At 39.4% G+C, this 57,671-nt stretch carries 48 protein-coding genes and 1 pseudogene (2 of these 49 cut by a window edge); 38 read left to right on the top strand and 11 right to left on the bottom strand.

The window, feature by feature from the left end; all coding sequences use genetic code 11:
- A protein-coding gene (locus tag AC23N5_RS12390; RefSeq protein ID WP_487755835.1) for an aminotransferase class V-fold PLP-dependent enzyme crosses the window boundary here: on the top strand, positions 1-421 show its 3' end. It extends 839 nt beyond the left edge of the window; only the last 421 of its 1,260 coding nucleotides appear in the window; its start codon lies off the left edge, out of view; the stop codon is at positions 419-421.
- Between the two features lie 61 nt (positions 422-482).
- Here AC23N5_RS12390 and AC23N5_RS12385 read toward each other — a convergent pair whose 3' ends face one another.
- The 3 genes from AC23N5_RS12385 to AC23N5_RS12375 form a co-directional block, all read right to left on the bottom strand.
- The gene (locus AC23N5_RS12385) at positions 483-956 is read right to left on the bottom strand and encodes a CHRD domain-containing protein (RefSeq protein ID WP_064750988.1); all 474 of its coding nucleotides are present in this window, start codon (positions 954-956) and stop codon (positions 483-485) included.
- An 84-nt stretch (positions 957-1,040) separates the two neighbouring features.
- Positions 1,041-1,799, bottom strand: coding sequence for a hypothetical protein (locus AC23N5_RS12380; RefSeq protein WP_487755834.1), 759 nt, complete (start codon positions 1,797-1,799; stop codon positions 1,041-1,043).
- Positions 1,800-1,809: 10 nt separating this feature from the next.
- Positions 1,810-2,583 carry an SDR family NAD(P)-dependent oxidoreductase gene (locus tag AC23N5_RS12375; RefSeq protein WP_028524718.1) on the bottom strand — a complete coding sequence of 258 codons (774 nt, stop codon included), beginning with the start codon at positions 2,581-2,583 and terminating at the stop codon, positions 1,810-1,812.
- 220 nt (positions 2,584-2,803) lie between these two features.
- Here AC23N5_RS12375 and AC23N5_RS12370 point away from each other — a divergent pair, with 220 nt between their 5' ends.
- On the top strand, positions 2,804-3,661 hold the full coding sequence (locus AC23N5_RS12370; RefSeq protein ID WP_487755833.1) for an alpha/beta hydrolase fold domain-containing protein: 858 nt from the start codon (positions 2,804-2,806) through the stop codon (positions 3,659-3,661).
- A gap of 8 nt (positions 3,662-3,669) precedes the next feature.
- On the opposite strand, the gene AC23N5_RS12365 is transcribed toward AC23N5_RS12370, so the two are convergent.
- The gene (locus AC23N5_RS12365) at positions 3,670-5,904 is read right to left on the bottom strand and encodes a T9SS type B sorting domain-containing protein (RefSeq protein WP_487755832.1); all 2,235 of its coding nucleotides are present in this window, start codon (positions 5,902-5,904) and stop codon (positions 3,670-3,672) included.
- 112 nt (positions 5,905-6,016) lie between these two features.
- On the opposite strand from AC23N5_RS12365, the gene rlmD reads away from it, so the two are divergent.
- Both rlmD and AC23N5_RS12355 read left to right on the top strand, forming a co-directional pair.
- On the top strand, positions 6,017-7,429 hold the full coding sequence (gene rlmD, locus AC23N5_RS12360) for a 23S rRNA (uracil(1939)-C(5))-methyltransferase RlmD (protein WP_487755831.1): 1,413 nt from the start codon (positions 6,017-6,019) through the stop codon (positions 7,427-7,429).
- Positions 7,430-7,716: 287 nt separating this feature from the next.
- Positions 7,717-9,087 (top strand): sugar transferase, encoded by a 1,371-nt coding sequence (locus AC23N5_RS12355; protein ID WP_487755830.1) that lies wholly within the window; start codon positions 7,717-7,719, stop codon positions 9,085-9,087.
- Positions 9,088-9,093: 6 nt separating this feature from the next.
- Here AC23N5_RS12355 and AC23N5_RS12350 read toward each other — a convergent pair whose 3' ends face one another.
- A complete protein-coding gene (locus AC23N5_RS12350; protein WP_487755829.1) occupies positions 9,094-9,828 on the bottom strand; it encodes a tyrosine-protein phosphatase in 735 nt (244 codons plus the stop codon).
- Between the two features lie 89 nt (positions 9,829-9,917).
- Between AC23N5_RS12350 and AC23N5_RS12345 the strand changes: the two genes are divergently transcribed.
- The 25 genes and pseudogenes from AC23N5_RS12345 (at position 9,918) to rfbA (ending at position 36,725) form a co-directional block, all read left to right on the top strand.
- A complete protein-coding gene (locus AC23N5_RS12345) occupies positions 9,918-10,736 on the top strand; it encodes a polysaccharide biosynthesis/export family protein (protein WP_487755828.1) in 819 nt (272 codons plus the stop codon).
- A gap of 17 nt (positions 10,737-10,753) precedes the next feature.
- The gene (locus tag AC23N5_RS12340; protein WP_487755827.1) at positions 10,754-13,069 is read left to right on the top strand and encodes a GumC family protein; all 2,316 of its coding nucleotides are present in this window, start codon (positions 10,754-10,756) and stop codon (positions 13,067-13,069) included.
- 200 nt (positions 13,070-13,269) lie between these two features.
- Positions 13,270-13,416, top strand: a pseudogene (locus AC23N5_RS12335) (GDP-mannose 4,6-dehydratase); the annotation flags it as partial.
- A gap of 336 nt (positions 13,417-13,752) precedes the next feature.
- The gene (locus AC23N5_RS12330) at positions 13,753-14,244 is read left to right on the top strand and encodes a UpxY family transcription antiterminator (RefSeq protein WP_487755826.1); all 492 of its coding nucleotides are present in this window, start codon (positions 13,753-13,755) and stop codon (positions 14,242-14,244) included.
- A gap of 218 nt (positions 14,245-14,462) precedes the next feature.
- Entirely contained in the window at positions 14,463-15,500 is a 1,038-nt protein-coding gene (pseB, locus tag AC23N5_RS12325; protein WP_487755825.1) for a UDP-N-acetylglucosamine 4,6-dehydratase (inverting), read from the top strand.
- 18 nt (positions 15,501-15,518) lie between these two features.
- The gene (pseC, locus tag AC23N5_RS12320) at positions 15,519-16,667 is read left to right on the top strand and encodes a UDP-4-amino-4,6-dideoxy-N-acetyl-beta-L-altrosamine transaminase (RefSeq protein WP_487755824.1); all 1,149 of its coding nucleotides are present in this window, start codon (positions 15,519-15,521) and stop codon (positions 16,665-16,667) included.
- A 39-nt stretch (positions 16,668-16,706) separates the two neighbouring features.
- Positions 16,707-16,835: a cytidylyltransferase domain-containing protein gene (locus AC23N5_RS12315; protein ID WP_487755894.1), complete on the top strand. Its 129-nt coding sequence runs from the start codon at positions 16,707-16,709 to the stop codon at positions 16,833-16,835.
- Between the two features lie 506 nt (positions 16,836-17,341).
- A complete protein-coding gene (locus AC23N5_RS12310; RefSeq protein ID WP_487755823.1) occupies positions 17,342-17,962 on the top strand; it encodes a pseudaminic acid biosynthesis-associated methylase in 621 nt (206 codons plus the stop codon).
- A 13-nt stretch (positions 17,963-17,975) separates the two neighbouring features.
- A complete protein-coding gene (locus tag AC23N5_RS12305) occupies positions 17,976-19,130 on the top strand; it encodes an N-acetyl sugar amidotransferase (RefSeq protein ID WP_487755822.1) in 1,155 nt (384 codons plus the stop codon).
- A gap of 3 nt (positions 19,131-19,133) precedes the next feature.
- Complete coding sequence (gene hisH, locus AC23N5_RS12300) at positions 19,134-19,742, top strand: imidazole glycerol phosphate synthase subunit HisH (protein ID WP_487755821.1); 609 nt, start codon at positions 19,134-19,136, stop codon at positions 19,740-19,742.
- Entirely contained in the window at positions 19,735-20,484 is a 750-nt protein-coding gene (gene hisF, locus AC23N5_RS12295; protein WP_487755820.1) for an imidazole glycerol phosphate synthase subunit HisF, read from the top strand. Before hisH ends, hisF begins: the two co-directional genes overlap by 8 nt.
- A gap of 59 nt (positions 20,485-20,543) precedes the next feature.
- Positions 20,544-21,500: a GNAT family N-acetyltransferase gene (locus tag AC23N5_RS12290; RefSeq protein WP_487755819.1), complete on the top strand. Its 957-nt coding sequence runs from the start codon at positions 20,544-20,546 to the stop codon at positions 21,498-21,500.
- Positions 21,497-22,531, top strand: a complete 1,035-nt coding sequence (gene pseI, locus AC23N5_RS12285) for a pseudaminic acid synthase (protein WP_487755818.1) — start codon at positions 21,497-21,499, stop codon at positions 22,529-22,531. Before AC23N5_RS12290 ends, pseI begins: the two co-directional genes overlap by 4 nt.
- 16 nt (positions 22,532-22,547) lie before the next feature.
- On the top strand, positions 22,548-24,068 hold the full coding sequence (locus tag AC23N5_RS12280; RefSeq protein WP_487755817.1) for an adenine nucleotide alpha hydrolase family protein: 1,521 nt from the start codon (positions 22,548-22,550) through the stop codon (positions 24,066-24,068).
- Between the two features lie 692 nt (positions 24,069-24,760).
- A complete protein-coding gene (locus AC23N5_RS12275; protein ID WP_487755893.1) occupies positions 24,761-25,072 on the top strand; it encodes a transposase in 312 nt (103 codons plus the stop codon).
- A 250-nt stretch (positions 25,073-25,322) separates the two neighbouring features.
- Positions 25,323-25,478: a transposase gene (locus AC23N5_RS12270; RefSeq protein ID WP_487755816.1), complete on the top strand. Its 156-nt coding sequence runs from the start codon at positions 25,323-25,325 to the stop codon at positions 25,476-25,478.
- 386 nt (positions 25,479-25,864) lie between these two features.
- The gene (locus AC23N5_RS12265; RefSeq protein WP_487755815.1) at positions 25,865-26,620 is read left to right on the top strand and encodes an acyltransferase; all 756 of its coding nucleotides are present in this window, start codon (positions 25,865-25,867) and stop codon (positions 26,618-26,620) included.
- A complete protein-coding gene (locus AC23N5_RS12260) occupies positions 26,610-27,926 on the top strand; it encodes an oligosaccharide flippase family protein (RefSeq protein ID WP_487755814.1) in 1,317 nt (438 codons plus the stop codon). Before AC23N5_RS12265 ends, AC23N5_RS12260 begins: the two co-directional genes overlap by 11 nt.
- A gap of 331 nt (positions 27,927-28,257) precedes the next feature.
- On the top strand, positions 28,258-29,619 hold the full coding sequence (locus tag AC23N5_RS12255; protein ID WP_487755813.1) for a hypothetical protein: 1,362 nt from the start codon (positions 28,258-28,260) through the stop codon (positions 29,617-29,619).
- Positions 29,620-29,626: 7 nt separating this feature from the next.
- A complete protein-coding gene (locus AC23N5_RS12250; protein WP_487755812.1) occupies positions 29,627-30,814 on the top strand; it encodes a hypothetical protein in 1,188 nt (395 codons plus the stop codon).
- Positions 30,811-31,923 (top strand): glycosyltransferase, encoded by a 1,113-nt coding sequence (locus AC23N5_RS12245; RefSeq protein WP_487755811.1) that lies wholly within the window; start codon positions 30,811-30,813, stop codon positions 31,921-31,923. The genes AC23N5_RS12250 and AC23N5_RS12245 overlap by 4 nt, the downstream gene beginning before the upstream one ends.
- A gap of 939 nt (positions 31,924-32,862) precedes the next feature.
- On the top strand, positions 32,863-33,801 hold the full coding sequence (locus tag AC23N5_RS12240) for an IS4 family transposase (protein ID WP_487755810.1): 939 nt from the start codon (positions 32,863-32,865) through the stop codon (positions 33,799-33,801).
- A gap of 353 nt (positions 33,802-34,154) precedes the next feature.
- Positions 34,155-35,288, top strand: coding sequence for a DUF1972 domain-containing protein (locus AC23N5_RS12235; protein ID WP_487755809.1), 1,134 nt, complete (start codon positions 34,155-34,157; stop codon positions 35,286-35,288).
- 113 nt (positions 35,289-35,401) lie between these two features.
- A complete protein-coding gene (gene rfbC, locus AC23N5_RS12230; RefSeq protein ID WP_487755892.1) occupies positions 35,402-35,845 on the top strand; it encodes a dTDP-4-dehydrorhamnose 3,5-epimerase in 444 nt (147 codons plus the stop codon).
- Positions 35,846-35,867: 22 nt separating this feature from the next.
- Positions 35,868-36,725: a glucose-1-phosphate thymidylyltransferase RfbA gene (gene rfbA, locus AC23N5_RS12225; RefSeq protein WP_487755808.1), complete on the top strand. Its 858-nt coding sequence runs from the start codon at positions 35,868-35,870 to the stop codon at positions 36,723-36,725.
- Here the strand turns inward: rfbA and AC23N5_RS12220 are convergent.
- Positions 36,722-38,197, bottom strand: coding sequence for a capsule assembly Wzi family protein (locus AC23N5_RS12220; RefSeq protein ID WP_487755807.1), 1,476 nt, complete (start codon positions 38,195-38,197; stop codon positions 36,722-36,724). The genes rfbA and AC23N5_RS12220 overlap by 4 nt on opposite strands.
- Before the next feature lie 330 nt (positions 38,198-38,527).
- Here AC23N5_RS12220 and AC23N5_RS12215 point away from each other — a divergent pair, with 330 nt between their 5' ends.
- The 9 genes from AC23N5_RS12215 to AC23N5_RS12175 all read left to right on the top strand — a co-directional run bounded on the left by AC23N5_RS12215 (position 38,528) and on the right by AC23N5_RS12175 (position 50,714).
- On the top strand, positions 38,528-39,190 hold the full coding sequence (locus tag AC23N5_RS12215) for a hypothetical protein (protein WP_487755806.1): 663 nt from the start codon (positions 38,528-38,530) through the stop codon (positions 39,188-39,190).
- Positions 39,191-39,211: 21 nt separating this feature from the next.
- Entirely contained in the window at positions 39,212-40,936 is a 1,725-nt protein-coding gene (locus AC23N5_RS12210; protein WP_487755805.1) for a hypothetical protein, read from the top strand.
- A 28-nt stretch (positions 40,937-40,964) separates the two neighbouring features.
- A complete protein-coding gene (locus AC23N5_RS12205) occupies positions 40,965-42,086 on the top strand; it encodes an acyloxyacyl hydrolase (protein ID WP_487755804.1) in 1,122 nt (373 codons plus the stop codon).
- Positions 42,087-42,116: 30 nt separating this feature from the next.
- Positions 42,117-42,833 carry a hypothetical protein gene (locus AC23N5_RS12200; RefSeq protein ID WP_487755803.1) on the top strand — a complete coding sequence of 239 codons (717 nt, stop codon included), beginning with the start codon at positions 42,117-42,119 and terminating at the stop codon, positions 42,831-42,833.
- A 5-nt stretch (positions 42,834-42,838) separates the two neighbouring features.
- Positions 42,839-45,604, top strand: a complete 2,766-nt coding sequence (locus AC23N5_RS12195; protein WP_487755802.1) for a hypothetical protein — start codon at positions 42,839-42,841, stop codon at positions 45,602-45,604.
- Positions 45,585-47,225, top strand: coding sequence for an ArnT family glycosyltransferase (locus tag AC23N5_RS12190; protein WP_487755801.1), 1,641 nt, complete (start codon positions 45,585-45,587; stop codon positions 47,223-47,225). The genes AC23N5_RS12195 and AC23N5_RS12190 overlap by 20 nt, the downstream gene beginning before the upstream one ends.
- On the top strand, positions 47,225-48,199 hold the full coding sequence (locus AC23N5_RS12185; protein WP_487755800.1) for a glycosyltransferase family 2 protein: 975 nt from the start codon (positions 47,225-47,227) through the stop codon (positions 48,197-48,199). The genes AC23N5_RS12190 and AC23N5_RS12185 overlap by 1 nt, the downstream gene beginning before the upstream one ends.
- A gap of 2 nt (positions 48,200-48,201) precedes the next feature.
- Positions 48,202-49,179 (top strand): SDR family NAD(P)-dependent oxidoreductase, encoded by a 978-nt coding sequence (locus AC23N5_RS12180; protein WP_487755799.1) that lies wholly within the window; start codon positions 48,202-48,204, stop codon positions 49,177-49,179.
- 116 nt (positions 49,180-49,295) lie between these two features.
- Positions 49,296-50,714 (top strand): undecaprenyl-phosphate glucose phosphotransferase, encoded by a 1,419-nt coding sequence (locus AC23N5_RS12175; protein WP_487755798.1) that lies wholly within the window; start codon positions 49,296-49,298, stop codon positions 50,712-50,714.
- A gap of 14 nt (positions 50,715-50,728) precedes the next feature.
- Here AC23N5_RS12175 and AC23N5_RS12170 read toward each other — a convergent pair whose 3' ends face one another.
- The 5 genes from AC23N5_RS12170 to AC23N5_RS12150 form a co-directional block, all read right to left on the bottom strand.
- A complete protein-coding gene (locus AC23N5_RS12170; RefSeq protein WP_487755797.1) occupies positions 50,729-51,994 on the bottom strand; it encodes a polysaccharide pyruvyl transferase family protein in 1,266 nt (421 codons plus the stop codon).
- 11 nt (positions 51,995-52,005) lie between these two features.
- A complete protein-coding gene (locus AC23N5_RS12165; RefSeq protein WP_487755796.1) occupies positions 52,006-53,361 on the bottom strand; it encodes a polysaccharide pyruvyl transferase family protein in 1,356 nt (451 codons plus the stop codon).
- Positions 53,345-54,619, bottom strand: coding sequence for a polysaccharide pyruvyl transferase family protein (locus tag AC23N5_RS12160; RefSeq protein ID WP_487755795.1), 1,275 nt, complete (start codon positions 54,617-54,619; stop codon positions 53,345-53,347). The genes AC23N5_RS12165 and AC23N5_RS12160 overlap by 17 nt, the downstream gene beginning before the upstream one ends.
- Before the next feature lie 136 nt (positions 54,620-54,755).
- Positions 54,756-56,453, bottom strand: coding sequence for a RagB/SusD family nutrient uptake outer membrane protein (locus AC23N5_RS12155; protein ID WP_487755794.1), 1,698 nt, complete (start codon positions 56,451-56,453; stop codon positions 54,756-54,758).
- Between the two features lie 12 nt (positions 56,454-56,465).
- Positions 56,466-57,671 carry the end of a SusC/RagA family TonB-linked outer membrane protein gene (locus tag AC23N5_RS12150; RefSeq protein ID WP_487755793.1) on the bottom strand. The gene runs 2,118 nt beyond the window's last position, so 1,206 of the gene's 3,324 nt are visible here — the last part of the coding sequence; the start codon falls outside the window, past its right edge; its stop codon occupies positions 56,466-56,468.

Genomic DNA, 57,671 nt, shown 5'->3' with positions numbered 1-57,671 from the left:
ATTAGGAGAAACAGGCTATCCCGACGACGACATTCGGAAACTCAACCACACGGGTACGCATCCCGTTCATACCGATTTGGCCTTGGCTGATGCCATTAATTACCACAAAAAAATTGGCATTGAACGAAAAGAAGCACGGCTGCGGTATTTGCAAACGTATTGGACGTCCAAAGTCAGAAACCATCCTGGCATTGTGGTCAATACTTCTGCGGATCCTGCTCGCCACGGTGCGATTGGAAACGTGGGTGTAGCTAAGCTTTCGCCTGCGGAGTTGGCCAAAACGTTGATGGAAAAATATAAAATTTGGACGGTCGCGATTGACTATGCCAACGTTCACGGGGTGCGCGTAACGCCTCATTTGTTTACCACCACCCAAGAATTAGACACGTTTGTGAAAGCGTTGAAAGAACTAGCAGGCTAAAAAAAAGCCCTTCCAAGTTAAGATTGAACTTGGAAGGGCTAATAAAAAAAGTAGAAAGCGATTATTTACGACTTGCTTTCCAAGCGTTGAAATCTACCATGTTCACTTGGCCACGAATTTCTCCGCCTTTGTTTACTGCTGTGTGAATGTTTGCATAAAGCAATCCTGAAAAGAGCAGATTTTCTTGTTGTTGGTTTAAATCCCAAGAACCAGAAATAGGAGAATTTAATGTACTGCCAAAGTTATAAACTACTGGCCCAGCTTCCCAGCTATTGCCGCTATGGAAGTGCCCCGCAGTAGCAGTAAGACCAGAGTAAGTGATTGTATAAGTGAGCTTTTTGGTCTCTTTGTTGTAAACACCCTCCATACGGCCTGTGGCACTGGTAGTGACGGGAGGTACTTCATTGGCACCTGTCAGCGTTGCTTCAAATTTGACCTCAGGATTAGTGTGTGGACCTTTTTCAGTACAGCTGACCATAACTCCCACAATCAATAGAGCGATGAAAAAGGGTAGAGCTTGCGTCAATTTCTTCATGGAATTTGCTGATTTGTTTTGTTTGATTATGCAATAATATTGTTTTCCGTGTCAATATCCAATAGTTTAGGGAGAAAAAATCCGTTATTGGATGGCCCAAACATCTAACTTTCTGGCGTAGAGCGCGTGTTCGTCCCACCAAATTTGTAACCATTCATCGGTTTCACTGAGGACAATGACTTTATTCCCTCGGGAAATCGCCTTTTTGACGGGCGCTGCCGAGGAGGGCGATTCGCGCAGGAAAGCTGTTTCCTTATTAATAATACCAATTTGGTAAAAGTCAGGCAAGTTGAGTAGTATAAGCAGGGTGCTTAGATACAAAATCACGACCCAAGTGTGGCGTCGTTGTATGAGTTCGTTGTGCCTTTTTTTCTGTACAAGCACCACGAAAGCATATATCCCAACAATCAACAAAAACAACGTAAAGTAAAGGGAGTATTTCCTAAAAAATAGAAAAATGAAACTAAAGTCATCAACTTCATAACCCGATAAATTGTAATTAGCCGCTGTTTCAGTAATTTTATTCAAAACGGCTTGCCTTGGTTGGCGGTTGTAAATCATACTCAAATAATACAACTCACGGGCATAATCGTTTTGCTTTTCGTTGATGTACGCCAACTTATAATAAATAGGTAGAGGTGCGAGCGTTGTGTTTTTGAAACCAGACAAGTAGCGTTCGTACAACACTTCCGTTTCTTCGATTTTACCATTCAAAAACAACGAATCAACTTTACGTAAATTGACGGGCTGGGCCTGCGCCGATAAGGTAAATAAATACCCTATCGCCGTCAATAGCTTGATGAACGTTTTAGCCGAAAATTCGATGTTTTTAGAAAAATTCAAGACCTGGTTATTAGTTATTAAGTTTTACAAAACCACCATCAATCAAATAATCGCAACCAGTAATAAAACCAGCTTCGTCTGAGCAAAGATAAAGCGCAAGGCTGGCAATTTCGGACGGTTTTGCCATGCGTCCAATCGGCTGAGATTTTGATAATTTCTCAAACATTTCAGCTTCTTTGCCAGGGTAATTTTTGGCAATAAAACCATCCACAAACGGCGTATGAACGCGGGCAGGAGAAAGACAATTGCAGCGAATATTGTCGTGCAAATAATCTTTGGCTACCGAAAGCGTCATCGCAATCACCGCCCCTTTGCTGGTCGAATACGCAAACCGATCAGGAATCCCGACGGTACCTGCAATGGAAGCAGTGTTTAAAATGACGCCACCACCTTTGCTTTGAAAATGAGGAATGACCGTAAAAAGACAATTATACATCCCTTTGACGTTGACGTTCATCACCCGTTCAAAATCACTTTCGCTGGTTGTATGGGCTTTCCCAACGTGCGCTACCCCCGCGTTGTTGACCAAAATATCAATGGGATGCTTTTGGATAATGGCTTGAATCGTTTCGACTACATCTGCTTGTTTTGAGACATCTACCGCGTGTGCTTCTGCCTGAAAACCCTGTTGCACCAATTCATCGGCAACGGTTTGGGCTTGGGCTTGATTGAGCTCAAGAATGTGAACATAAGCGCCTTGTTGCGCAAACAACTGGCTGATTGCGAGTCCGATACCACTGGCTCCGCCAGTTACGAGGGCTACTTTATTGGTGAGTGTGAACATGAATATTGAAATGCGGCTTTATAAAAAGTAAGTCATCAAGTGGGCAAAAATACCGTGATTTTGCCGAAAAGACCTATATTTCAGAAGCAATTTTAAAGAAAGCCTGCAAAACACTGATTTAATCTTTCTTTTCGTTTAACCCGTATATTTATTGAACGTACCACACTCCAACCCAATGGCGCAGGCCATAGACATTGAACGTATGAATACTTGTTTAAAAATGACTTGGAAACTTAGCCGTGTCTTATTGGCTTTATATCTGGTAACAATGGCCTTGTTTGGCTGCCAAAGCGAAACGCTAACCCCTTTTATTGATGAACAAATTGCTTCTTACAAAGACCTTTACGACCAATCGTATGGTACAGATCCACTGCAACGTTTTGACATTCATTACCCCGAAACTGTTTCTGGAAAACCATCTGAAGTGCTGATTTTATTGCATGGAGGGTCTTGGTCGGGGGGCGATAAATCATTTTTAACTCCTAGTGTCGAACAGCTTAAAAAAGCACAAAAAAACTTGACGATTGTCAATGCCAACTACCGCGTGACTAGCAAAACAGGGGTAAGAATTGGGCAGCAAATCGAAGATATTCAACAATTGGTGGCTTTTTTGAAGCAAAAGGCGGCAACTTATCACCTAAACGAAGGAGCTTTTGTCATCGGGGGAGTGAGTGCGGGAGGGCACTTGGCGATGCAGTACAGTTATACCCATCCCACGGATGGCGTACGGGCGGTAGTGGGCATTGTAGCCCCCACCGACCTGACCTCCAAAGCGCTGCGTGAAGCAGGTTTAGAAAAATCTATTGTGCAGCTGATTGGAAAATCGTACGAAGAAGCACCGCTTGATTTTTTGCAAGCAAGTCCCTTAAATACGATGACGCCCTCCGCACCTAGAACCATCCTTTTTTACGGCGGACAAGATAACATCATCACGCCTGAGCAACGGGTATTGACCGAAGCAAAATTGACGTTGTACGGAATCAATCACCAAGTCTATTTTTACCCCGAACAAACCCACGATTTTTCAGCCGAGTTACTGGCCGATAAACTGATTAATGTGTTTCGGGGTAGGTATTGATAAACAGCTTATTTAATGACCGCTAATGTTCCTTTAATGGTTTGGTTGGTGAATTTTAAACCATAGTAATATTGGCCAGCAGGCACTCCATCAGCACACCACTTAAACTTTGTGTCAATAGAACTATAAACCAATTTTCCCCAACGGCTAAAAATCTCTATTTTCTCAAATTGAGGCCCACAAGCTACGCTCGAAATACCCTCGACAAAAAAGCAATCGTTTTTGCCATCGCCGTTGGGTGTGATGACATTGGGGGTATTTTGTTCAACATTAGTAGCCGTCGGTAAATTACCTAAGCGCATTCTCACGGCGAGGGTATCGTTTTTGTTAGTACCGCAGCTATTGTCTTGGGTGATAAAATGCACCACCATTTCTTTTCCTGCCATTGCGGCGTAGTCAGCACAGTTGGGTTTCCATTCAAAACGGGAAGTAAGGCGAGGATTGCCCGTTTTTTCGTCAAATTTCATTTGGTATTGTGCCAAGTTAAAGCCTTGTCCTTGGGCGTATAACCGCAGTTGATCGGCTTTGTCGGCATCGTCAGAATAAACGTCAAAAACAACCGAACCGCTCCCGTCGGTGGCGGGCAAAGGAACGTCAATAACGGCCGTAGAGGTAAGACTCGTCGATACTTTTGGCTTGTTGTTGGGGAGGGGGGACGCTTGCAGCCGAACCGTGACTGTATCTTTCACTTGGCGATTGCAGGCCACGTCGGTGACAATAAAATCAACAATGTACTCTTGCCCGACGGCGTTGCAAGGGGGAACCCACGTAAAAGGTTGTGTCACAGTTCCTTTTCCCGTAGCGTTGTTGAAAGTCATGCCCACCTGATTGAGTTGAAAACCGCGCCCGCGTGCTTCCAACACCAGTTCATCGTTGTCTTTATCGCTGCCTATGACATTAAAATTGAGGGTTGTCCCTTGGGCAATGGCCGCACGGTTATTGGCTAAATTGGTCACTACGTCAGGATTGTTGTTGAGGGCGCCTTCAATAAAGACTCGGATGCGCAACGTGTCAAGCAGCGGTTGGGGGCAGCCGTCGTCGGCTACGATGACTTCAACAATAACGGGCTGGTTATTACGGCTTTCGACGCATTTTTCAAAGCAAATCTGCGCCTTCAACGTATCAGTTGCCGATTTGGTGACGTAAGTAAGCGGATTGGCTGAGACACTGGCGTCGTCAAAATTGATACCAATCGTACGAAGCGTCAGGCGTTGATTAGGGTCGCGGTCGGTAATCAAGATGTCCAAACATTTCGACTGGTCGCGTTTGATTGTGAGCGTTTCACCTTCCTTATAAAAAGCGGTTTTACCTGCTTCGCGGTAGAGGGCGGTTGGCGCAAAATTCTGGGGGCAATCCACCACTTTAAACTGAAACTCTCGCCTAACAGCCCCAATTTTGACGCCTTTTCGGTATTCTTCCACCAACACCGCAAAAACATAAAGTCCTGCTTTGTCGGCGGTAACATTGAGGATGCCCGTTTGCCGATTGATTCGCAACGGAACGGGGCCTGGAATCATGTTTTGATCACTGATACCCGCTGCCCAAGTGACCTGTGGATAGGTGCTGCTACCCCGCGCAACTGGTTCGGGATTGCTGGTATTGGCAAAACCCGCCCAAGGACGTGTTAGCGAATAGACCAAGCTATCGCCATCGGCATCTTTTCCGCTAAAATCGAACGTAAAAGGGCGATTGAGGCAAATATAATCACCTTTCAATTCGCCAAATTTGGGGGTAGAATTGGTATAAGGTTGGTTGTTTTGTACTAACGCGGGAAATTCGGTATAAAAAGTTTCGCCCGTACTTGCAGGATTGAGAATGTTGGTAATGATGCTATTTCGGCAGCAGCGTTCCCAAACGATGTAATAACCGCGCGGGTCATTGAAGTTTTGGGTATTGATAATAATTTCGCTGGAGTACCTAATAAACAGGGTGCGTAAATCGGCGTTCAACGCGCCACAAGTTGGATTGGTATAGCTAATGAGCTTTCGGGTGGTTTGCGGAAGCTCAATACTCCCCATGGAGGCATTGTCAGATTTGCGAAAGAAATAAAGCGTAACTGTTTGAGTTTCTGCGGCGGGACGACCATTGGCTTGGTCAAAATAAAAATTTAGCCCAACATAAAAACGGCTGGCAGCTTGGTTGGTTGGGTAGAACTCAATTTCGCCTCCCACTATGTGCGATGCCCACGAGAGGCTTGGCACAATCATCAAAATCCACAATGTGCGAAGTAGAATTTTTTTCATTTGGTTTTAGGGCTAAACTTCTCGTTGTACTTTTGTCGCGGTGTATAAATTGGATATTCAAACTGATAAGTAATTACGCAAGAATGTTCTTTGGCGTTGCTTAAACAATACGATGAAAAATTACAAAAAAAATAGACAAGTTGTAGAAAATCTACTCATTGAGGATTTTGCTGCGGAGGGAAAGTGCATCGCCAAGCACGAGGGCGCGGTGGTTTTTATCGAAGGAAATGCGGCCCCAGGCGATGTGGTGGACGTTGAAATCTTGGCTTTCAAGAAAAAGAAATTTTACGAAGCGCGGGTGCTGCATACCCATTCGTGGTCAGAAAAAAGGGCGACGCCGTTTTGTAGTTATTTTGGCACCTGTGGTGGCTGTAAATGGCAGCACATTCAGTATGCAGAACAACTTCAATTTAAGTGGCAGCAAGTAAGTGATCATTTGCACCGAATTGCCAAAGTAGCGTTGCCAACCATCGACCCCATTGTTCCTTCCAAAGAAACGACGTTTTACCGCAATAAACTGGAGTTTACATTTTCAAACTTTCGTTGGTTTACTTTTGAAGAAATGGGGGATGGCACCGAGCTCGACCGCGACGCGTTGGGTTTTCACATACCAAAACGCTTTGACCGAATTTTGGACATAGAAAAATGTTACCTTCAGCCCGAACCTTCCAACGTAATTCGTAACGAACTCAAAGCTTTTTCCAAATCAAAAGGTTTTCGGTTTTACGACCAAAAAAACAACGTTGGTTTTATGCGGAATGTGATTCTGCGCACGGCCAATACGGGCGATGTCATGGTGATTGTGCAGTTTGCCGAACCCAATCAAGAGGACATAGACGCGACGATGGAGTTTCTGAAAGACCGTTTTCCCGAAATTACGTCTTTGCAATACATTGTCAATACCAAAGGAAACGATTCTTATTACGACCAAACGGTCATTTTGTACGCGGGCAAACCCTACATTGAAGAACGAATGGAAAACCTAACGTTTCGTGTGGGGCCAAAATCGTTTTATCAAACCAACTCAGACCAAGCGTATGAGTTGTACAAAGTAGCGCGCGAGTTTGCGGGCTTGACGGGCAACGAACACGTCTATGATTTATACACAGGTACGGGCACCATTGCCAACTTTGTGGCCCACCAAGCCAAATCTGTGGTGGGGGTAGAGTACGTGGCAGAGGCCATCGAAGATGCCAACATCAACGCGCAAATCAACGGCATCACCAACGCGCGCTTTTACGCGGGCGATATGAAAAATGTTTTGAACGAGGATTTCATCCGAGAAAACGGACATCCCGACGTCGTCATTACCGACCCACCGCGTGCGGGCATGGACGAGCCCGTAGTGCGTACCCTTTTGCGCATGGAACCGACCAAGATTGTCTATGTAAGCTGTAATTCTGCGACCCAAGCCCGCGACTTGGCGTGGCTCGACGAAAAATACGCCGTGACCAAAGTGCGTCCCGTTGATATGTTTCCGCATACGCATCACGTCGAAAATGTAGTATTGTTGGAAAGAAAATAGAAAAATGCCTTTCTAGGAGCATAGAGGCTGTTTTATAGGTGTTTTTATTGGAAAATTGGACTGCGGGAGGATTTGTTATTTTACCGTTTGATAAATTCTTCAATAAAAACACCCTTGCTGTGGTTGATTTTCAAAACGAATAAATTATTATTGCAAGGCATAACGATACTTTTATAGGCCAAAACCGTCTATTAAGCAAAGAATATTCTTTGGTATTAGAATGGTAATGCTTATTAGGGAAATTGTACTATGTCTTGTTAAAGCACCACATCAAACCGTAATGCGCTATGACTCAGACCACCTCATTGCCAATGATGGCGCCGAGTTATTCGATTGAGACGCGCCACAATTACACCAAGTTGTCGGCCGATTTGCTGATTGTACTCGTTGCGTTTTTGCTGGCCACCCAGCTTTCCCACCGCGTTTGGATTGGGCGAGACTTGCTGGTGGTGGGTGGGCTGCTGGTGGGTTGGTATGCCGCCTCCAAATTTACCCCACTTTACAACGACTTCCGAACCCTCACTTTTATCAACGAAGTATGGGCGCTACTCCCCAACCTGCTTTTCCAGTTTGCGATTCTGACCGTTTTCTTATTCTTCCTCAATGACACGAACCATGCCCGTACTTTTTCGCTGACGTACGTTTCGATGTTGGGCACGTTGATTACGTTAAAGATGTACGGGCTGCGGAAAATATTCCACTATTGGAATGGCAAAGGTATTTACCAAAAGACCCTAGTCGTGCTGGGCGATTCTGGTAAGATGAATGGCTTTGTTGATTTTGTCAAAAAAAATAGCCAATTTGGTTACAAAGTAGTGGGGATTGCTCCCTTGCCACGTTCGGCGGCGCGCGTCAATGAATGGGATGAAACCCTCCGCTATTTGGAGAAAGCACATTCATTACATTTGTTAGATGAGCTGATTGTTATCTCAGAAAATTTTGAAGAAGATATCGCCAAAAAAATTACCCAATGGGCTGATTCTAAGGGCGTACTGTTGCGTTTTACACCACGCTTTTTACAGTTTCGCTCATCTCGTTTTACGTTGGAGTTGTTGGGTGGAAAACCCCTCATTTCGGTGAGAAATACCTTACTAGATACCGATTATTACTGGTTGATAAAGCGTTTGGCGGATGTTATTTTAAGTACGCTGGTGCTTCTTTTGGTAGGTCTGTGGCTTGTGCCCCTTATCAGTCTTGCCATTGTACTTGAGTCGAGCGGGCCGATATGGATTAAGAAGAGGCTGCTTGGCCAAGGAGGAAAAGAATTTGATTCTTGGGTGTTTAGAACCCAGGTTGAAAAGCAAAAAACGTGGATAGGGCGCATCCTTTTGCAAACGAAATTGGACAAATTTCCGCGGTTGTTGAATGTTTTACGCGGCGAAATGTCGCTTGTGGGGCCTCAGGCGCACAAACGCTCAGAATATTACCAATTACAGTTGGCCACCCAAAATTACAAAGTTCGCTACCGGGTAAAACCTGGTTTGATGGGCTGGGCAGAAACCAACGAGGTGGAGATACAAGCGGGAACCGACCCTGCCGTACTCCAGAAAAAAGTGGATTACGACATTTGGTACATCGAAAATTGGAGCTTGTTGCTCGACGGAGAAATTATGGTTAAGACCTTTTACAAGGTGGTAAGGAGTGTTATTTTTCGGTAAAAGAGTTTACAAAAGGGGATTTTTGAAGTTTCCTTTTTGGAGTAATTTGGCAAGATCAGCATCAAACTGATGGGCAACAAAAAGCTCCAAATGGCGGTCGTGGTGCAAATCAGTCCCTAGAAAATCAACCAAATCGAGCTTAATAAGCTGTTGCGCGATTTTTTTGGTAGCTGGGCCGTAGTAGCCACACAACGAAGGTAAATTAACCTGCAACATACACCCCAATTCGTGGATGTGTTTGTAGGTGTTCATGGAGTGGTGAAGGTAATTGTAGCGCTCAGGATGCGCCAAAATCGGTTGGTAGCCTTTGGTAAGTAGTTGGAAAATAACGGTTTCTAATTGCTGACTCGGGGCAACAAACGACATTTCGATGAGCACATACCGACGCGTCCCAAACGACAACAGGTCGTTGGCCGCTAGGAGTTGTTCAAAGTGTTTGTCCACAAAGTATTCGGCAGCGGCTTCGATTTTGATGCTCAGCCCTTGCTTGCGGGCCTCTTGTTGAAGTTTTGTGAGGCCCGATTGAATGATGGACGTGGTATTGTTGTAGAGGCCATCGTAGATGTGTGGTGTGGTGACGACGCGTTGAAGCCCCATCTCCTGAAAACGTTGCAGGTAGCGGAGGGAAGTGGCAAGGTCGGGGCTGCCGTCATCGATGCTAGGAATAAGGTGTGAGTGAATATCCGTTTGGAGGAGTTCAAAAATGGATACTGACGATTTTCTCTTAAAGAATGAAAACATACACGTGTATTAAAAAAAGCCAAAAGGTACATCCTTTTGACGAAGAAAGGCGCAAAAATAACGTTTTATACTAACTTTTACTTTTTTGAATGAATTCTAACCAACCAACTCGGCCCTCGGGTATCCTTCTTTTGCTCGCTTGTGCGTTTGTAAGCGCGTTTTACGGCTGTGTGAGCCCCAAACAAATTGTGTATTTCCAATCGGCAGATACCGCTCAAATCACTCAGTTACCACAGATTAAGCCCGTGGTGGCACGCATTCAATCCAATGACATTTTGGCCATTACGGTGGGGAGCTTTAACCAAGAATCCAACGAAATTTTAAACTTTGCCAACATCAATGCCCTGACTACCACTAGCTTTCCAGGAGCGCCCAATAATGCGATGCGAGGACAGCCCCTCGGCTATTTGGTGGACTCCAGTGGGCACGTAGAAATCCCATTTGCAGGACGACTCAAAGTCATTGGACTTACATTAGACCAAGCGGCTAACCTTGTGAGAGGAGAAGTAAGTAAATCTTTGAAAGATCCAGCGGTTAATGTGCGGTTTTTGAACCATAAATTTTCGGTACTTGGGGAGGTAAACCGACCTGCAACCTACAATTTATTGGATGATCAGACCTCTTTACCCGAAGCCTTGGCAATGGCAGGCGATTTAACCATTTATGGTGAACGAACCAATGTAATGCTAATTCGAGAAACGGAAAAAGGCCGAACAATGACCCGAATTAACTTACTGAATCGCGACATTTTTGCGTCTCCCAATTATTATTTACGCAACGGAGACGTGATTTATGTAGAGCCAAGCAAAGCCAAGGCCACCTTTACCGACCGCTCCGTTCAGTTAGTCCCAATTATAACGAGTGTCGCCACGGCAATTGTCGTTTTCCTTAATGTAATTCTTAAATAAGTCATCCAAATCTACCTATGGAAAATTTAGAATTCTGGCAAGAAAAAGAAGAAGAGTTTAATCTGCGATTGTTTCTGTTAAAGTATTTGCGTTACTGGTATTGGTTCGTCATTGCCTTAGCCATCACTTTGGGAGGGGCGTACTTCTACTTACAATATACGGTGCCCATTTATAAAATTACGGCTTCCATTCTCATTAAAGACGAGAAAAAAGGGATGACAGGGGGGAATGAGCTGTTAAAAGAGCTGGATATGTTTAATGGGAGTAAGATTGTGGAGAACGAAATGGAGGTATTAAAATCTCGGGCGTTAATGGAAAAGGTGATTGATGGGCTTAACCTAACCGTTTCCTATTACGACGAAGGTACGCTTCGCGATAATGAATTATTTCAAAAATCACCAATTGGCATCAATTATACACAACTACAGAAGGAAGCGTATTTGAAGCCACTTTACATTCGAACCATTGATGCACAGCACTTTGAGTTACTAGATGATGCGCAACAATCACTCGGGAGTTATCTTTATACTCAGCCAGTTACAACGTCTTATGGAAGATTTCGGGTGTTTTTAACCCAGCCCAAAATGGCGCCAAATGGCAGGGTGATAAAGGTACGATTTGCCAATCGAGAAAGCCTTATTGAATCAACGATTAAGCTTTTGCAAGTTGAGCTAATCAATTTAAAGAGCACCGTTTTACAATTGACGATGGAAGTTGCTGTTCCCGAAAAAGGACAGGCCATTTTAACCAAACTCCTAGAGTCTTATACTTATTCGGCCCTGGAAGATAAAAATTTGGAAGCAAGTAATACGCTTCGTTTTATTGAAGACCGCCTCAAACTCATCACGGGCGAATTGACAGTTGTGGAAAAAGACGTGGAATCATACAAAACGTCGCAAGGAATTACGGATTTAAGCACCGAAGCCAACCTTTTTCTCGAAAAAGTCAAAGAAAATGATACCAAACTCAATGAAGTGGATATTCAATTGAAGGTATTGGAAGGGGTAGAACGGTACTTGCAAAGTGGGCAAGGAACGGTGGCGCCCGCTAGTTTGATGGTGACGGACCCCATTTTAACGTCCTTTATTGAAAAACTGGGTGAACTGGAATTGCAACGTGAAAAATTGGCACGGACTGTTCAACCTGGCAACCCATTTTTGGAAACCCTCAATACACAGGTGTCCAATACCAAACAGGCAATTCGAGAAAACGTAAGCAACCAAAAAAATGGATTATTGGTTACTCGGTCGAGTTTGGCGGGGTTAAACAAACGTTTTGAAAGTTCCATCAGCCGCATTCCGCGCAAAGAACGGGAGTTTGTGACCATCCAACGTCAACAAAACATCAAGGAAAACTTGTATTTGCTTTTGTTGCAAAAACGAGAAGAAACGGCACTTTCGTACGCTTCTACGGTGACAGATAGCCGCATTGTTGATAAACCGTACTCCACTCCCAAGCCCATTAAGCCCAATAATAAATTAATTTATTTGATTGCCTTGTTGATTGGTGTCGTTGTGCCAGCCGCCGTTCTGAACATCCGAGAGTTATTAAATGATCGGGTGCAGTCGCGCAAGGAAATCGAAACAACCACGGGCTTGTCGGTGTTTGGAGAGGTATCGCTCAAGCCTAAAGAGTTGAAAACAAATGTATTAGACCCGCAAAGCCGAAGTTTTATCACAGAACAGTTTAGGATTTTGCGAACCAATCTTCAATACATCACCACCGAAAACCGCGAAAAAGGGCAAGCGTACCTATTTACTTCCTCCACCAGTGGGGAAGGGAAAAGCTTTATCACGCTGAACTTAGCCCTGAGTATTGCTACGTTAGGCAAAAGAGTAGTGATTTTGGAACTGGACATGAGAAAACCAAAACTTACCAAATACCTCGGCCTTACCCGAGAAAAAGGGCTCTCTAACTACCTCGCGGGTGCTGCTGATGCCATGGAGGTTGCCCAAAAAACGGATTTTGAGAACTTATTTTTGGCTTCTTGTGGTCCCATTCCCCCCAATCCCGCTGAATTATTGTCCAACGGAAGAATCGAGGCCCTGCTTGCTACCTATCGGGACTATTTTGATTACATCCTGCTTGATACACCTCCAGTTGGTTTGGTCACGGATTCGTTGATTCTGAGTCCGATGGTTGATGCCTGTTTTTACCTCGTTCGCCATGAAGTCACGGTGCAGAAAGATTTAAACATTTTGACGGATCTTAAAAAGTTTAATAAGTTTAAATCGCTAAACGTCATATTTAACGGTGTCAATTACCGAAATAGTCAAGAGTACCGCTATGGGTACGGCTACGGCTATAAATACGGAAAGGGATACTACGGCTAAAAACCTTTTTATCTAACCTGCTGAACTCAATTTGCTTCGTAGTGGGAGTTCAGCGGGTTGTCCAATAGGGTCTAAGGATAATTATGTTTTTTACCGTTTGATAAATTCTTAACTAATTTTTCGTTCAAAACTTGGCGCTTTCACTAGTTCGTTTGTATATTTGACATGTTAAACACCTAGTTACGCCACCCACAAGTTGTATGATTAACAAAGTTGCACTTATAACGGGAGTTACTGGCCAAGATGGAGCATACCTGAGTGAGCTTCTCTTGGAGAAGGGCTATACCGTACACGGCATCAAGCGGCGGAGCTCGTTGTTTAACACCGACCGCATCGAATTTGATTATAGCTGACTTACGTTTGTTCCAAAAAGATAAATTATTACAAAGCGAAGGGTTTTCTAGCCTAAACTATTACGAGTAGCGTACTCTTAGACCATTAGTAGTTAAAAGAGCAAAAAAGGGGGCTAAATTACTCAACGTAATTTTTCCTAGTACAGAAATACAGTACCGCAAGTTAGGTCCATCCGGGACTGAAAGGGCGAAGCCGTAAGAAAAAGGATATCTCAAGCGAAAGTTTTTGAGATAAAAGGGATAGTTGTATATTTTGCGTATATACCATATCGTTATCATTTCCGCCCACTAATTCGACACTCGTCATTCACACATTCGACACTTAAAAATATGCCTTGGTTTGTCATCTATACGAAGTCGCGCAACGAAAAGCTGGTCGCCGAAAGGCTGACCGAAAAAGGAATTGAGGTGTATTGCCCCATGCTCAAAACCAAACGGAAGTGGTCTGACCGCATCAAGACGGTAGAAGAACCACTTTTTAGGTCCTATTGTTTTGTACGCCTCGAAGAACATGAGCGCTCTAAGGTATTTGATGTGCCAGGGGTGGTACGTTATTTGTTTTGGCTCAAAAAACCTGCCATCGTGCGCGATTCGGAAATTGACACCATCGAGCGAATGCTCGGCACCTACGATCACCATGCCATCAAAGCAGAGCGCTACGAGCTCAATACGCCCGTTACCATCAGTTCAGGCGCTTTTGCCAATGCCACGGGGGAAGTGGTAGGGCAGCAGGGCTCGGTGCTGACAGTGAGGCTGGATTCGTTGGGAATGGTGTTGAAGGTGGATTTGGCGAAAACACAGGTTGTCTTAACCCCACCCTAGCCCTCCCCTGTAGAGAGGGAACTTTTTTTTCTTGAGAAAAAAACAGACTATTAAAACTTTCCGCATGAAAAATCACAAACTAAACAATCCTTTCCATTAGTGGTATTTTTTAGAATAAGTTAGAAAGATTATGAGCGTTTCCGCCTTAATTAATTATAATGCTTGATGGTAAGTAAATATAGCAATTTTTTTAATGATTTAAAACTCAAAATACTTGTATGAACAATTATAGTTTAACCAATAAATCAATATTGATAACTGGTGGAACAGGCTCATTAGGGAAAGCACTGACTAAGTTTATACTCCATAATTATCCTACGATAAAACGATTGGTTATTTATTCTAGAGATGAACAAAAACAATTTCAAATGGCTCAGGAATATCCAGAGTCACAGTTTCCAAATATTCGTTATTTTATCGGTGACGTAAGAGATTATGAACGTTTAAAAAGAGCATTTAGTGGAATTGATTATGTTATTCATGCTGCTGCTATGAAACATGTACATATAGCAGAATACAATCCTGATGAGTGTGTTAAAACAAATATTGGTGGCGCTGAAAATGTAATTAGAGCATCATTAGAAACAAATGTTGAACGAGTAGTAGCTCTTTCAACAGATAAAGCATGCGCTCCTATTAATCTTTATGGTGCTACTAAATTAACTTCGGATAAACTATTTATTGCGGCAAATAATATTAAGGGGGATAGAAAACTTAAATTTTCTGTGGTTAGGTATGGAAATGTAATGGGTTCAAATGGTTCCGTAATTCCGTTTTTTTTAAAGAAAAAAGAAGAAGGAGTTTTGCCAATTACAGATTCTAATATGACACGCTTTAATATCTCATTAGAAGATGGTGTAAAAATGGTAATGAATGCTTTGAACGTAGCTTGGGGAGGAGAATTATTTGTGCCCAAAATACCTTCATATAAAATTATTGATATAGCAGAAGCGATTGGACCCGGCTGTATTCACAAGGTAATAGGAATAAGGCCAGGAGAAAAGATACATGAAGAAATGATAACAACCTCTGATTCGTTTACTACTTATGACTTAGGGGAATATTTTGTTATTTTACCCCAAGTTACGCCATGGAATTTGAAGGAATACATTCAACATTTCGGTGCAAAAAAAGTACAGGAAGGCTTTAATTATAGTTCTGGAGAAAATACAGAATGGTTGGGTGTGGAAGAGCTACGTGATTTAATAAGAATACATGTTGATCCTACTTTCAAAATTAGTATTGAGACCTTTTAAGCAATAACGTTTGAAAATATGGCACATATACCTTACGGTAAGCAGAACATAACGAAAGAAGATATTAATGCAGTTACAGCAACTCTACAATCTGATTACCTTACGCAAGGTCCAAAAATTAATGAATTTGAAGACGAATTTGCTAAATATATTGGTTCAAAATATGCAGTTGCTGTTTCTAATGGTACTGCTGCTTTACATTTGTCCGCATTAGCATTATCTGTCAATAACAAATCAAGGGTTATTACCTCTCCAATTACCTTCTCGGCTTCTGCCAATTGTATTAGATATTGTGGAGGCAGTGTCTATTTTGCTGATATTGATTCGAAAAAATATACATTAGATATTGATAGAGTTCAAGAACTCATAGAAACACATCCGAAAGGGTATTTTTCAGGGATAATACCAGTAGATTTTGCTGGTTTGCCTGTAAATTTAGAACAGTTTCGTGAGCTAGCCAATGAACACGATTTATGGATTATAGAGGATGCCTGCCATGCACCAGGAGGTTATTTTATTGATAGTAGAGGAAATAAACATTATTGTGGGAATGGTAATTTCGCCGACTTAGCCATTTTTTCATTTCATCCTGTAAAGCATATTGCTTGCGGAGAGGGAGGAATGATTACAACTAATAACAAGGTACTTTATTCAAAATTGTTGTTATTAAGAACCCACGGCATCACTAAAGACCCAGCCTTAATGGCTCAAAATCATGGTGGGTGGTACTATGAAATGCAAGAGTTAGGGTACAACTATCGGCTACCTGACATCAACGCTGCACTTGGACTGTCACAGCTGAGTCGGGCTGAAGTAGGCTTAAAGCGTAGGAGGGAAATAGCAGAGACTTACTATCAAGCCCTCAAAAGGTTGCCGCTTATTTGTACTGCTCCAAGTGAAAGCCACGCTTACCACCTTTACATTATCCAAACAGAAAAACGCTTAGAACTTTACAACTATCTACGTGCTCATGGCATATATACACAAGTGCACTACATACCAGTACACACATTACCTTATTATCAGCAGTTAGGTTGGGCACAAGGTGATTTTCCCATATCAGAAGATTACTACACTAAATGTCTTAGCCTACCTATGTACCCAAGTTTATCTAATGAGGAATTAAATTTTGTTATTGAAAATATCATCCACTTTTTTAATGGCTAATTTATATATCATAATACTGCGAGATGAGGAAGTAAACGAATACCCAGAAAAAATATTAAACCTTTTTCGGGTATGCCAATCATTTCTTATCAAATAGAGTTAGCCTTAGGAAGTAAGCTTTTTGATGATGCGATGGTTTCAACAGAGCATCAAGAGTACAAAAAATAACAATAAGATAGCGAGCTAAAGTGACCTTTCTACGTAGACTTGAGAATGCAAGCAATTTTGCAACAACCTTTGATGTGATTGAAGAAGTGATACATTATTATCAATTTCAAGGTCTGAATTTTGATAAAAATGTTTTATATTTTCGTGTGCACCTCTAATCCAAAAATAAGCATTTATTGATTTCATTTATTAGATACAAACGACTTCGTCTCTGTGTCTCCAGTAGCAGAGTACACTACACCTGCTCAAAGAGCTCTAAAGTTTTTAGATGACTTACTCGTAATGTGTGATGTTAGTCATCTAAAAGCAAGAAGCGAAGATTTGCAAAAATTTTATTGCGATGCTGGACAATTTTATTGAATGAATTCCAAACATGCTTTGTGTAATCGAAACACTATTTCTCAAGATTTTAGTGGAATAGTCAATGGTTTTTTTGTTCAGGATATTAATTATCAAGATGACTGGAAGATTGCCGAAATTAAATATAAATCACTCTATAATTTATTATGACAAATTTTGAAACAGAACAGGAAACTTTTTGGGCAGGTAAGTTTGGTACAGACTATATAGAAAGGAATAATAGTCAACAGTTGTTAGCATCTAACCTGCATTTTTTTTCAAAAGCTTTAAAAGCAACAGGGCAACTTAATTCATGTATAGAATTTGGTGCTAATATAGGAATGAATTTAAAATCCCTCCAATTGTTATATCCTGAAATACAATTAAAAGGAATTGAAATTAATACAGATGCCTCTAAAAAACTTGCGGCATTGATAGGAGATAAAAATGTCATTAATGATTCAATATTCAATTTTGTCAATGATGCTCAGGTGGACTTATCTCTCATTAAAGGTGTCTTAATACACATAAATCCAAAAATGTTACCAACAGTTTATCAAAAACTATATGACGCCTCCTCTAAGTATATTCTTATAGCAGAATACTATAATCCATCTCCTGTGACAATTTCTTATAGAGGTCATCATGAACGTCTTTTCAAACGCGATTTTGCTGGTGAGTTTCTATCAATGTTTCCAAAAACAGAATTGATAGATTACGGTTTCTCATATCGAAAAGATCCCGCGTTTCCACAAGATGATATCACTTGGTTTTTAATCAAAAAATAATCTATTTTTTAATATGGAAATTCGTTATTGCAAAAATTGCTTGTTCCCAGAAACTAAACCAGATTTATTTTTCGATGAACAAGGTGTTTGTTCTGCATGTATAGCAGCAAAAGAAAAGAATGAAGGAATTGATTGGAGTCAAAGAGCTAAAGATTTTGAAGAAATTATAGGTTATTATAAAAAGCCTGAAGGAGATATTGGCTGGGATTGTCTAATTCCTGTGAGTGGAGGTAAAGATAGTACCTATCAAGTATATTTTATGAAGTATATTTGTGGAATGAATCCACTTTGTGTATGTTTCGAGACTACCATTGTAACAGAATTAGGACAAAAAAATTTGGATAATTTATCTAAAATGGGTGTTGATGTAATCCATTTTAAGAAGAATTATGATGTATATAAAAAAATGGTTGTAGAAAGCTTCAAGCGAGTTGGTGACGAAATGTGGCCCAACCATATTGGCATCTTCACTATTCCAGTAATGTTTGCTGTAAAATTTAATATACCACTCATAATTTGGGGTGAGAACTCTCAACAAGAATATGGTGGTCCTAATTTAGAAAGTGTTAAAAATCGAACCTTAGACAGAAAATGGTTAGAAGAGTTTGGTGGGCTATTAGGTAACAGAATTCAAGACATGATTGGAGTTCAAGGTATTACCAAAAAAGAATTAACCCCATATTTTTATCCAAGTGACGAGGATATTCATAACGTTGGAGTAACGGGCATTTTTCTTGGTCATTACTTTTTTTGGGATGCACGTAAACAACTTGAAATTGTAAAGAAATATGGTTTCAGCGTCAAACAAGATGGAAATATTGAAGGTACATATACGAATTATGAAAACTTAGATGAAAAATTAGTCGGCTTACATGACTATCTCAAGTATGTTAAATATGGATTTGGGAGAGCAACAGACCATGCTGGAATTGATATAAGAAATGGGCGGTTGAGTAGAGAAGATGCACTATCTTTGATTAAAGAGTTTGATGGGAAATATCCTCATTATGCAGTAAATGAGTTTATCAATTATTCTGGAATGAGTAAAAATGAAATTGATCGATTAATTGATTCTTTCACGAACCCTTTTATTTTTAAACAAAAAGATGATGGAACTTTCGAGAGAGATAACGAAGGTAATTTAGTTAAAAATTTTAAAATTCACTAAATTATGACAGCTGCAATAATTGAATATGGTATGGGGAATGTTGCATCGGTACAAAAGGCATTAAATTTTCTAGGGATTGACAGCTTAATTACGGGTAATATTAATGAAATAAAAGCGGCAAAATATATTATTTTACCTGGGGTTGGCTCCTTTGCACAAGGAATGGAAAACTTGCATAATTCTTCATTGGACACCATAATTAGAGAAGAAGTACTTTTACAAAAAAAGCCTTTATTAGGCATTTGTTTAGGTATGCAACTTATTGCGACTGAAGGGACAGAGCCTTATCTGTGTTCTGGATTGAATTTAATTAAAGGAAAAGTAATAAAAATACTAGAACCTAACCTTAGGGTACCTCATTTAGGCTGGAATTCCATAACATCGACTTCTAATTCTTTCTTTTCGGATTTTAACCAAAAGGATTTTTATTTTATTCACAGTTACCATCTTGAAGTTGACCAGTCAAGCAATATAGGTGCAATAGTTAATTACGGAAACGAATACGTCGCAGCTATACAACATGAAAATATCGTAGCAACTCAGTTTCATCCTGAAAAGAGTCAAGAACATGGTTTAAAAATTCTTGAAAAATTTTTTAATTTTTATGCTTAAAGTCAGAATTATTCCTGTTTTAACTTTTAATGGATGGAGTTTAGTGAAAACTAAGCAATTTTCTAATCCAAGAATAGTTGGAAATCCAGTCCAAGCTGCTAGGGTATATAATAGTAGAGGAGTAGATGAACTTATTTTTATTGATATCTTCGCAACTAAGCAAAAAAGAAAAATTAATTTAAAAACAATAAAAGATGTTATTGATCAGTGCTTTATGCCAGTAGGCATTGGAGGGGGCATTTCTACGATCTCTGATATTAAAGATATGCTAAAAATCGGGGCAGATAAGGTAATTATAAAAACAGTAGCCTTGGCAAACCCAAATTTTGTAAAAGAAGCATCAGATTTTTTTGGTAGTCAATGTATATCGGTATCGGTTGATGTTACCAAAAATGAACATGGTATTTATACCGTTTATAATGAATTGGGGATTAATATTCCAATGATTGATTTTATACAAAAAATTCAGGATTTAGGTGCTGGGGAAATTATCCTAAATTCTGTTGAAAATGACGGGGTGATGGAAGGTTTTGATTGTGTTATGTATAATGAGGCTCAAAAAGTCACCAATTTACCTATTGTAAGTGTGGGAGGAGGTGGAGAATTATCACATTATAAAAAACTATTCACTGAAACCAATTGTGATGCTGTAGGATCAGCTAGCATTTTTCATTTTACGCAATATACACCTTTGGATATAAAAAGCACTTTGAAAAGTCTTGGCAAATCTGTTAGAATTTAATGATTTACAGGTGCATAAATACTCAAATTTTTGAAATTGGTCGATATAAACTTGTCCCATTGCGTAATGAAGACAAATATAACATCATGCAATGGCGAAACGAACAAATTTATCGCCTACAGCAAAATGAACCACTTACTAAACAAAAACAAGAATGGTATTTCGAACATGTTGTTAGCAAGCTATTTGATGAAGAAAAACCACCTCAATTATTATTCTCTTATTTGGAAGATAACATTTGTGTTGGGTATGGAGGATTAGTACAAATTAATTGGGAGGATAAAAATGCGGAAGTTTCTTTTTTAATCAATACACAATTAGGAAATAAATCGTTTTATTTTCATTGGAGTACTTATCTAGAACTACTTGAATTAGTTGCATTTAAGGAGTTAGATTTACATAAAATTCATACTTATTCTTTTGATATACGGCCTCAATTATATAAAGTATTAGAAAATAAAGGTTTTTTTTTAGAAGCAAGGCTGAAAAAACATTGCCTTTTTGAAAATAAATTTATAGATGTCTTAATTCACTCTAAATTGAATACCCGTTTAGTGCTAAGAAAAGCAACTATTAATGATTTGGGATTATACTATAAATGGGCAAATGAAAAAGAGGTAAGAAGTCAATCCTTTAACAACCAAACCATTAATCTTGAAAATCATATAGAATGGTTTTATAAAAAAATCAATGACTATAGTTGCTTGATGATGGTAGGAGAAATTTCCAATATAGCAGTAGGACAAGTCAGGTTTGAAAATAATTTGATAAGTAAAACAAGTATTATAGGAGTTTCAATTGATAAAAATCATCGTGGCCGAGGTATTAGTAGTGAGCTAATTCTACAATCATCAAATTACTTTGTAAATACATTCCCTGATTTTACGATAAATGCTTACATTAAGGAAAGTAATCTAAAATCTATTCACGCCTTTACAAAAGCAGGTTTTCAACTTTGCAAAAGTCTGATTTATGTGGGATGTGCTACTGTTTTATATACAAAATCTATAAAATGAAAATAGCAGACTATCAAATTGGCCGTAACAACAAGCCCTTTATTATTGCCGAAATGTCGGGTAATCATAATCAATCTCTGGATAAAGCTTTGAAAATTATCGAAATAGCAGCTCAGTGTGGGGCTGATGCGATCAAACTACAGACTTATACAGCAGATACGCTAACAATAAACCATAGCGGAGGCCTTTTCGATATTGACGACCCGACGTCCCTATGGAAAAATCGTAATTTATATGAATTATACCAAGAAGCATACACGCCTTGGGAGTGGCATGAAGCAATGTATAAATGTGCTGCTGATAATGGAATTATTTGCTTTTCTACTCCTTTTGACGATACCGCGGTTGATTTTTTAGAAAATCTTAAAACTCCAGCTCATAAGATAGCATCTTTTGAAAATAATCATCACCCTTTACTCAAAAAAGTAGCCCGTACAGGTAAGCCAGTGATTATGTCAGCAGGAGCCACTAATTTAGCAAATTTAGCTGAATCTATAGAGGTTCTTCGTAGTAATGGGTGTAAAGATTTAGTACTGTTAAAATGCACAAGTAACTATCCAGCCACACCTGAAAATTCGAACCTACGTACTATTCCGCATCTTAGAGAGCTATTCAATTGTGAAGTAGGGTTATCAGACCACACAATGGGCATTGGTGTTTCTATTGCCGCAGTGACATTAGGTGCCATAATCATTGAAAAGCATTTTTGTTTAAGCCGCGCTGAAGGAGGTGTTGACTCTGCCTTTTCTTTAGAACCAGAAGAACTTAAATCGTTAGTAATTGAGACCAAGCGAGCTTGGCAGTCCTTAGGCGTTATACAGTATGGAATTCAAGATTCAGAAAGAAAAAGTTTACTATTTAAACGATCCATTTATGCAGTAAAAGATATCCAGGTTGGTGAAATGTTCACTGAAGAAAATATTAGGATTATTCGCCCTGGTGATGGGTTGCATCCGAAATATTATGAAGTTATACTCGGTAAGCCATCTCATCAAGATTTTAAAGTTGGGAATCCATTGATTTTTTTATAAATTAAAAATAAAATATATGTTTATTAGAACGATAAGTCTTGCGTCAAAACAAATAAATATTGATATAAGTGTAGATCCCAAAATATTATATAAAGATGTACATATATTTGGGTACCCATTAATTGAAGGAGATGAATTTGATACACTTGACTACAATAATATAAAAGGAGTATGGTGCTTAATAGAGTTAAATGAAAATTATGTAAAAATTGTAAGTGATATTACAGGTGGGTTTAGATTATATACAACAATAATTGAAGAAAAAATATTTATCTCAGATAACCCGAAAAAATTATTGAAAATAGTTTATGATGAAAGTGTATTTAAAGTAAATAACTTTGAATTAGAATTCTGGGACAAACATAGGTTCACAACTGGCGGGAATACTTTTATTACACACATAAATAAGATTAAACCATGTTCTATTACATTGATAGATAAACATAATTGGAAAGAGAATATATACTTTAAGAGCATAAATAGAGAAGTTGACGTAAATAGGCATACAAATATTATTTATGATGATTTAATAAATACATTCAATAAAATTAAAGAAAAAAAAACATTAAAGATACTATTTTTTTCTGGAGGAATAGACTCTACTTTATTAGTAAAAATGTGCCAAAAAGTAAAAATTGATTTTGTTCCAATTTATTTGATAGATGAAAAACCAACAAAAGTAGCGTTAGATGATCTAAAAAGAGCAAAATATATAGCAAGCAAGTTAAATATACATTTAGAAATTATGGAATATTCTCCAAATGTAAAAAATAATATCGATGAAGAAATTATAGATAATCAATTATTTGATAGACATTATTCATACCTCCACTATTATGGTTTAAAGAAAATTGTAGAAAAATACGGTCAAAATATAACGGTAATTAATGGGCAAAGTAGTGACAGTATACTATCATTTGGCCCTACAAGTGGTATAATTAGTTACTTGAGTAGATATACACTATATAAAAACGATTTAGTATCATATTTTAGCGCTTATATATTGGGATATAAATATAAAGAAAAGTACTCTATACCGAATTCTGTCAATGAAAAACTTATTGCATTTATAGATGAATGCAATTATGTTTTTTTAAAAAAAAATAACATTTCAAGTGAGTATATAAATTATTTATTAGATTTAATTGATAGTATAGGTATAGAAAATATAACTACTGAGTCTCAATTAATGTATTTAAAAATATATGGTTTTATACAAGGTTCAGACAACCAAGTTGTTATTAATTCTGCGAAATTAATGAATATTGAGTCAATTATAATGCCTTTTGCAACACCTCCTATAATATATGCTACAGTAAAATATAAAAGCGATAATCTTGATATAAAATCCCCTAAATATTCAATAAAAAGAATATTGAAAACGTATTTCAAATTTAGATATGAGTACTCACCTGATTCGATATTTAATATTTTAATTAAAAAAATAAATAATAGGAGTCAAGAAGATGATTTTGGTATTGAAGAGAAAATAAAAAGATATGTTTATACAAATATGTCCATTACAAAAATAAACTAGAGAAGCTGTTTAAACTTTGAAGTAGTATTCTCAAAGAAGTGTGAATGTTTGAGTTTAGAAATCAAAGACCGTATTCAATGGGAATATTAAGTAAAAGTACAATTGAAAAATAGATTTTGCCACATCTGACAGTTGGAGAGCGTGGTTTTAAAACAGCAGTACCCTTAATTGAGATAGTTGAATGTATCTTTCATCGATTGAAAACAAGCTGTCAATGGTGTGAATTACCGATAAAAGAATTTTTTAGTGTTAAGGTTTTAAACTGGTGCTCGGTTTTTACTATTTTAACAAATGGTCAAAATCAGGTTGCTGGAAAAAAATATAGATCGAATTATTAGGGAAACATATGCAATATTTAGACTTGTCAGATATTGAATTAAATGGTTCTCATACAACTGACAAAAATGGCGGAGATGCAGTTGGCTGCTAAGGTCGTAAAGCTTGCAAAACAGCAATCTTTTTGTTTGTGTCGGATAATCAAGGAGTTATACGCCACAGCAAGGACAGCACCATGATTTGTTTGAGATAAATGTATTATTCAGAGAAATCTTTAACTTATACGAATATGTTTTGGATTGTATAAAACGAATAAAAAGAGTCAGTCGTTAGCCTGTTGAATCTCACCTCAAACAAGCTAAATGAAAGAGAAATTCTCTGAAATGACTGACTCTCAGTAGCAAGTTGTCGAAAAAATAATTGATAACCAAAGAGTCCGCCACCATTCCCTGCGAACGATAGTGAATGCCATATTTTGGATTAACGACACGGGTTCCCAATGGCGAAATATGGAAAGTAAGTACCGACTATGGCAGACTGTTTACTACGACTTTCGACAGTTCAAGCTGCGTGGTATCTGGGAGGAATTGCTGGACTGCTTTGCCATTGAAGAACATAAACGGCAAGAAAGGCAGGCCACGCCTAGTTTACTTGCTATTGATAGTCAAAGTATTAAATCAGTTCAGTTCATTGGTGAAGACACAGGAATTGATGGGAATAAAAAATAAATGGCCGAAAGAGGACGATTTTAGTAGATACCTTGGGCATTTCATGGTGTGTCAAAGTGACTTATGCTGGGGTGTCTGACAACCAAGCTGGTTGAAAGTTTAAAAGGCAAAGTGCCTCGCTTGCAGACAATCATTGGGGACCATGGTTATAAGACGACTTTCATCCAACACGCTTATGAAAAGTATAGCTGGAAGATAGAAATTGCACCGCAACGGCAGACCGTAAAAACCAGAATCGACTCAAGGATTCGTGCCACAGAAAAACCGCTTGCAGGTCGAAAGAAAGTTCGGTTGGCTCAATTTCAGGCGCCGATTGGCAAAAGATTTCGAGAAAACCGTAGAATCATCTGAAGCCATGCTACAAATTGCCTATACAACCATACTGCTCAACAGATTGCCAAATTAGTTTCCAAAACATACTCTTAAAAAAATAAACCTAGACGGATTATATCTTAATGCAAATCCAGGATTTGATTCTGATAGTTTTGATAAGCTTGTAATGAAGAGAATATAATATAATATAATAGCAAATATTATACTAAACCCAAGAAATCAATCTGAAGTGACAAAAAATAAACCCTATAAAAGTGGCACTTATATATTTGATAAGGAGTTATATCGGGACAAATCTGAAATTGAACATTCAAACACTTAGATTGATGGGTTTAAAGCCATCTTAGTGAGTTATAAATTTTTAGTCAAAAATTAAATCTATTTGTATTTTATGGCATTTTTCGCCATTTTGTTACGTAAAATCAATAAAAAGCAAAAGTTTAAACACGCTCAGAATTTATGAAACCATTAAATGTATTGAAAAAATATTTAACAATGATAAGTGTTATTTTGTTCCCAAATAAAATAACTGTATTTTTTCTGAACATATTGGGACATAAAATATCATTTAAGGCATATGTAGGGTTTTCATTAATATTTACTGAAAAAATATATATGGCACCAAATAGTAAAATAAATCATTTTAATATAATAAATATTGATAAAATATTATTAAAAGAAAAAGCAAAAATCAATTCATACAACAGAATAAAAGGTCCAATGTATTTATTGCTTGGTAAAAGTGCTTCAATAACTAATAAAAATATAATACATAGAGCAATTTCACCTATTTCATATGGTATTTCAATATTTAAATTAGGTGATTTTTCTAATATTGTTAGTGGTAATTTGATTGACTGTACAAGAAGTGTGATACTTGGAAGCAATACCACTATTGCTGGAATTGGTTCGCAGCTGTGGACTCACGGTTATGTGCATTCTAAAAGAGGGATGGAAAGAATTAGGATAGATGGTGAAATAAATATTGGGAATAATGTATATATCGGATCTAGAAGTATTATTAATTCTGGAGTTAAGGTCAATAACTCAATAACAGTAGGAAGTAATAGTAATGTTTCAAAGTCATTGATAAATGAGGGCTTGTATGTTTCACAACCACTAAGATATATTGAGGCTTATGATGTAAATATTGTTAAATTAAAATATAAAAAGATTACGTATTTAAATCAAATTGAAGATGTGTATGAAAAATAAATATATAATAAAAAATACGATAAAAATAGTCATAGAGAATCGTTTATTGTTGATTAGATTTTTGGTTGTTTTTGGTGTCTTTAAAATGATTTCATTTTTAGTACCATTGTTTTTGTCAAATAATTTTGTAAATATTGCAGATTATGGCAAATATGAATACATATTTTCTTCTGCCAACATATTTTCAATAATAGTCGGATTAGGTATAAATGGTGCATATCCGTATTTTTTGATTAAAAAAGACAAACAAAACATACTTTCTTCATTTTTCTATCAAGTAGTATTTATTTTCTTGGTATTATTAATTACTTATGTTTTATTTTATCTTAAAATACTTGCTGAATTGAATTATAGAGTCATGCAACTAACTTCAATATTGGCTTTACAGTCCTTTTATTCAACTGTTCAAAAAACAAAAGAAAAAAGCATCCTTTCTGTATTTTTTGATTCTGGACTTAATTTGATTCTTTTGAGTTTAATTTTATATTCTATGATTGCATCTAAATTGATAATAATTAATCATGTGTATAATTCATTGAATATTTATTTATTAATAATTATTATATATACCTTGTATTTTTTTAAGATAAAATTAGGGTCTTTGAAAGAATATTTTGAAATTATTAAATACGCCACTCCGATATTAATAGCAACTTTATTAATGATCTTAATGACAAATAGCGGTAGAATAATTGTTGAATACTTTATGAATTTAAAAGAAGTTGGTTATTATTCGTTTTATTTCCGATTAGCATCTTTAATTATAGTGTTTCACCAAATAATTAACATATTATTTTTTAGAAAACTTTATATAGCTAAAGCAACTATTTTAGATAGCTATTTTAGCTTGTTTATGCTATTTGTACTTATTACAAGTGTATTTTTATACATATTAATACCATTAATTACTTTTCCATATTTGAAACTGTTAAGAGAAAGTTACCAAGTACATCAAACATTCTACCTTTTCTTGTTTTTTCATAATTATTATTGGATTAGTACCGCTCTAAATGAAAATATTATCTACAGAGAAAGTTTAGCAAAAAAACAAAACATAGGATTTGTGTTCGTTATTTTATTGTTTTACTTGATTGTTTTTATATTCTCTAAATTATCTTACATTAATTTAGAGAGTATTGCAATAATTAATGTATTTTGTTTGTTTGCTTGCACTGAAGTTCAGTTTTTTCTTTTAAAGAAAAATGGGGTATTGTTTAAAAAAAATAAAAACATAAATAGGCTGATATTTTGCTTTTTTATAATTAACGTTTTTGTGAATTACCAATATTGTTTTTTAAAAGCGTAACTTATTAAGCTATTTTAAGGTAATCCAACTGTTGTGTTAAGTAATAAACGAAGTAGTAAAAAATAGTTAAAATAATAATGTAGTATATTTAGTGTAAAATAAAATAACAGTTAATTTAGTGTATTTTGATAAATACAAAATAGCACAACAAATAACAATAATAAAATTGAAGATCGCACTCTAGTATTTTATTGGCCACCATTTGTAGATTTAATAAAATGTTTAAGGAGTTAAAATAAAATTGCTGCGTCAGAAAATTCACCCAAATATATAGGCAAAATTGGTTCTGCTAAAAACAAATTAACTATCTGTACTATTTTTTTTAATATTTATGAATATTGCTTTTGTTGCTAATTATAATTTGACTTATTTTTTCGAAGAAATAGGAATGGAGTTGTCCAATAAATATAGTATAAATATTTATTGGATAGTTGTGAATGAAGATTTGTATAAATTTTTAAAAACGAGGTACCCGACAAGTAAATTACTTTATTTGTCAATAAATTCAGTACTTAAAACAAAGTATCCAGTAATTGGTGAATACAAAATAAATGAAATTATTTATGGAGATAGAGTTCTGAAGTACGATTATAAATTAGGGGTTGATTTTTTAACTAATGTACAGCACATTGTTTATGAATTTATTAAAAGTAATAGTGTAAGTTTTGTTTTTGGAGAAATTACTTGGGCTCACGAGGTGCTGATTTGCCGTATTTTAAAAGATAGAACAGAGCTTAACTGTAAATATTTAAGTCCATTTACGATAAGGATACCTGAAAATAGATTTGCTTTTTTTGAGGATGAGTTTCAAGAGAAAATATTTGTTAAAAATAAAAATATTAACGAAAGTGTGGAGTTTTTAGAAAATGTATTCATTCCCAAAAAACCAAAATACTTAGAGCTTCTTAATGAAGAATTGAAAAATAGTTATTCTTTAAAAAACAGGATTAACAGAATTAAAAATTTTATTTCTGGAAAAAATTTAGATAAAAATGACATTACTTTGCCTAAAAAAGGGAGCTTAAGTAGGGTTTTAATTCCTGTTGTAAATGAAATAAATAAAGAAACATACAAACTAATAAATAAAAAAGAAATAAATTTTTTAATAAATAAAAAATTTATTTTAATTACTTTGCATAAGCAACCAGAGTCTTCAATAGATAATTTTGGTAGATATGTAGAGGATCAGAAAGCAAACATTGTAAATATTTGGCGTCAATTACCTTTAGATTGGTATATTGTAGTTAAAGAGCATTCAAATGCAGTAGGAGATAGGTCTTATAGATTTTACAAAGATTTATTAAAGTATAATAATTTGATTTTTATAGACGAAAAAATAGACTCTTATGCTTTGTTAGATATTTGCCAAGCAGTGTTTACAGTTTCAGGAACAATTGCGTATGAAGCAGCGATAAAGAATGTGAAAGCTTTTACATTTTGTGATATATTCTTTAATCAGCTATCATATGTAAGAAAAATTGATATTTATAATGATTTTAGAAATAACAATATACAAGATTTAATTAACAGTCTTCCAAAAAAAAACTGTAATGACCAAGAGTTTAAAGCAATAATTTATGCTAATTCATTTGATGGAATTATATCTGACCCTATTAGTGATCCAGACTGCTTAGAAAGAAGTAATATAATTAAAGTCTCTAGCGCTTTTTATGAGATTATTATAAATAATTAATCATGATATGTATAAGATAGAATTGACGCCTAAAAGCTTGTATGTTTTTTGCATTCTTTTTACTATTTGGAATGCATTTTCAGTATTTGTTTACTTCTTTAAAAATTATTTATATTCAATTAAATTACTCCCGTACAATATCGTACTTTCTAAAATCGAATATGCGCTTGCAAATCAATTGATGTTTTTTATATCGATGCTTATTTCATTCTATACTATAAGTATTTTTAAAAAAAATAATAAGATAAGATTAAGACAAAAACAAATTATAAATATAAATTTAATTAAAGTTCTTTTTGTAATCCTTTCCTTAAATTACGTATATGTCTTATATCAAACAGGAATTACACTGTTTAGTGGTAATTATTTCTCAAGGTTTAATACGGATGACATTTCTTCAGTTAATAAAATATATTTACCGATAATTATTTGCAGTATCATTATAAATAGTTTATCTAACAGACCTGACTCTTTATTCTTGTTGAAAAAACACTTTTTACCATACTGTTGTGTATTTATTATTTTAAGTCTTTTAACTGCTTCTAGAGCTATTACTTTTTTATTTACAATAGGATTATTTTTGTTGTATTTTGAGAATAATAAAATAAAAACAAATTTTAAGAATGCAATTATTTTTATTACTTCGTTTATTTTATTATATTCTATAGGACAATTTTATAATGCTATCAGAACGTATGCTTTTGATTTTACTTTAGATAAACTAATATTGTCATTTGCTTCTGATTCATTTCCTGAATTAAGAAGCTATGCTGATGCCATTGAAAGACTCTCATTTAATTATGGTACTAAGATTATGCCATTAGGAGAATATTTATTAGATTACATTTCAAAGATTGTTCCATCTCAAATTTATGATTTTGTTTCTTTAAACAGAGATGAATATTGGAATAAATCATGGAAATTTTTAAAACCTGTTTTTTGGGGGAATGAAGATGAGTTATTTGGTATTCGTGCAGGGCTTGTTGGTGATGTAGACTTATTACTTGGTCAAACATACTTAATTGTCTTGGGTTTTTTGTACGGACTTGCCTTTACGTTTAAAAAAAATAAAATATTAATTGGTATGTTTTTGATATATAGTATACCGTATGGATTTATGTCAACTGCTTATTTCTGGTTTTGTTTATTTTCAATTAGTATTTTTAATTTTTATAGAAAGTTATTTGTGAAATGAAAAAAGTTGCACTTGTTGCTTTTTATTTTGGCCCTAAATTAGGGGTAGGTGTGTATTTTGATTCTTTAATACCCTTACTTGTAAGTAATTTGAAAGATGAAAATGTTAAAATTGACCTAATAACAAATACTAATTTAAATATGAATAAAAAATTCAAAATAACTAATATAAAAGTTATGACATCTCTTTCAATTAATCCTTTTTTTGCTTTTTTATATATGTTTTTTATTTTTCCTTTTTATGTCAAAATACTGAAGTATGATTTAGTTGTTTTTCTTTCTAATCCTATAATTGGGTTTGGATTAAATAAGTCAATATGTGTCATACATGACTTAAATGAGTATGAGATAGAAAATAAATATGGCAAAATTAAAACATTTATAAGGAAAACTGTATATATAGAAAGAACTTTACGAAAAGCGCTTCAAGTTATTGTTATTTCAAATTTTGTTAATAACCAAGTTAAAAAAAAATTTGGCGATATTTATTCATATAAAATTACCACAATATATAATGGTGTTAATTTTAGACTGGAAAATAAATTAGACATAAATTGTGTCGATGTTTTTTATCAAAAATACTTTATAATTGTAGGCCGATTAGATCCAATTTCCAAAAATTTATACAATTCTGTGGCTTTGTTTTTAAATTATTCTGCTATTCAAAAAGATACTAAATTAATAATAGTAGGAAGTTGTAACTCATCAACTAAAACTGAAGCTCAGTCTTTTTTGTCATATATTACTCAATACTCTAATATTAAATATTATGGTTTTGTTACAGATGAAAAATTAAGACACTTTTATTCTAATGCTTATGCAACTTTATTTTTGTCTAAATATGAAGGCTTTGGCTTTCCTTTACTTGAAGCCTTTTCTCACGGATGTCCAGTTATTACTCATGTTGAGAATAAGGCACTACATGAAATTGGGAATGATTTACATCTTTCATTGTCAGATGATGATATCAAAGATGATCAAATATTTTTACATATTGACAAATATGTAAAATCTATTTCTAAAGAAAGTCTTATAAAACATTCAAAAAAATTTAATTGGGAGGAAGCTGCTCTACAGTATAAAAATATAATTTTCAAAAATCTATATTAATAAATTTTGTTTTTGAAAATATTAATGTGAAATTGTTTTGAATCTAGTGCACTAAGCATTTAATAGATAAATTAGAGGCAAAACGATATGGTTGATGAGTAACTCATTTCGCCCGTGAAATATATAAAAATCGTTACGGAATCAAGCTTTATATACTTCCTAGAACCATAATCAACAAATTAGGTAATATGGTACTGAATTTATAATGAACAGCTTTGCTTCATGGAAACTGATTTCAACAAATTAAAGCTGTTACAATACTGTGATAATGAGTTGTGACAGAACCATAATCAAATTGGTTTAGGAAAATTAAGACGTAAACATATTCATGTGTGTTGTAAAAACCGTTGGGTATTGTTTGGAAGTATAAACAAAGGCAAATTTTAGCCCACCAGAGCAATTAAGCAGTAATTGCATGTAAAGAATTTGGCTCCTCAGAATGAAAAAAACAGACAGGATATCATCTGTGAAGTATGGCAAAAACGGTTATGTATCGTCTGAAAGCCACTTTTAGCGAGCGTTTAAAAAGTCGATTGATTAACAATCAGAAGTTTGAGATAAGAATAAAGGTAGTCTGCCTGAACCCGTTCTCGAACTTAACTTAAATCCATCAAAATTATTTCAAATTAATCATGTAACAAAGCCATTATAGGTATAGAATAAAAAAATTAATATCGGTTTTAAATACATTATATCCTTTAAATAATCAATATAAGTAAAATAAAACCAAAATATACATAATATATATTATAAACTGTAAAAAACTTTTCTGGAAGAATATATAGAGAAAAATTTATAATTTTCGTGTGAATCTATCTGAAATATGCTCAATAAATTACTTGTACAAAAATTTCTGAGTATATGTCAAAACTTTGCAAAGAGCTAAAAGATTTGTAAAATGGGTTTACCAGACTTACACTTCACAAATCATAATGGCTCATGGAGGATAAAAATACGCACATAGATTTACAATCTCATTTACCTTGGCACAAGGCAAGGATTAAATTCTTAGAGTTACTGATTATATCACTAATTCGGACTAGCAGCGTCATTTACAGTCTTAATGCTGTAAGTTTAAACGATAGGATAATTTGTAGTAATCTGAGAAGAATACAACGTTTTTTTAGTGACTTTATCATTGATTTCGACCAAATCGCTTTGCTTTTGATGGCTATTAATCCTGTAAAAGGGCCTTATATATTAAGTTTGGATAGAACTAATTGGCAGTTTGCAGGCATAAATTATAATATACTTTGTCTAACTGTTGTAGCCGATAAGGTTAGTTTACCTTTACTCTGGACGATGCTTGATAAACGTAGAAACTCTAATCAAGACGAGCGTAAAGTGCTTGTAATGAGATATATAAGACTATTTGGCTTGGATTCTATTGAATGTTTAATCGCTGACCGAGAATTCATAGGACAAGAATGGATTGAGTTTTTGTCAACTCAGTCAATGAAATTCTATATAAGAATAAGAGAAAACCTGATTGTCCATCAAAGGGGGCAGAAATTAAAAGCCTTCTGGTTGTTCAATAATTTACCACTGAATCAAGTTAGAAATCTGGATAAAGCATTGAAAATCAACAAACAATGGGTTTACTTGAAAGGAATGAAGGTATTGATTTCAAAGAACGAGGTTGAATATATCATTGTATCAACTTACCAATTTGACTATCAGACTATGCAAATATATGCTCAAAGGTGGACGATTGAATGCTTTTTTAAGGCTATCAAATCAGCTGGATTTAATATCGAAGATACCCATTTAACTTATCAAAAGAGATTAGAAAATCGGACCGCCGACGCGGCTTTTTGGCATTGTATGCATTGCCTTTTTGTGGGTATATATGGTTGGCCAGTATCAAAATCAGATTAAGAAAATTCCTATATTAAAGCATAATCGAAGGGCATTTAGTATTTTTCGTTATGGTTTAGATGAACTTAATAGAGCATCGCTATTTGATTTTCAATTAGTTACTAAATATTCACAACTTTTGACATATACTTAGCAATAATCTAAATAAAATATAAAATAAGCAATTTGTATGTTTGATAAACCAAATAAATGTTTGTAGTATTTGATAAGTTTTGAATTATCATAAACACATTATAAAACTTTGTTATATATATTATGTTTATGTGTCATTTAGTGTTTTTAACTTAATATTGATTGTAAATATTCAAATGTCTATATGTAATTAATTTAAAATAACTATAAAAATACATTACATGAATATTGCTATACTAGGTACTAGAGGTATCCCGAATCATTATGGTGGTTTTGAGCAATTTGCTGAATATTTAGCAGAAGGTTTAGTAAAAAGAGGAATTGAAGTTTCTGTTTACAATAGTCATACACACCCTTACAAAAATAATGAATGGCGGGGCGTAAAAATAATTCATTGTCATGATCCTGAGGATAAATATGGTACTGCGGGGCAATTTATTTATGACCTTAATTGTATTCTCGATAGCCGTAAACGTAACTTTGACATTATTCTTCAGCTAGGCTACACAAGTAGTACTATTTGGGGATGGCTTCTCCCTTCTAAAAGTGTTGTGACTACTAACATGGATGGTTTAGAGTGGAAAAGGAGTAAATATTCAAAACCTGTACAATCTTTCTTGCGTTTTGCGGAATATTTAGGTACAAAATTTAGCAATCACTGGATTGCAGATTCAATAGGTGTACAAAGGTATTTGATGGATAAGTATAAACTTAATTCTATCTATATTCCCTATGGAGCTAATTCTTTTGACTTGCCAGATAAAATAATTATTGAACGTTTTGGGCTTAATCCATTCTCTTATGATATGCTCATTGCTCGATTGGAGCCCGAAAATAATGTGGAAGCAATTTTAGAGGGGGTAACAATGGCAAAAAACGAAAGAAAATTCCTTGTGGTGGGCAAGCATGAGACAGATTTTGGGGTTTATTTGAAAAATAAATTTAGAAACAACAAGAGTATTTGTTTTTTAGGAGGAATATATGATATAAATATTCTAAATAATTTACGCTTTTATTCTAATTTGTATTTCCATGGTCATTCAGTGGGTGGTACAAACCCTTCTCTGCTTGAAGCGATGGCTTCACATACATTAATTTGCGCCCATAATAATATCTTTAATTCTTCTATACTCGGAGAGGACGCCTTTTACTTTTCTACTTCTTATGATATTAGAGATGTCATAAATACAAAACAAAAAATTAATTATTCTGAATATTTAGCATCAAATTACGATAAAATTAAAGCTTATTATTCGTGGGATACCATCATTGCTCAGTATCTCAATCATTTTAATTCTATTTTGAAAACTGCACCATCAAGCGTTACTCAACCAAATTTGGCCATTGATTTATGAAAGTTATTCCAACTACTTTGAATGACGTGGTCGTAATAACGCTAATTCTTTATCAAGATGAGTGGGGTGTTTTTTTTGAGACCTTCAATGAAATAGTGTAGCGGAAGAATGGTCTGCCTACGCAATTTGTCCAAGATAATCAGTCATTTTCTACTAAAGGTGTATTGCGTGGGTTACATTTTCAAACTGGAGCACACGCTCAAGGCAAATTAGTAAGGGTTATTTATGGTAAGGTGTTAGATATTGCCGTTGATATCCGCCCTGATTCTTCTACATTCGGGCAATATGAGTTTTTTGAGCTTGATGGACTTTCCAATACGATGGTTTATATTCCACCTGGATTTGCACACGGATTTTTAGCCCTTGAGGATAGTGTGTTTAGTTACAAATGTACTCAAACATACCATAAGCCAAGTGAGAGTGGTATTGTTTGGAATGACCATACATTGAATATTAAATGGCCTATTTCAAACCCAATTATTTCTGCGAAGGATTTGTCATTGCCAACATTTCAGGAGATTTTAAATCAAACCGAGTTAATAGGCATATCTGCTTAAACCATAGAGAGTTATTTCAAGTATGAAAGGAATCATTTTAGCAGGTGGCTCAGGTACCCGTTTACATCCACTTACTTTAGCGGTTAGTAAACAACTAATGCCTGTGTATGACAAGCCGATGATTTATTATCCGCTTTCTATTTTGATGTTAGCGGGTATCAATGAAATACTAATTATTTCAACCCCACATGATTTACCTCATTTTATAAAATTGCTAGGGGATGGTTCAAGGGTAGGTTGTCGCTTTGATTATGCAGAACAACCTGAACCCAATGGGTTAGCCCAAGCGTTTATTATTGGAGAAAAATTTATTGGAAAAGACAAGGTAGCATTGGTTTTAGGAGATAATATTTTTTATGGTAGTGGCTTGAGTAAGCTTTTACAAGCAAACAACGACCCCGATGGAGGGGTTGTATATGCGTATCAGGTTCAAGACCCTGAGCGCTATGGTGTAGTTGAATTTGATGTTGATGGGAACGTTCTTTCAATTGAGGAGAAACCTACTTCGCCAAAGTCAAATTATGCAGTACCTGGCCTTTACTTTTATGATAATGAAGTAGTTCAGATTGCAAAAAGCATTCAACCATCAGCACGAGGTGAATATGAAATTACTGACGTAAATAAAGAATATTTACGCAGAGGCAAACTGAAAGTTGGAGTGTTGAATAGAGGCACTGCTTGGCTAGATACTGGTACTTTTTCATCATTAATGCAAGCAGGCCAATTTGTCCAAGTAATCGAAGAAAGGCAAGGTTTAAAAATTGGCTGTATTGAAGAAGTAGCTTATCGTATGGGGTACATTTCAACAGAGAAGTTGAAAGAAATCGCCCGACCTTTGCTAAAAAGTGGCTACGGTGATTACCTGTTGAAACTGCTTTAAAATCTTATGCCTTGTTTTCTGAGGCTTATTCGAAAGCCTAAGTTATTGGGCAACCAATTGCCCATATCATAAGCAAGTAACGTATGGAGGGATAGCCCCTTGGATTTCTTAAATAGATGGTTAATTTCTAATGCGGTCGAAAGTTGAGTGATAGGAAAGATATAATCAGTAAAGATAGGTCGTCCATGATTCCAACTAGGTGAAACTTTTAAACCAAATGAAGTAGTAGCATAGATTTTACCGTAAAGACTTAGATGTAACGCTTGCACTCTATTGTTACTAATTTCTGCTTTTTGATATGTTCCTCCTTTTACATATTGCCACTCTGGGCGCGCGTCGGCTCTTAATGTAACAAAAGGAGTGCCAATAATGCGTTGTTTATACGACCACCCTTCGGTGTATTGATAGTTAACAAAATAATCATCAGCGCCATCAAATCTTCTTTTATTAATTTGAATTGTAAACCCGCTCTGGTTCATTGTACTCAGAAATTCAGCTGTGACCCGTGTAATGTGGATTGAACGTTCAGGTTGTTTTATGGATTGCCAGCTAATTCCTGTAAGTCCATCTGGAAAATTAACAAAAAATACGCCTGACTTATCCTCGTATGCGTGTTGGTGGTAAAAAGACCATTTAGCTTTGGGCAAAGTATAAGTAATCGCAAAATCAATAGAACCCAAATGATTGCCAGTACGGTTTAGGGCATCCATGATACTTACTGCATCTGGATTAGTAGGTTCGGCAGCTCTAAAAACTGACAAGAAATCTGAAAAGCTACTTGGTAATTTTCCATTTTCTAATGTTTGGTTACTCCCCTTCACAGGATTTCGCCATTGCCCTCCCCACTGCGCTAGGTGGTGCACGCCACCGTAAAAGTGTACTTTCCAATGGGGTTTGCCAAGGCGTAGGTAAACCGCTTTTTGGTGGAGGTAAGAGTTTTTAACCGAGTCGGCATTGATAAACCAGCCGTGCGCCATCATGGCATGAACCGCAAATAGCCCTTTGGTGAAACCCAGCGGCACAAACCCCCGCGTTCCTATTTGTACTTTGGGCAGAGGCATCGCATTGCCTGACCAAGCGTACGAACCTGAGGTAAGCAAGGTATCACCCAAGCCAAAAAACTCTTTTTTGCGCCCCACGTAAGCTTCAAAACGGCGGTAGCGAAAACTAGCCGAGGCCACGGGCAGCAGGAGAGAAGAAGAGCGGCCAGCATTGGCAAGCACTTCCCCTTGGAGGTGCAATTGCGCCTTGCGGGGGTTCGTTCCCAAGGTAACTTGTCCACCCGTCTTTACAAAGGCAAAAGGGTTTTCGAGCGGAACGGTTCCAAATTGATTGGCCCGTAGCCAAAAAGGAGTTCGTTGCGCCGTTGCCACCACGCCCCCCGCCTCCACAAAAAAACGAGTCGTATCCTCCTGCGCCACACACTGCGTACCAAGAGAAAGTAGTAAAGAAATATAAAGTAATAACCGCATAGTAAAGTTGGTTTAGACCCCTCCAAACGTCGGGGTAACAATATTTTCTAACGTCGAAGTGACAAGATTTCCTAACGTCAGTGTACAAAGATTTTATTACTCCCCTCTCCAGGAAGGACGGGGCTGTCCATACAGAGGGGTAGGGGGTGAGGTTAAAATAGTATTAATAAAAGATACCTTTATCCCTTTATAAATTCCCATCCACAAACATACCTATTTTCATTTTATTGTAAATCAATTTATTGTAAAAAATATTTGCCTATTAATAGCCAGTTTTTTGAAAAAATTGAATGGTTAAGTATTGTACAAAACAAAGTAAATGGAACGACTATGAAATACCTTTTACTGCTATTTTGCTTGGTGTCGGTCGTGGGCATAGCCCAGCCTAAACGCCCTTCGGTGGCCCTTATTCTCAAGGCAGGGAGCGCAGGGATTGCCCCTGAAGTATCAGTACGAATGAACGAGCGCATTCAGTTTCGCGGGAGTGTGCATGTGATGAACTACCAGCGGGTCGATCAGGTGACGTTCGACCAAGGAGGTGATTTGGAGGAAGCCAAAATCGGCTACGATGCGCAAGTACGTCTGCGCAACGTAGGGGTGTTGTTGGATTACTTTCCCTTCAAAAAAATTCTGGCCCTCAACGTAGGGGTGTATTACAATGCCAATGCCATCGACGTGGCTTTAACGCCTAAAAGCGATTTAAAGCTCAATGACCGCGTGTTCAAACCCGACGAAACGGGGAGTTTGGCGTTGAAAGCCACGTTTCAGAAAGTAGCTCCGTACGCGGGAATTTCGTTGGGGAATCCCCACCGTGGGCGTTTTCGGGTGTTGTTTGATGCGGGTTTTTTATACACGGGTTCTCCAAAAATAGAAATGACGGGGACGGGAGCGATTGAACCCACGGCGGAGCAGGGGCCTCAGCTGGAAAAAAACCTTCAGCCTGTGTATCTGTATCCTGTCGTTAAATTAGGGGTATCCTATCGTATTTTGTAGCATACTAACCAACTCAATTCAATGAAAAGCAACTCCTACCGTTCGTTCAGTCTGTTATTTTTTGTGGGTCTTTTTCTGTGGGCCTGCAATGACCTAAAAAATTTAGACCCAGCCAAGGACTTAAAGCTGATTCTCAACTATAAGCCCGCCGATGCGTTTTTAGAAGCTTTGGTTAAAGACGCCAAAACGGGAGCGTTAATAATGGATAAAATTAACGTAGATATCATTGGTAGCGCTTCGGCCAGTATTATAAATTTTGAAGGAGAAGCCAAAAGTGCTTATACCAAAAAAGGACCTAGCATTTATTTGGGACTTCGTAGTGTCATACCAACGGAGAAATCTCCTTTGAGTTTTAAGATTATTGTGTCGGCGGAGGGGTATTTAACGACAAGTCGGGAGGTGACATTAACGGCAAGTAATAATGCTCCCGTTGAAATATTGATGGTAAAAGCCACTACTCCCCCCGTAGGTGCAGCCATCAAACAAACAATTGTCAATGCGTCATCTGCGACGGGAGTGAGTGCAGATAACATTATTGAGGTAGTAAATGGGCAAAATGCGACGTTGGTGGAAATAGACAAGGGGACACTTTTAAAAGATAGCAAGGGGAATTTGCTTTCGGGGGCATTAAAAACCACGGTAGCTACTTTTTCGGGTGCTGCCAAAGAGTCGTCAAAGGCTTTTCCAGGTTCAAATACGACCGTATTAGCCAAAGGACCCAACGGAGAATCAAACTTAAAAGCCACCATTGTCCCAATCTCTTTTGCAGCGGTAGAAATGCAAACGGAGGGGGGAAGCAAAGTCGCTACTTTTTCGGCGCCCGTGGATATTTCGTTTGAAGTTGACCCCAAGTTAATCAATCCCAAAACCCAAAAAACGATCCAAGAGGGAGATAAGCTTTCGGTTTTGAGTTATGGAGAAGCCACGGGGGTTTGGACCTACGAAAAAGAAGGTACGGTTGTCAAGAAGGGGAGTGAGTACTATGTTACTTTTAGTACGAGTCACTTGTCGTGGTTTTCAATAGTGCAGTTGTTGTACGCTTATAATACAAATAACACACTCAATCTTTTGAATTCAGTCAACTTTACGGTCGGTTTAACCATTGAAGATGCGATGCAAAAGCCGCGCAACCAGGATGGCTCAATTTTGTGGGAAGCGTTTCCTGTAGAAATCGAAGTCCACATGAAGCCCATCATTGAAGGGGGTGACCCTTTTGTCTATTATCCAGGGTCTTTGAGCTTTATGGGGGTTGACAAAGATTTTTGGATGCCTCTCATTGGCGTTCCGTCCGAAGCTTTAAAAATTGTCTTAAAATTCAACATCAATGGACAGGAACAGGTGTTTGAGATTAAGAACATTGCTTCCATAAATGAGAATGACACTTATAAAATATCCACCAAACGGGGTAATGCGAAACTAAAGACGATTTTAGTAAACGTAACCTGCGAAAATGATTGCCCACTGGAAATAAAACCTTACAATGTAGGGATTGAATATCTGTCTGGAAGACCCGTCGATTCTCCAGTATTTTATGATAATAGGTGGGCTTTTTTAGGCTTTGTCAACTATGACAACAGCGATAACAAAATTAAACTCATTAGCTATTTACCCGATAACGTTGAAATGAGTTTTAGAGCAATGTCCTTCCCAGAAGACCCGATTACGTTGATGGTTGGGAGTACAAGCAGTTTTGAAGTGCCCATTGTGTTGAAAAAAGACCACTCACTGTGCAATTGTAAAAAATAGCGACCTGATTTTCTTAGGATTTAACGGAATGAAAAATTGCTCTACTCACCTCATTATTAGTTTTTTTTTACTTTTTCAAGGAATTACCTCCCAAGCGCAACTCGGTGAAAAATGGCGAGACAAAGAAGTAACTGCCACGGTGCACGTGGGGTTTGTACGGCCAGAAAAGGTAATCCCAGCCTCCGAACGTACGCCCATCGGGGGGGAAATAACGATTGGCAGTTTGAAAATGACCGAGAAGGCGTGGCAGCTTTGCAATTGTTTTCACCGCTCGGGTTGGTATGCCAACTATTACAATTTTCGTAACCGTTACGGGTTGGGAGAGACGTTCGGAACGGGTTTTTATTTTGAACCCCTGTTGCTTCACCGCCCCGATTACAACCTGTCGGTGCGTTTTACGATGGGGCTTTCTTACGTCAACCGATTGTATCATCCCGTGCGTAATCCCAACCGTAATTTTAGCTCGCACCTCAATGGCATGACGGGGCTCGGGGTTTATGGGCGCAAACGGATTTCGGAGCGGTTGGAGCTCGTTGGCATGTTGGCCTTGGACTACCGCCACATTTCCAACGCGGGAATTCGCCAACCAAACCAAGGGCTCAATATCCCCAGTATTGTAGCAGGGATTGCCTATGGCCCACCGTCGGCACGTTTGCCCGAGTCGAGGTGGTGGCGGCCCGCGTCGCTAGACAAGCGCTGGTTTGGGCGGGCGTTGTTGTTGACCTCCGTGCGGGTGTATGCCGCCGATGATCAATACCCCGAAACCCCCAGGGCAATGGTGGGTGTCAATGCTTACGCAGGTTATCGTTTTACCCAATCGCACGCGCTCTCTACGGGCATCGAAGTCATTGACGATGGGTACATGCGGGAGCAGATGAAACGTCAAAATTATACGGGCACTACCCAACAGGCCACTTGGCTAGTAGGCTATGAACTTTGGCAAGGGCGGGTATCGTTTACGGCCCATTTGGGTTGGAATTTTCTACGTCCAGGCACGGTTGTTTTTGGAAGACAAGGCTACAAGCCTGCATTTTACGAAAAATACGGCTTGCTGTATCGGTTTAGCAATGGCATCACGACAGGGGTGGTGGTAAAGGCATTTGGAGAAGATACCAAAGGCTTTCAGTTGGCCGTTGGTGGGAATTTTTAGTGGAGGCATCGAACGTTTAAACCTAATTCCATGAAACTGCGCTACAAGTTGGGATTGTTTATTGGATTGTGGTGGATACTTGTATATTCCGCCGAAGCGAGTCCAAAAGATTCGAGCTTGCGGTGGCAGCCCAGTGGTGTGGGTATTCAAGTGGGGGTGACGGGCGTAGGCGCGCAACTGGCGTGGAAACTCCGTACCAAACCGCGTTTGGTGTTGCGGGCGGGGGCGTCGTATTTGGCGTACAAACAGGCGGCGGTTATTGACATTGGGGAAGGTTCTAAAATAGATTTTTATCCCAACATCGTCATTGGATTGGTACAAAGTTCGCTCAAATGGCATCCTTTTAAGAGGGGCTCGTTTTTTCTAACGGGAGGGCTCGGCTACACGTGGCGGCCAGATTTACGCCTCACGGTGAAAGCCCAAAATGATTTGAACTTGGGAGGAATCTCGATGAAAGCCGATGAGTTTGGAACGGTGGGGCTTGGCATACGGTGGTCGCCCGTGGTGGGGTATGCTGGCTTTGGCATGGGGCGTTCGATTCCCCGCAGGCGGTGGGGAGTAGGGTTTGAGATAGGGTGTTATTACTTAGGTTCTCCCAAAGTGGAACTGGATTTGGATGGTTTTTTGGAAACAACTACCCTCGAAGAGCAGATTCCATTGATTGAGCGGAACATGCGGGGGTATCGTTATTTGCCTAATTTTCAATTTACGGTTTCTTACGCACTCGTTAAAAAAGCATGGCGGTAGTTGTTATGAAAAAGATAAATAAAATATTCGTTGTAATTTTTCTGGGCTTGATTGGGTGGCTGACTTCCTGCCAAAACCCCATTGAAGGGCTGGAGATATTTTTTAAAAAACCTTATCCTACAGCGCTGGAAGCTCAGTATTATACGGCGGCGGGAACAGTACCTGATAACTTGCAAGTGCAAGTAACGGGGCCTGATGCCAATCGGGTAATTACGACGGTCAACACCAAAAAGTTTAAAGTTACTTCGGATGGGTCGTTGTATTTATCAATAGATTCATTGGGGGCGCGCCCTAGCCAGGGGAAGCCGTTGCGGTTTACGGTGGTAGTGAAAGCGGAAGGGTTTGTGGAGTCAGTCATTCCGTTGGAATACAGCAGTGATACCCCACGTTTTGTGGGCGTGGTGATGCAGCCGCTTTCGGGCAATTCCCCGATTAAACAATCGACAGCCTCGGCCGATGCCAGAGGCAGTGTGACGAATGAATGGACGTTTGAAGCGCCGAATGGAACGGCCCAAAACGCCGTGATGAAAACGGTGGTACCACAAAATACCGAACTCAAGGATGCGGCTGAGAAACCTGTACTGGGAAAAATTCAAGCGACGTTTCAGGGTATTGACATTTCAAAGCCTCTGGCAGCGTTTTTGCCTTACCCGCTCGAAAATCAAACAATTCCTAAACCCTTGTTGCCAAACGGAACGGTAGGGATAGACCAACGCCTGACGCAAATTGCGGGGGCTTTTTTACTTCAAATGCACAATGAACACTACCAAGTGGTGAAAAGCTTTTCGAGGCCAATTGAAGTAAAAATTCCATTGTTAGCTCAATTATACAACCCCAATGAGCGGCGCATGGTTGTCGAAGGTGACGCTATTCCACTGTTTAGCTACGATATTGCTAACAATCAATGGAAAGTAGAAGAAGCAGGAAAAGTCCAAAAAGCGGCTAATGGTTCGTTGGAGTACGTGGCACGTTTGGCGCATTTGTCGGTATGGGTAGCAGGGTTTACTAAACAAAAATGCGAAACAGGGCTAAGTTTTAGGGTGAAGAGCATTTTGCCTAGCAGTAGCAGCACCTACCAATGCGAAGTCATCGACGAGGCAAGTGGGGCGCGGTTACAGGTGTTTAAATCCACCATCAATAACGGTGAAATCATCAAGGTAACAGGCTTAGAAAGTGATCAGTTTGTTCGACTAAGAATTACCGATAACTGGAGTACCACCACGGCGCTATCGGCTTTGGTTAATGGTTGCACGGCCGATGTCCAAGACATAGACGTAACAACTTTCAAAAAGCCGATTGTGAAATGCGAAAATGGGCCAGGTTTTCGGATCAAAAGTACGTTGCCGCGAAGTGATTATCGTTATACTTGCGAGGTCATCAACGAATCGACCAAAGCGATACTGCAAAGTTTTCAGACAACGGCCAACAACGGTGACGTCATTCGGGCCAATGGTTTGGACAGTGACCAAAAAATCCGTGTGAAAATTTATGACATCGTCAGTTCGGCGACAGCCGTGTCGGAAGTGGTGGAATCGTGCGCGACCGACATTCAACCCCTAGACATTACGCATTTTAGACTCCCGCCGCAGCCTTGTGCCGCAACACCGACGTTTACCATCAAAAGTAATTTACCCAACAGCGACCGCTCATATACCTGTGAAGTGATTCGGGCGGATACCAAGGCTCGCTTACAAATCTTCCAAACGAGTGCCAATAACGGTCATCAAATTCGATTAAGCGGATTGTACGACAATACAGGGCTTATTCAGTTAAGAATTTTTGACATCGCCAGTTCGGCCGTCGTGACCACCAGTCCGATTGAAGCCTGTAGTGGTCAGGGTGTGACGGTAGAATTGAGCAACTTCAAAGTCCCTGCCCCCAAATGTGCGTCAGCGCTCGGGTTTAGGGTGACGAGTACGTTGCCCACTAGTTCATTGGTGTATCAATGCGAAGTGCTCAACGCCGCAACGAATGCCCGAATGCAGTCGTTCCAAACAACAATTAACAACGGAGAGGTAATTCGAATCAACGGGTTGTACAGTGATGAAACTGTCAAACTTCGGATTTTTGACCTGTCAAGCGGGGCCGTGGCTACATCCGCGGCGGTAGAGGCTTGTAACGCCGCGATTCAGGTGATCGACGTAACTTCGTTTAAGAAACCCATTGTGAAATGCGGAGCACCCCTGTATTTTAGCATCACGAGCAAACTGCCAAACAGTTCTCAATTGTATAATTGTGAGGTGATTAACGATAATACCAAAGCCGTATTGGTGCGTTTTCAATCGACAGTAAACAACGGCCAGGTACTTAAAATAGAAGGGTTGGACAGTGACCAAAAAGTGCGATTACGCATTGTTGATGTGGCAAGTTCGGCCGTGGCGACTTCTGCCGCTATAGACGCCTGCGCCAGTGCAACCCAATCCATTGACCTTTCCTCTTTTGCGACCTTGCCACCAATCGAAACGGGTGAAGTATTGATTACGTTGCAGTTTCCGTGTACGGAGATTGATGTTTCAAAACTCCCCACCCAAGAATTATTTGGCCGTTTTCGACTTTCGGGGACGGTACAATGGCAAAATTTGCCAAGTATTAAGTACATTCAGGGCAAAACTACGTTTAGCACAACAACGACCTTGCTGAAAGTGGGTTCTACCTATGATTTTCAGGCGGGGCCTGCCCCAGGGTATTACTCGTTTAGTGAGAACAATTATAAACTAGAATCAGCCAATTGGGTCATCAAAATAAAAACGGATGAGTATTGCAAAAAGTAATAAATGGCACGTATTGGCTGTAATTTTGGCAATACCTGCCCTTTTTTCACACTTGGGCTATATTCCGTTGGACATGTCAACCGACGAAGCGCGGCGGGCGCTGGTGGCTTTGGAAATGGATTTGACGGGAAATTATTTGACACCTACCTTAAACGGAGAACTTTACTTTAACAAACCCCCGCTCTATAACTGGCTGATATTGGCCTCGTTTCGGTTATGGGGCGATTACTCGTCGTGGAGCCTTCGATTTCCCATGGCGGTGTCGGTGATTGGGTTTTCGTTCACCATTTTTTACTGGCTACGTCGGTACGTACCTTATCAGATTGCGGCCATGGTAGCGTTGTTGCAATTGGTCAACGGACGCGTACTTTTTTACGAAACACTTTATGGCCTGATTGATATTACCTATTCATGGGCGACGTTTACGGCCTTTATGGTGATTTATGAGTATGACAAACGCAAAAAATACGGCTTACTGTTTTTGTACTCTTATCTCATTTGCGCTTTGGGGTTTATGATGAAAGGGTTGCCCTCTTTGGTTTTTCAGGGCATGACGTTGGTGGCTTGGCTAGGTTACCAGCGAAAATGGCGGGTGTTGTGGCACCCTACTCATTTTTTTGGCATAGCGGTTTTTCTTGGGATTGTGGGGACGTATTATGCCCTGAGCATTGCGGCGTTTGGTTTCCCACTCCAAAAAGCAATGTATGTCCTGTGGGACGAAAGTGTAAAGCGGACAGGTGTGGCTTTTGGCGTGACCGCCACGATGCTTCATATACTCACCTTTCCGTTTGAATACATTTTTCACTTTTTACCTTTTACGTTATTTATTCTCTTATTTTATCCTTCAACTCCCCAAAAATCGTGGTCAACGGTGCTGGCTTCGTTGCGAAGATACACCAGCCCGATGGACTCCTTTTTGCGGTTTTGTGCCATTACTTTTGTGGCCAATGTGCTCGTTTACTGGGTTTCGCCGCAGGTGTATGCGCGCTACACGTTGATGCTTCTGCCACTCTTTTTTACGCTGGTGGTGGTGGCTTATTACCAACAGGAAGGACACTGGCAGCGGCGTTGGATTGAAGTTTTTATGGGGAGCGTCATGGGAATCACGGTTTTTGCGGTTTGGATTGCGTTTGGCATTGAAGCGACCCGAAAACTACCCTACGTGTGGGGAGCATGCTTGGCAACGAGCGGGGTGGTGGGAGTTATGTGCTGGTGGTATTTTCACCAAAAAGAAGTCCGTTTGGATATTTTTGTGGTGTTTCTGCTGGTGGCCCGTATTTCCTTTAATTTTTTGTTTGTTCCGCCCCGCGAGGCCAAGCGGCAGCGGTATTTGGAAGACAATGTGAAAGCAGCACTGATGACCATGGATGCGGCGGGGAATGCCCTGCCTTTGAAGAGTTATAAAACGACCATTGGTGATGATGGAGCGACGGATGTTAATAGTTTTCACATCGAAGCTACGCGGCGGAAAGTCCTTCCCATAAGTTTTAAAAAAGAGAAAGGAGTGTATTACTTGGCTGATTCTAGTAACTTGGCGGGCGAAAAGTACAAAGAAATCGCCAGGCTGACGCTTTATCCAGAGCGACCTGCCAAAATAGTCCGCTTCGATCAAGCACCTTAATGATGACGCATTCGCTTTCCCACCCAGCTCCACTTGTATCGGTTGTTGTTTGTGTATTTAATGAGGCAGAAAACATTCGCCCGTTGATGATAGAAATAGATGAAGCCCTCCGTGGATGTTCTTACGAAATCATTTATGTCAACGATGGCTCAACGGATAATACCCTTTGGGAACTGAAAAATATTACGCATAAAAGTTTAAAAGTAATTGATTTTCAGCGTAACTATGGCCAAAGTCAAGCCTTGGCGGCGGGCATAGAGGCGGCATCAGGTGAGTATATCGCTACGTTGGACGGTGATTTGCAAAACGACCCTGCAGACATCCCTGCCTTACTCACCGTAGCCCAGCAAGGTGATTATGACATGATTGCCACGGTACGGTTGAAACGAAAAGATAGTTTTGCTACCCGAAAACTGCCCAGTATCATCGCCAATTGGCTCATCCGACATCTATTGGGAGTACACTGCAAAGATTACGGAAGTACGTTGCGGGTATTTAGGGCATCTTTGGCGAAAAGACTGCCCTTGTACGGAGAGTTGCACCGATTTATTCCAGTTCTTGCTGCCTTAGAAGGGGCAAAGATGACCGAAGTGGTGGTGAAACATCGTCCACGGATTTCGGGGACTTCCAAATATAATTTAGGGCGGACAACCAAAGTAATCAGTGATTTGGTTTGGGTATATTTTATGAAAAAATACTTGTTAAAGCCCATTCATTTTTTTGGGAAAATAGCGATTTGGATGTTTTTAGGGGCATTTTTTGTGTGTTTGTACATGGGTTGTACGCTAGTGGCTCGTCCAGAAGCTAGTTTAGCATCTTGGCCAACGGCTGCGCTGATTCTTTCCGTTTCAGGGGTGCAATTGGTAGGGATGGGCATCGTAGCTGAGCTAGTAATGCGGTCTCTTTTTGAATCGCAGGGCAAAAAAACGTACGTCATCCGTCAGATTTATACTTCTCATAACCAACGACAGTAAGCATGGTCATTTTGATAACGGGTGGTGCTGGTTTTATTGGCTCCCACCTTTCGGAACAATTACTTCAGCAAGGACATCAAGTTGTATGTATTGATAACCTTGACGAGTATATCTATTGTTCGGCGTTGAAGCGAGAGAACCTTAGTACGTTGGCGCAGTACGACAACTTTATGTTTATTAAGGGAGATATTCGTGATAAAGCGGCTTTACAACAGCTTTTGGTGGATTATCAATGTGAACTGGTGATTCATTTGGCCGCGTACGCAGGCGTGAGACCGTCGGTAATGGAGCCCGAAAAGTTTTTTGAAATCAACGTAAATGGAACGTTGGCGGTGTTAGAAGCGATGCGAAAAGCGGGTGTCCGTCGAATGATTATGGCATCGTCGTCGTCGGTTTATGGCAATAGTACTGCGCGACAATTTAAAGAAACAGACGCCGCCGACCAACCGATTTCACCTTATGCCGCGTCGAAGCGAGCGGCAGAATTGGTGGCATATTCGTACCATTCGCTTCACCAATTTGACATTACCTGCTTGCGATTATTTACGGTGTTTGGTCCGAGGCAACGACCCGAAATGGCCATCCGAAAATTTATTGAACGTATCCAAGCGGACCAACCTATTGACGTCTATGGCGATGGGCAATCCATCCGAAATTATACGTACATCTCAGACGTGGTCAATGCCTTTTTAAAGGCGATGGACAAACCCACAGGGTTTAATGTGTATAACATCGCTGGGCCAACTACCACAAGCCTTCTGGAAACCATTGAAGTGATTGAAAAACAGGTTGGCAAACAAAGCCAACGCACCTACAAACCAGAGCAAGCAGGTGACATGCGGCAGACGGCTGCGGATATTTCAAAAGCGCAACAGGAGCTGGGCTATTTTCCTCAAGTTGAATTTGAAGAGGGAATTAACCGAGTGATTGACTGGATGATGCGAGAGTCTTCAAAGCAACTGCTGGCGGCTTGTAAGTAGTTAAGCAAAGTTAATTGTGTACAGTTATCAAATCGAGGTGGTTCTCCGCAACGATTAATGGACTGTTATATACTTCAATTTATTTTCATAATATTTTTTTAGTGATTGTTGAGGCTATGTCTATTTCAAACGCACACCCTCCGTCTCCTAATTACCGTATTCGGCGTCGAAAGAATCATCTTCGATTATTGGCGGATTTTGCCCTCATTGGCATTGTATATGTTTTTAGTTCTCTTTTTTTTAACAGAGAATTAAAACAACTAGACGTACTTATTATCGGAGGGCTTGTTTTAGCTTGGTATTTTTCCTCTAAAGTGGGTAAATTATACCAGGATTATCGAATGGCTGCTTTTGTCGAGGAACTACTCCCGTTATTTCTTACATTGTTTGTTCAGTTTGTTGCTTTGTCTATTTCGTTATTCCTATTAAATGATCATTTCTATGCCCGTAGTTTTACAGTTGTTTATACGGTTTCATTGACGATAGTTATTGGGGTAAAAATGTATGTTATTCGACAAATAATGAATCGTTGGCACATAAAAGGTACCAATCAAAAAAAAGTAGTAGTAGTAGGTGATTTTACTTCAGTGCACGAGTTTATAGACTTGGTGCAACAGAGACCGCATTACGGTTATAAAATTGCGGGTGCCCGCGTCCATGACTTTGTTAAAAATGACAAAGTTGTGTTAAAAGAGACATTGAATTTTTTGAAAACTACGCCCACGAATGAAGTAGATGAGTTAGTGATTGCCATTCAAAAGTTTAGTGAAGTTTACGTAGCGGGTCTTATCGAATGGGCAGATAAACAGGGTGTACTTGTAAAGTTTACCCCTGGCTTTTTTCAATTTAATGCCTCACGGTATTCGTTTGAATTATTTGGACAATATCCGCTGGTAACCGTACGAAGTACGCTGCTGGATTTGAATTATTGGCAGGGAATAAAACGGGCTTTTGATGTTGTTTTTAGTGTGTGTTTTTTGTTGCTGATTGCCTCGTGGTTGTTTCCAATAATAGCGCTGGCGATAAAAATTAACTCCAAAGGACCCGTGTTTTTTATCCAAGGTCGCTGGGGACAAAAAGGGAAAATTATCAAGGTGTGGAAGTTCAGGACGATGTATCACGGCGCATCGACTGTCAAAAAGGAGGGAGGATTTAGCCAAACTACTTCCAATGATCCACGGGTGACGCGCGTCGGGCAGTTTTTACGAAAGACCAATTTGGACGAACTGCCGCAGTTTATCAATGTCTTTTTGGGGAGTATGTCAGTGGTAGGGCCTCGTCCACATGCCACAAAGCACAGTGAAGAAACCCTACCACTAATTGATAATTACATGATTCGGCACCGCGTTAAGCCAGGGATTACGGGTTGGGCGCAGGTCAATGGCTACCGAGGCGAAACCCACGAGATTGGCCTGATGCGCAAACGAGTAGAATACGACATTTGGTACATCGAAAATTGGAGCCTTTTGTTAGATATACAGGTAGTTTTTAAAACCGTGTATAACATGGTGAAAGGTGATCCGCAGGCGTATTGATTAAAACTGCACAACTACACTTTGTTCTTAATGACTTCGAAGGCGGCGTTGTATTGACTTTGTACTTTTGCCATTGATTGTTTTACGCTCTTTTTAGCTGCCCCATAATCCGCCACTGTTTGTAATAGCCTGTCGGTGATTTGTTGTCCCGTCGTCTCTTCAATTTCAAACGTCCAATCTTTCAACCCTAAGTCATAATACATCTGACCCTTGATGGTGTCTTGGGGTTGACGCAAATAAAAAGCGGGAGTACCGTTGGTCAGTGCAATGATGGGAGAATGGCACTCATAGCTCAACACAGCGTGGGCGTGGGAATACAACGACGCCGCTTCATCGGGAAGCCAATAGCCGTGTTTAACCACCAAAGCTTTCACATCTTCAGGGAGCGGGTTGACCAATAATTCATCAATAATATCTACTTGATAGGTCATTTCGGGGCAAACTACGATTTTGTTACCCGTCTTTCGTACCCACGCTACCATCGCTTCACGGACTTTGGCGTGGTCGATTTCTTTCCATTTGTCGTTGAGTTCGTTGACTTCCCTGATACGCTCTTCACTCCAGCCGCTGGGCCTGATTTTGTAATAAGGTGTTACACGAAGGCGCGGAATCACACAAATGAATTTGCGATGTTCTAACTTATTTTCCTGAATAAATTGATTAGCCTTTTGGTCGTCATGAATCTCCAAAACAAAGGTAGCATCAGGAGCAAAAGCAATGTGCGGTCCTTGTACGCCCGCTTCTTTTAGCTTTTGAATAGAAGCGGTTTCCCGCGTAAAAATAAACGAGGCGTGTTGTAGCAGGTCTTTTAACGCAGCAGAAACAGTTTGCGTAGTGACCCCAAAAATACCAAAAGGCTTCTGGGTTTGCTTATGCCAAGCTTGTAAGTAATCGGTAGCAACGACCGAAGGCCCCGAACCATGCAGGAAAAAATCGGCTTCCTGAAATGCCCGTTTCACTTCTTCTGTTTGGGGTACCAACTCCTTATCTACCGCCCCGTGAATAATGGTGACGTCGGGGTAATAGTGGTTGAGCATGGTTTCTACCATCTCACTTTTGCTTTTTTTCCAGAGAATAATCTTGGCTTTAGGGAGGCGTTTTTTCAATAGGCCAATCAACCCAGGCGTATGGGCAATGTCTCCGATGTTGACATCTTGCCAACCCGAAGTGATGAGTAATACAGGGTTGTTTTTGTGCGTGGCTTGTGCCAAAAAAGGGAACATGGCAGCGGCTGAAACCAAGCTGCTTTGCTGTATAAATTGACGACGATTGAGAGGCATGGGATTGGATTTTATTTCGCCAGTTTTTTTACGACTGACATGGTTTCTTTTTGTCGGTTGCGGACTACATCCATGGCTTTTTGGGCTTTGGCTTTGGCCGTTTTGTAGTCTTTGTAAATTGTTAAAACTGCTCCTGTAATATCGGATGCAGGCGCTTGGTCTATTTCAAATAGCCACTCAGGTACGCCAATGTCACGAAACATCCACCCTTTGCGACCGTGTTTGAGCGGACGGGCGTGAACCACAGGCACTCCCAACGCCAAGCCCATGATGAGCGAATGGGGCTCCATGCCAAACATCGTGTGCGCTCGGGCATACACCGACATAGCTTCGTCGGCACTCCAAAAGGTTTCGCGACATACCACTTTGGCCTTGATGCTATCGTCCAATTGGTCGTAGAGCATCGTTTTGGCGTATTTAGTTTCTTTCAAAGCCTCGGGAGCAATCAAGACTTTCATGCCCGTAGTCGTGACCCACTGATGGATTAAGTCCTTCACTTTTCCCAATCGCAGCGCATCTTGTTGCTGCTGCTCGGGCGAGGGGGCGGGGTTCATCATATCGCCTTTCCCTGTGGCATTCAAATGCGGCGTATTGGTTCGTACTACTACCACCAAAAACTTCCCTTCTTCCAATCCAGCCTCACGTAGATAGGCAAGCCCCCTGGCTTCGTCCCGCACGTCTATTCCAAAACATCCATCGGGGCCAAATTCTATGATGGGCGTTTTGAACTGGTTCTCTTTCAGGAATTTGACCGACTCGGTATCACGACAATAGATAAAAGACGCACGGCTCAGTACATCCCTAAAAAGTGATAATGCAGGCGGCGCAAACTTGTCGAACGACTGCCCGTAAAGCCCAAAAGGAATGTTGTTTTCGAGGCAATAATAAAAGGGTGCAAGGTTGGACATGACGCCAGTCCATTCATAATTGAACAAACCATAGTTCATCGACATTCCCGAATTATGAATATAGACGTCGGCTTGCTCGAATGCCGTTTTTAGTGCTCCTTGCAAACCTTCGTCTTGGTTGAAAAAAGCCCCGTGAACGATTTTTACTTTCGGGAAATTTTTGACAATCAATGCTTCTGTAACGGGACGAGGTTGGGCGTGCCATAAAATAATTTGCGCTTCGGGAATGTATCTTTCCAACAAACGTAAAGTGCCGGGCGTATGACCAATGTCTCCAATGTTGTTGTCGTTCCACGACGAGCGGAGTAGTATGGTGGGTGCCTTGGCTAATGGTATTCCAGGTACGTTCAGTTGTTCCCGTTGAGGCACTTGAAACGTAGTGGCTGCAAGGGTAGAAAGTTTAAGAAAGTCTCGACGGGAAGTAAGCATGGCGTTTTTCGGTTCAGGTTGTAAGGACATTCTTTTTCAAGACATTCATGGTTTGTTCTTGTCGCTGCTTCACAAAGGCTTGGGCTTTCTTTACCTTCATTTTAGCCGCTTTGGGGTTTTGAGCCATTGCGAGTACCGTAGGAACAATTTTGGCGACGTCGCTTGGGGTGTCCATGTCAAAGAGCCACTCGCCCAGCCCAATGTCTCGCCACATGTAGCCTTTGCTGGTTTGTTCGTCAAATCGACAAACAATGGCAGGAATTCCCTGCGCAATGCACATAATGGGCGAGTGCATTTCTAAACCAAACAAGCCTGCCGAGCGAATGTACGTACTCACGGCTTCGTCGGTAAGCCAATAAGTATCTCGCCACACTACCCTCTTTTTTACATCCTCAGGAAGTGGGTCGTAGAGCATTTCTTTTCCAATCCGCATTTGAGTCGCATTTTCGGGCACGAGCAAGACTTTGAGCGGTGTTTGGCGTACCACGGCGATGATTGCCTCCCGAATGGGGGCGTTGTCCTGCTCTTTCATTTTTTCGTTGTGCGCGTGCTTGGCTTCGTTGATGGTTTGTTTTTTGGAAGGCAACTCCCACCAAGGCGAAAACCGTACTTGGGGAATTGCGCACAAAAACTTCCCCGTTTCGAGGCCGTGTTCCCGTAAAAAAGCATCGGCTGCTTGGTCGTCTCGGACATCCACGGCAAAGGCACCATCGGGACAAAATTCCATGATGGGGCAGTTGACTCCCTGTTTTTGGGCAAAATCCATGGATACCGAATCCCTGAAATAAGCAAAACGGGCTTGGGTCAAGATGTCTAAGTCGAGCGGAGTTACTTTTTGCCGATCTTCAGGAAAGCCATACACACCTGGAAACGTAATGCCATAAATGCCGTAAGGTTTGCCCGTTGTTTTTCGCCAACGCTCCACGTCTTGCTTTGCAACCAGCGAAGGCCCTGAGCCGTGCAGCAAAAAAACACATTCGCTGAATGCTTGTTGAATTTCTTCGGGAGTTTGGATAATGCGCAGTTTGGGAAAACGCTTTCGCAGCATTTCTTCCACGCCATTTTTGACATTGGAAGGCCATAGGCGTACTTCAACTTCGGGTAAATAGTGTTCTAAAAGCGTCAGCACGCCTGGCGTATGTGCAATGTCTCCAATGTTTTCGGTTTGCCACGACGAACGCAAAATGATCGACTTAGGTACTGCTGCCGTAGCTTCTCCCAACGCCACGTGCAACGAAGCCGCCAACAGGGAGGTTTGTTTTAAAAAAGTACGTCTATTGAGTGTCATATTTATCTTGAGAATGGAAGTTTATCCCCGCAGAAACTCGCAGAAATTTAAAACCGCTGATTTTCGCTGAATTTCCTGCATCTGCGTCATTCTGCGGCCTTAAATCTGCGTTGGTCTGCGGGTAAAACTGAATGGGCTAATAACCAGGGTTTTGCTCAAATTTAGCTCCAGTATTGGCATCAATTACTTTTTGAGGAATAGGCCAAAACTTGTTAAAATCTTGGATTGTTTTGCCCGATGAAGGACCATTCGCCACCGATGGTTCGGAATTGTATTTTCTTACTCTGTCCACCAAACGACCCATACGAATTAAGGTGCGTAATCTCGGTTCTTCCACAATCAACTCCCGCGTTCTTTCGTCCAAAATAAAGTCTTCGGTTACTTTGTTAGCGCTGATTAGGGTAGCTTTTGCTCTCGCTCGCACTACGTTGATGTCTTTGGCGGCATTTTCCAAATCCCCTTTTCTAAAATAAGCCTCCGCTCTCAGCAAATAGGTTTCAGCGACCCTCATGCGGCTAAAATCTTTGGAGGTATTGCCCGATAATATATCGTTATTGATGGAAGGCCCTTCGATTTTTCGATAGTAAGGGTAGTATTGGCGCAATGTATCAATGGCAATGGTTGTGAGCGTACCGTCGTTTCGAGCTAAAAATAGATTTCCATTGGCTGCTTTTTTGACAATAATCGGCTTACCAAAATACTCTTTATCCGCAGGGTTGTTATAGTAAAAAGTGCGTCGGATGTTATGAACGGAATTTCTCATGTCTTTGGGGTCTAATGCCCAGACATCATATTTGGCGTAATTGGTAGGACAATTAACCCCAATTCCCCTTCCGATGCTATCAGCTACCACATTCAAGACTCGATTTGGAGTTTGCAAGCGGTCGTATTCTGGCCCCCAGTAACGAATGCTATTATTGGCCGAAGAAGTCGAAAAGCTCCCACCTACGTTGGTACTTTCAAATTGCCAAGCCCACATCACCTCCTTGTTGCCCGCCGAGTAGTTGACTTGTCCATTGGCAAAAAGGTCAGAAAAAACATCGCCAGCGCGCGAAGCTGCCGCGCCAAATCGCGCCGTCATGAGTTGATAATCACCCGCTTCTTTGTTAATTACTTTGCTGGCCGCCCCGATGGACTTATCGTAGAAGGAAGCATCTTTAGATTCCATACCCAGTGAGATATAAATTTCGCTCAACAGGTGAAACGCCGCCGCGCGGGGGATGCGGCCGTCTTTGACTTGCAACGGTAGTAAAGTGATGGCCTCTTCCAAATCTTTGGCTGCAAAATTGAGTACTTCGAGCCGAGAGTTTCTTACAAAATCAAATTTTGGTTCGGTGATTGTTTGCTTTACAATTGGCACACCTCCGTAAATATTCGCCAAAAAATTGTACGTGTAGGCCCGAAAGAAAAGCGCCTGACCTTTGATGTTGTTAAGGTCTTCGGTCTTAATGCTTAGGTTGGGGTTATTAAGGCCGTCCAAAACGGTATTGGCCCGTAAAATCATGGTTTTATACGCCCAATCCCAATACACAATGGTCGCATCTAAGTTGGGGTTAAGCAGACTGTAATCTTTATTCCCGCGCGAGTCGTTCCGTCCCCATTGAGTTTGGTCGGTTCCTACGGTCATGTACTCAAAATTGTTGGAAGCAATGATGTGTTCCTGACGTGCGCCTTCGTACAAACCTACCACGGCGGCATCAAACCCAGCCGTGTTGGTCAGTAAGTTTTCGGGACTAAACCGATCCAAAGGCACTTCCTTTAAAAAATCATCGTTGCAGGAGGTTGTAATGCCCAAAAGTGATAGAAGTAAGAATACTTTGTATGTTGATTTCATTGTTCCTGAATTTTAGAATGACACGTTAATACCGCCAATAAATGTTTTAAGCAATGGGCCGTTTGTGCCTGGGTCACGGCCGCCGCCCCCAAACTCGGGATCCCATCCGTTCCATTTGGTCCACGTAAATAAGTTTTTGCCACTTACATACACTTGAAGATTGGCTATTTTCAGCTTCTTTGTCAATGCGTCCGAAAAATTATAAGACAACGATACATCTTGCAGCCTTGCAAAGCTTCGGCTTTCGTAAAAACCATACCCGAGTGGATTACGGTAGTTGATTCGGGGGTGAGTATTGATAGGGTTAGAGGGCGTCCAATAAGGCGTATTGAGGAAATTAGCTTGGTCAAAGAAATTAGAGCCAGGGTTGATGAGCGAGTTAGAACTGTAGCCGCCCTCTCTGATAGTGAGCGTAGAAGACAAACTAAACCTCTTGAAGTTGACGATATTGGTAATTCCTACATTAAAATTAGGTTGGTTGCTGTGCAATACGGCGCGGTCTAAGGGCGTAATTTTGCCATCGGGGACACCATTAGGGCCGCTGATGTCCTTAAATTTTATGTCTCCTGCCTTGGAGCCTGGTATTAGCGAAAAATCATCTCCTTGCTGGAAAATTCCGTCAAATACATAGTCAAAATTGGAGCCTAAGGGTTGCCCGATAAACCATCCACTGGCAATGTCATCGTCTTCTATGCCATCGTTGTTGATGTCTCTGCCCGTGAGCTGAACGATTTTGTTTCGGTTGAGTGAAAAAGCGAGGTTGGTATTCCATCCCCAGTCTCCTCTTTCAATATTTTTGGTTTTGAGGTCTAATTCAAAGCCTTTGTTTTTGGTTTTTCCAATATTTCTCAAGAAAACCTCAAAACCGTTGGTATTCGGAATAGTTTGGTTGAGGAGTAGGTCAAACGTGTTGGAAACGTAAAAATTGAGGGAGGCCGAAATTCGGCTGGAAAATGCCTGAACGTCGGTGCCGATGTTGAAACTTTCGGTCGTTTCCCAACCCAAATTAGGATTGGCAAGCGTAGTAGGAACTAAACCGATTGATACGGGTTGCCCGTCTCCAAAAACATAATTCCGCTGACCAACTTGGCTCAAAGACGAGTACTCGCTCACGCCTCGGTTTCCGTTACGTCCCCACGATGCCCGCAGTTTTAAGAAGTCAATTTTTTTGACATCTTTCATAAAACCTTCATCACTTACGTTCCAACTGAAAGCAAC

The sequence above is a fragment of the Runella sp. R5_40 genome, assembly GCF_057652295.1.
The sequence above is the reverse complement of the archived record's forward strand: the minus strand, read 5'-3'. Positions and strand labels throughout refer to the sequence as shown.

What these genes read in the sequence shown, in the direction of transcription:
- AC23N5_RS12385 (WP_064750988.1), bottom strand. Translation starts at nt 956, where the DNA reads ATGAAGAAATTGACGCAAGCTCTACCCTTTTTCATCGCTCTATTGATT.
- AC23N5_RS12375 (WP_028524718.1), bottom strand. Translation starts at nt 2,583, where the DNA reads ATGTTCACACTCACCAATAAAGTAGCCCTCGTAACTGGCGGAGCCAGT.
- AC23N5_RS12370 (WP_487755833.1), top strand. Translation starts at nt 2,804, where the DNA reads ATGACTTGGAAACTTAGCCGTGTCTTATTGGCTTTATATCTGGTAACA.
- AC23N5_RS12365 (WP_487755832.1), bottom strand. Translation starts at nt 5,904, where the DNA reads ATGAAAAAAATTCTACTTCGCACATTGTGGATTTTGATGATTGTGCCA.
- rlmD (WP_487755831.1), top strand. Translation starts at nt 6,017, where the DNA reads ATGAAAAATTACAAAAAAAATAGACAAGTTGTAGAAAATCTACTCATT.
- AC23N5_RS12355 (WP_487755830.1), top strand. Translation starts at nt 7,717, where the DNA reads ATGACTCAGACCACCTCATTGCCAATGATGGCGCCGAGTTATTCGATT.
- AC23N5_RS12350 (WP_487755829.1), bottom strand. Translation starts at nt 9,828, where the DNA reads ATGTTTTCATTCTTTAAGAGAAAATCGTCAGTATCCATTTTTGAACTC.
- AC23N5_RS12345 (WP_487755828.1), top strand. Translation starts at nt 9,918, where the DNA reads ATGAATTCTAACCAACCAACTCGGCCCTCGGGTATCCTTCTTTTGCTC.
- AC23N5_RS12340 (WP_487755827.1), top strand. Translation starts at nt 10,754, where the DNA reads ATGGAAAATTTAGAATTCTGGCAAGAAAAAGAAGAAGAGTTTAATCTG.
- AC23N5_RS12330 (WP_487755826.1), top strand. Translation starts at nt 13,753, where the DNA reads ATGCCTTGGTTTGTCATCTATACGAAGTCGCGCAACGAAAAGCTGGTC.
- pseB (WP_487755825.1), top strand. Translation starts at nt 14,463, where the DNA reads ATGAACAATTATAGTTTAACCAATAAATCAATATTGATAACTGGTGGA.
- pseC (WP_487755824.1), top strand. Translation starts at nt 15,519, where the DNA reads ATGGCACATATACCTTACGGTAAGCAGAACATAACGAAAGAAGATATT.
- AC23N5_RS12310 (WP_487755823.1), top strand. Translation starts at nt 17,342, where the DNA reads ATGACAAATTTTGAAACAGAACAGGAAACTTTTTGGGCAGGTAAGTTT.
- AC23N5_RS12305 (WP_487755822.1), top strand. Translation starts at nt 17,976, where the DNA reads ATGGAAATTCGTTATTGCAAAAATTGCTTGTTCCCAGAAACTAAACCA.
- hisH (WP_487755821.1), top strand. Translation starts at nt 19,134, where the DNA reads ATGACAGCTGCAATAATTGAATATGGTATGGGGAATGTTGCATCGGTA.
- hisF (WP_487755820.1), top strand. Translation starts at nt 19,735, where the DNA reads ATGCTTAAAGTCAGAATTATTCCTGTTTTAACTTTTAATGGATGGAGT.
- pseI (WP_487755818.1), top strand. Translation starts at nt 21,497, where the DNA reads ATGAAAATAGCAGACTATCAAATTGGCCGTAACAACAAGCCCTTTATT.
- AC23N5_RS12280 (WP_487755817.1), top strand. Translation starts at nt 22,548, where the DNA reads ATGTTTATTAGAACGATAAGTCTTGCGTCAAAACAAATAAATATTGAT.
- AC23N5_RS12265 (WP_487755815.1), top strand. Translation starts at nt 25,865, where the DNA reads ATGAAACCATTAAATGTATTGAAAAAATATTTAACAATGATAAGTGTT.
- AC23N5_RS12260 (WP_487755814.1), top strand. Translation starts at nt 26,610, where the DNA reads ATGAAAAATAAATATATAATAAAAAATACGATAAAAATAGTCATAGAG.
- AC23N5_RS12255 (WP_487755813.1), top strand. Translation starts at nt 28,258, where the DNA reads ATGAATATTGCTTTTGTTGCTAATTATAATTTGACTTATTTTTTCGAA.
- AC23N5_RS12250 (WP_487755812.1), top strand. Translation starts at nt 29,627, where the DNA reads ATGTATAAGATAGAATTGACGCCTAAAAGCTTGTATGTTTTTTGCATT.
- AC23N5_RS12245 (WP_487755811.1), top strand. Translation starts at nt 30,811, where the DNA reads ATGAAAAAAGTTGCACTTGTTGCTTTTTATTTTGGCCCTAAATTAGGG.
- AC23N5_RS12240 (WP_487755810.1), top strand. Translation starts at nt 32,863, where the DNA reads ATGGAGGATAAAAATACGCACATAGATTTACAATCTCATTTACCTTGG.
- AC23N5_RS12235 (WP_487755809.1), top strand. Translation starts at nt 34,155, where the DNA reads ATGAATATTGCTATACTAGGTACTAGAGGTATCCCGAATCATTATGGT.
- rfbA (WP_487755808.1), top strand. Translation starts at nt 35,868, where the DNA reads ATGAAAGGAATCATTTTAGCAGGTGGCTCAGGTACCCGTTTACATCCA.
- AC23N5_RS12220 (WP_487755807.1), bottom strand. Translation starts at nt 38,197, where the DNA reads ATGCGGTTATTACTTTATATTTCTTTACTACTTTCTCTTGGTACGCAG.
- AC23N5_RS12215 (WP_487755806.1), top strand. Translation starts at nt 38,528, where the DNA reads ATGAAATACCTTTTACTGCTATTTTGCTTGGTGTCGGTCGTGGGCATA.
- AC23N5_RS12210 (WP_487755805.1), top strand. Translation starts at nt 39,212, where the DNA reads ATGAAAAGCAACTCCTACCGTTCGTTCAGTCTGTTATTTTTTGTGGGT.
- AC23N5_RS12205 (WP_487755804.1), top strand. Translation starts at nt 40,965, where the DNA reads ATGAAAAATTGCTCTACTCACCTCATTATTAGTTTTTTTTTACTTTTT.
- AC23N5_RS12200 (WP_487755803.1), top strand. Translation starts at nt 42,117, where the DNA reads ATGAAACTGCGCTACAAGTTGGGATTGTTTATTGGATTGTGGTGGATA.
- AC23N5_RS12195 (WP_487755802.1), top strand. Translation starts at nt 42,839, where the DNA reads ATGAAAAAGATAAATAAAATATTCGTTGTAATTTTTCTGGGCTTGATT.
- AC23N5_RS12190 (WP_487755801.1), top strand. Translation starts at nt 45,585, where the DNA reads ATGAGTATTGCAAAAAGTAATAAATGGCACGTATTGGCTGTAATTTTG.
- AC23N5_RS12185 (WP_487755800.1), top strand. Translation starts at nt 47,225, where the DNA reads ATGATGACGCATTCGCTTTCCCACCCAGCTCCACTTGTATCGGTTGTT.
- AC23N5_RS12180 (WP_487755799.1), top strand. Translation starts at nt 48,202, where the DNA reads ATGGTCATTTTGATAACGGGTGGTGCTGGTTTTATTGGCTCCCACCTT.
- AC23N5_RS12175 (WP_487755798.1), top strand. Translation starts at nt 49,296, where the DNA reads ATGTCTATTTCAAACGCACACCCTCCGTCTCCTAATTACCGTATTCGG.
- AC23N5_RS12170 (WP_487755797.1), bottom strand. Translation starts at nt 51,994, where the DNA reads ATGCCTCTCAATCGTCGTCAATTTATACAGCAAAGCAGCTTGGTTTCA.
- AC23N5_RS12165 (WP_487755796.1), bottom strand. Translation starts at nt 53,361, where the DNA reads ATGTCCTTACAACCTGAACCGAAAAACGCCATGCTTACTTCCCGTCGA.
- AC23N5_RS12160 (WP_487755795.1), bottom strand. Translation starts at nt 54,619, where the DNA reads ATGACACTCAATAGACGTACTTTTTTAAAACAAACCTCCCTGTTGGCG.
- AC23N5_RS12155 (WP_487755794.1), bottom strand. Translation starts at nt 56,453, where the DNA reads ATGAAATCAACATACAAAGTATTCTTACTTCTATCACTTTTGGGCATT.